Below are 55,934 nucleotides of genomic sequence, written 5' to 3'. Positions count from 1 at the left end.
CTCGGAGCCCGCCGCGGACTCGGCGACCCGGCCCGGGTTGGTGGTGCCGAGGACGACCTGCATGTCTGCCGGGTGCCGGGTGATCCAGGCGACGGCGATGCCGGTCGGGGTCACCTCGTACTTCGCGGCCAGTTCGTCGAGCACCTTGTTGAGTTCCGCGTAGTTCTCCACGTCTCCGATGAAGACGCCGTCGAAGAAGCCCTTCTGGAACGGCGACCAGGCCTGCAGGGTCATCTTGTGCAGGCGCGAGTAGTCCAGCAGCCCGTTGTCCCGGCTCACCGACTGATCGAGTCCGGCCATGTTCGCGGCCACGCCGGACGCGATCAACGGGGCGTGGGTGATGCTCAGCTGGACCTGGTTGGCGACGAGCGGCTGGCGTACGGCGCTCTTGAGCAGCTCGACCTGGCCGGGCGTGTGGTTGGAGACACCGAAGTTCACCACCTTGCCGGCGGCGTGCAGTTCGTCGAAGGCGGCCGCGACCTCGTCCGGCTCGACGAGTGTGTCGGGGCGGTGCAGGAGCAGCAGGTCGAGGTAGTCGGTGCGCAGCGCGGCCAGCGACTCGTCGACGGTGCGCACGATGTGCTCTTTGGAGAAGTCGAAGAAGCCGTGCCGGATGCCCACCTTGCTCTGGATCACGATGGACTCGCGCTCGGCGGCGGTCAGGGTCACCGCCTGCCCGAACCGCTCCTCGCAGGCATGCCGGGTCGGCCCGTAGATGTCCGCGTGGTCGAACGTGTTCACACCCGCGTCGCGAGCGCTGTCGTACAGGTCGCGCACTGCCTTGTCGTCGAGGTCGGCGATGCGCATGAGGCCCAGGACGATGTTGGAGGACCGCGTCCTGGAGCCGGGGAAAGAGATCGTCTTCATGGAGCCATGGTGGACGAGCTGCCACGCCCACCGCCAGTGCCCACGACTTTCGGACCGCTGATTGCGTACAGAACACGGGCCCTCGTCACGGCCGCCCGCCGAACTCCCAGTGGTGCACCTCCACGTCGGCGTACGCGTCCGGGTCCAGGACGGCACGCGCCGCGGCCGGGGTCTGCGCCCGGAGCAGCGCCGCCGTCCCCAGCCAGTGGGCGCCGTCGTCGGACAGCAGCGGCCCGTAGGCGATCAGGTCGCCGCCTTCGGCCGGCGGCTCGAGATCCGCGCCCTGCCCGGTGCCGAGACCGATCACCAGGTACCGGTTGCCTCCGGACCGACCTCCCGGGAAATCCCACATGGTGCGCCCCAGCACGTTCCGCCACCGCCGCAGGAGCACGTCCCGGTACGCCCCGGCCTGGTAGTTCGGCTCGTCGAAGGCGAACGCGCGGGCAGCGGCGACATCGGGCAGATCGAGGATGTGCACGCTCCCGGTGAGGGTGTCGTCATCGGCGAACGTCGGCCCCCGGGCGATCATCTTCTCCGCGTACCCGTCCATATAGGCCCAATGCGCTTCGACCAGCGCCTCACGCAGAGGCAGGGATCCGGCCCGGTCACGGTGGTAGCAGAGGAACTCCATGCCCGCAGTGTCGCTTCGGACGTGCCCCTGAGGCCAATGATTTCGCTGTGCCGACGGATCGGCTCGACGCGGCGGAACATACGCGTCGGGGCCCGTCCCGGGACGGGCCCCGACGACCGCTGACCGTCAGACCCGGTCGGCGGCGATGAGTACGTACTGGAAGGAGCCGTCCTTGTAGGAGTTGATGAAGGCGTCCTCGATTCCCGTGACGAGGGACGACGTGGCCCTCAGTTCCCAGTAGGGGAGGGTGTCGGGGGTGAGGTCGATGACGGCCTGCGGGACGAGGCGGTTGTCGGCCATGGCGCGCAGATACTCGCGGCGCGAGTGGATGTTGCACTCGAAGTGCGCGTTGATCTGCGAGACCCACTTCGACGGCTGGCCGTAGCGGGGGTTCCAGCAGCCGGTGATCGTCACGTAGCGTCCGCCGACGCGCAGCAGGCGGGAGTGTTCGGCGAACAGGTCCTGCAGGTCGACGTACATGCTCGATTCGTTGTTCCAGGAGGCGGCGGCCTGCCCGGTCTCGAAGGGGGTGGAGAGCATGTTGCAGACGCGGGCGCGTACGTGGTCGTCGATGCCGAGTTCGGCAGCGCGCCCGTTGGCGAAGTCGGCCTGTTTGGCCGAGAGCGTGACGCCTTCGACGTGGCATCCGAAGCGCTGGTGCGCCATCACCATGGAGCCGCCGCGGCCGCAGCCGGCGTCGACCAGGGTGTCGTCGCGGGTGATGTTCCCGAGGTGGCTGAGCAGGAGTTCGGCCTGGGCCGATTCGAGCCGGTGCAGCTCGGCGATGAGTTTCTGCTCGCTGTCCGGGGCGTTGCCGTCGCCGAGAGCGGTGTGGTCGACGTCGCCGATGCCGTAGTGGTGGTGGTAGAGACCATCGACATCACCGAGCCGCAGGTTCACGGGCCGCGCCTCGCCGTCCCAGTAGCGGGCGATGTCGCCCTGGTAGGGCGTGGCCGGGGCGGGAAAGCGCACGGTCGAGCCGGTGGCGGGGCGGGTGAGTTCGGTGCTGGTCACAAACAGGTCCAATCTCTTACCAGAAGTCCGGCAGGCTGTAGCGGTAGGTGTTGTTCTGGTGCCAGTGGTGGTTTCCGTCGACCCACGCGGCGACGCCGCGCAGGAAGCGTTGAACGCTGGGCAGCGGCAGGTCGGCGGCCAGTGCGCCGGCTTCGCTCTCGAAGCGGTGCATGAGGTCGTTGTGGACCTCGACCGACTTCAGATACGCCTCCCGGTCGGACAGTCCCTCCCGTCGTGCGATGACGACGGGCAGGTTCAGGTGCGTGCCGGGAGCGTCGAGCTCCTTGGTGTACGAGTACAGGTCGTTGACGATCGTCGTGGCGTTCCCGGCGAGCGCGATGACCTTCTGCATGGCCGGTCGGGCGTGCAGATCCGCGGGCAGTTCGTAGCCGCCCACGGTGTCGGTGATGGTCGGGCAGGGGCGGAAGTTGTTGAACTGGCGCATCGCCAGGTACTCCCACACCTCTGGTACGTGGTCCAGCTGGGCCCAGGCGGCCTCGGCCAGGTAGCCGAGATGCAGGCGGGCCATGTCGTGCCGGAAGCGGTCGGTCTGGGAGGGGCCCGCCGCCTGCACGAAGTACTCCATGGCGGAGCGGTAGGCGCGGCGGGGCGCGTCCGCGTGCAGGGACTCCTCCCACTGCTGCTGGTACTCCTGCGTGGTGTGCACGGGGTCGAGTGCGGTGTGGGCCAGCAGCAGGCGCTCGCCCAGACCGACGGGTGAGCCGCCGTGGTCCTCGCAGTAGTAGTCGTCCACCGCGTTCTCGGCCACCATCAGCCGGGTGGCGATCATCAGGTGGTCGACGGTGGGCGCATCGGGGTGACAGCCGACCATGTAGCTCCCCACGGAGAAGCCGTCGAACTCCTCCTCCCAGTCGTCGGGGTAGAGCGACACCTCGTCGAGCGCCCAGCGCTTGATCCGGCGGCTGATCTCGGCGACCCGCACCGGGTCGGGCTCGGCCACCGGGTGGTGGTAGAGGCCCGGGATCGGGGTACCGTGCGCGGCGCCGGGCACGGTCTGCTCGGGCGGGGCCGACCCGGGCGGGGGCGGCTCCTCCTGTCGCAGGATCAGGCGAAGACTCGCCGTGCCCAGGCCGCTCGGACCGCCCAGGATGCGCTCCATGCCGGGGATCGGCGCCGGCGGTTCGGCCGTCGGAGCGCTGGTGAGCGGCGGGTCGGGCGTAGGCGTACCGGCGAGCGGCAGGTCGAGCGTAGGCGTACCGGCGAGCGGCGGGCCGACCGTCGCAGTACTCGCGTGCGGCGGGCCGGGCTGGGGCACGGCAGGCGGTTCCGGCACGGTGGGTGGGATCGGGGGGCCGCCCATGACCGCCTGGACGTCGCGGGCGCGGGACGCGGCTTCGGACAGGATGTGTGCTCCGAAGGTGGCTGCGGCTTGCGGCAGGGTCGACTGCGCAGCGGGCGGCTCGGGCACGGGCATCGAAGGCTCCTTGGCTTCTGGTCTTCGGGTCTCTTGGCTCGTGGGCTCCTAGGGGAGGCGGACAGCCGCGCGCGGTACTGTCCTGCGCTGTTACCTGGGCCAGCGGGAGATCTCCACGTTCTCCAGCACACCGACCGCGTCCGGCACGAGGATCGCGGCGGAGTAGTAGGTGGTGACGAGGTACGAGGTGATCGCCTGCTCGTTGAGGCCCATGAACCGGACCGAAAGACCCGGTTCGTACTCGTCCGGCAGACCGGTCTGCCGCAGCCCGATGACGCCCTGGTTCTCCTCACCGGTACGCATGCACAGGATCGAGCTGGTCCGCTCCGGCGTGATGGGGATCTTGTTGCAGGGCAGGATGGGAACTCCGCGCCAGGCCGGGACCTGCTGGCCCCCGAGGTCGACGTGCTCCGGGTAGATCCCCCGCGCGTTGAACTCACGCCCCATCGCCGCGATCGCCTTGGGGTGCGCGAGGAAGAACTTGGAGCCGCGGCGGCGGCAGAGCAGTTCGTCCAGGTCGTCCGGGGTGGGCGGGCCGGCGTGCGGCTGGAGGCGCTGCTTGAAGTCGGCGTTGTGCAGCAGGCCGAACTCCCGGTTGTTGACGAGTTCGTGCTCCTGCCGCTCGCGCAACGCCTCGATGGTGAGCCTCAGTTGCTCCTTCGTCTGGTCCATCGGCCCGTTGTAGAGATCGGCGACCCTGGTGTGGATGCGCAGGATGGTCTGCGCGACCGAGAGTTCGTACTCGCGCGGTGAGGCCTCGTAGTCGACGAAGGAGCCGGGCAGTTCGTGCTCGCCGGTGTGTCCGGCGGACATGGCGATCTCGGCTTCGCCGCGGTGGTTCGTCCGGCGGCGGGAGAGCGCGGTGAACTCCTCGATGTGCTCCCGCAGGCTCTGCGCCGTGGCCATCACGGACGCGAAGTCGGCGCGTGACAGGGTGAGCAGGGTGCCCGAGGTCTCGGCGACGGCCGTGTGCTCCCACCGGGCGTCCGCGTCCAGCAGGGCGTGCTCGCCGAACCGGCCGCCGTCGGCCACGACGTCCAACTCGCTCTCGTCGCCGTACTTGCCAACGGTGGCCCGGCTGACGCGGCCGTGGGCGATCAGGTGCAGCCGGTCCGCGGGGGCGCCGCGCTCGACCAGCCTCTCACCGGCCGCGAAGTCGCGCTGGACGCACCGGTCGGCGACGGCCGTAAGGACGTCGACGTCGTCGAAGCCCCGCAACAGGGCGAGTTCACCGAGCTCACGGGGGATCACGCGGACCCGGGCACCGTCCTGGACGAACTCGATGGTCCCGTCACCGACGGTGTAGGAAAGGCGGCGGTTGACGCGGTAGGCCCCGCCCTTGGTCTCCACCCACGGGAGCATCCGCAGCAGCCAGCGGGAGGTGATCTCCTGCATCTGCGGAGCGGACTTGGTCGTATGGGCGAGATTACGGGCGGCCGCCGTGCCGAGGCTGGACTGGCGGGGTGTCTGCGCTTCCGATTGCGGAATCGAGTCAACAGTCATCGGGCGAGCTCTCCTTGCTCAGGACATACGCGCACCAAGGCGTCACGGGGCAATAGGGGCGAAAGGTGAAAGAGTGGCAATCCGTTCAGATCCGGGGGAACACTAACCGCCGCTTCCTGCCGACAACCAAGGAAGACCGGGGGAATTAGCTCGATACGATGATCGCGGCCACGCGATGTTTCCCCGGGCACAGACGAAATCCAGCCCTGTATCGCCCACATCGACGGCTCGCCGCGCCTACGACGTACGCCCCCGCCCCGCCCCCTGACCTCGGACGCATCAGGGCTGCGAAGCCGCTCGTCCCTCCCCCGATGCCGCCGTCCATGCGACGGTTTCAGCAACGCAGTTCGGCGATGCCCCCACCGCGGCGCTCCCAGCCTGTCGTGGCCGCACCGGGCTTCACCTTTCGGGCCGACACAGAACTCGGTTGCGAGCTGAGAGGGCTCCGGTAGCCTCACAGGGCGCAATCGCCGCCCACGGCCGTCTCCGGGAACCGAGCGACGAGATCCGGAATGTCGCCGACCTCACGCCCACGCCGGCTCCAAGGTCGGTTCACACATCACCGGAGTCACCTGGGGAGCCCGCAGCATGACCAGCACCACGGAGGCCATCCACGGGTCGGCTGCGGTGGACGACGCGACTCGAGGCGTCACGCGCCCGTTCTCCGTGTACGCCGTGCTCGCGAACTCGCTGTTTCAGCGGGGCGTCTTCGTCATCTTCCTGCAGCAGCGGGGCTTCTCCGCCGGACAGGTGGCCCTCCTTCAGACACTGCTCTACCTGGTCAGCGGGCTCGCGGAGTTGCCGACGGGCGTCATCGCCGACCGGATCGGCAGGCGTGCCAGCATCGTGATCGGCCAGGTGCTGATCGCCGGATGCCTGCTCGGCCAGGTGACGTCGTCCGACTACTGGGTGTTCCTGACGCTGTTCATCGGCCAGGGCGTGGGCATGGCCTGCGTGTCCGGTTCGGACACCGCCCTGCTGTACGACCTGCTCGTACGGCGTGGCGCGACGGCCGGCTACGTCAGGATCAGGTCCCGGTTCACCATGCTCGGTACGGTCACCTCGGGAGTCGCCATCGTCCTCGGCGGCCAACTCCAGCGGTTCGCCTGGGGAATCGTCTACGGCGGTTCGGCGCTCTGCCTCGTCCTCGCCGTGGTGGTGCTGATGGCACGGGTGCCCGAGATCCGCGGCGCGGACGCGGTCGACGAACAGGTCGGATCCGAGAAGGAGCACCGCGACACCACGGCGTGGCGAGCGATGCTCCGGGTCGCCACGCCGGCGCTCGTGACGCTTGTCGTGGTGTCCGGATTGATGCACGCGACTCTGACGCCGTACATCATCCTCACGCAGAAGACTCTCTCCGATCAGGGAGCGGGCACCGCGCTGGTCGGTGCGGTCATCTCGGCGGGGTTCTTCGTCGGCGGTCTCACGCCCTTGCTGTCGGACCGCGCGAACCGGCGCATCGGCTATCGGGCCGTCGTGCCGGTGGGCCTCCTGGCGCTCGCCGCGGCGCTCGGCCTGACCGGCCTCGGCCTGGTCTGGGTCACCGTCGCCGCGTTCCTGGTTCTGGTCGGGATTCCCGAGATCACCGCCGTGCTCGTGGACAACGTCTTCAACGAGGCCGTGCCGTCGCGCCACCGGGCGAGCCTGCTGTCGATGATCGCGTTCGTGGAGTCGGCGCTCATCGGCACCGGCTATCTCGTCCTCGGCGCGCTCATGGACGGGCTGGGCTCAAGTGCGGGCATGGCCGCCTACGCGGCGGTCCCCCTCCTGGCCTGTCTCCTGTGGCTTCCCGTGCTGCTCCGAGGGGCGCGGGTGAGCACCGAGGCCGCGCAGGTCCGCGACGGACGCTGAACCCGGCACCCGGCGCCGATCACGGGAGTCGCGCGGCCCCCGTCCTCGCACTGTCCGCCCCAGCCTGAGGGACATGGCCTGCGAGAACCCGCTCGGACTGTTTCTCCGGGCGCGACGCGAACTCACCCAGCCCCAGGACGTCGGACTGCCTGCCGGGGCAGGCGGCGGGTGGCGGGCTTGCGGCGGGAGGAGGTCCCGATGCCGGCAGGGGCGAGCACCGACTACTGCATACGCCTGGAACAGGGCCGGGAACGAGTGAGTCCCGCGTTGCTGCGGATGACGGAGGCCCGGCCGCAGACTCCCGCGGTCGTACTCGGATGCTGCCTGACCGTACTGGGGCACAACGGGTTCGCCCGGGGCGCGACGAAGCAGCGGCGTCCCGCGAACGGGCCCCGTCACCGCCTGCGCGTGGGCAGTTCGACGGTGATGCGCAGGCCGCCCGCCTCGCGGGGGACGAGGGTGAGGGTGCCGTCGTGGGCGCGAGTGATTGTCCTGACGATCGCCAGGCCCAGGCCGACGCCCGCCTGGTCGGTGTGCGTGCGGTCGGTGCCGCGCTGGAAGGGCTCGGTGAGGGTCGAGACCCGTTCGGGGGTGAGGTGTTCGCCGGTGTTGGTGACGGTGAGCAGCGCGGTGTCCGGGCCGGTGTCCGTGTCGATCCACACCGTGCCGCCACCGGGCAGGTTGTGGACGATCGCGTTGTGCACGAGGTTCATGGCCAGGGGCAGCAGCAGCGCCGGTGATCCCGCCGCCGTGGCGGGGTGCGCACGGATGTGGAGGGTGACCCCGTTCTTCTCCGCCAGGGGCAGCAGCGTCTCGGTGGCCTCTTCGGCGAGGAGGGACAGGTCGACGTCTTCCGGGGTGAAGGAGCGCTGGTCTGCGCGGCTGAGCAGGAGCAGTGATTCGGTCAGGTCGATCGCCCGGGTGTTGACGGTGCTGAGGCGGTCGACGAGTTGCCGGGTGATGCGGTCGGGGTCGGTGCGCGCCACGTCGAGCAGGGCCTTCGAAGTCGCGAGGGGGGTGCGCAGTTCGTGCGAGGCGTTGGCCGCGAACCTGCGTTGCTCGGCGACGTGGGCTTCGAGGCGCGCGAGCATCGTGTCGAAGGCGTCGGCGAGTTCACGGAACTCGTCCTGCCGGCCGGGCAGGTGGACACGGTGGTCGAGGGATCCGGCGGCGGCCCTGCGGGTGGCGTCGGTGATGCGGTTGAGGGGCGCGAGCATGCGGCCCGCGAGGATCCAACCGCCGAGCAGGCCGAACAGCAGCAGGAACACCAGCACCCCGGCCGCCGTCGGGGCGAAGCCGCGCACGAACACGGTGCCCGGGGTCACCCTCACCTTCCCGGACTCGTTCGTCTGCAGCCAGCCCTGCTGGAGCAGGAACACGGCGACGGCGAACAGCAGCAGGGCACCGGCCAGCATCAGGAACCCGGCATAGCTCAGGGTCAGCTTGAGGCGGACACTCATCCCGGGCTCTCTACGCACGGACGTCCCTTTCGTGGAGGTCGTGGCCGGGGTGCACACGCATGATCCTCACGGTACGAGCCGCCCCATATCGTCGGCATATCGAAAACCCCATACGGCCCGGGAACACGGCGCTGCCTTGACTGGCGCCATGAGTCACAGTCCGTCATCCGCACGCACACCCTCCCGCAGGATCCGCCGGATTCTGCTCCTGGCCCTGACAGCGGGCGTCACGGCGCTCGTGGTGGCCCTGATCCGCTGGCCGACGGGATCCTCGTCCGCCGGGACGACGCCCTCGGGCCGGCCGTCCGCATCCGCCGAGCGCTCCCCGCACGGGAAGGAGCCCGCGTCACCACCCGGCGCGCGTCAGGGGGCGGTCGGCGCGGCCGACGGGGTCGTCCCCGACGGTGTGACGGTCTTCGACGACGCGGTCCCCGCCGTGGCCAACCTGGATCCGAATCTGCGGACCGCCCTGCAGAAGGCCGCAAAGGCGGCCGGCCGGGACGGCGTCACGTTCTACGTCAACAGCGGCTGGCGCTCCAAGGCCTATCAGGACCAGCTGTTGCGCCGCGCCGTCGCCGAGTACGGTTCCGCGGACGAGGCGGCCCGCCGGGTCGCCACCGCGACGACCTCGCCCCATGTGAAGGGCGAAGCGGTCGATCTCGGTCGCGCGGACGCGACCGCGTGGCTGTCCCGGCACGGTGCCGCGTACGGCCTGTGCCAGATCTACCGCAACGAGGCCTGGCACTACGAGCTGCGTGCGGACGCCGACCAGAGCGGTTGCCCCGCGATGTACGCGGACCCGACCGAGGATCCCCGGATGCGGCAGTGACACCCCGCTCCTCCAACCCGCCGCCCCCGTACGGAAGATGAGCCCGGCCTCCCCCCAACCGGCAACTGTGTGCCACCTCCTGGCCAATGCCATAATCGCCGGGACTTCGACAGTTCCGTCCCGCAGTCCGAGCCAGTCCGATCCGAACCACGGTGGAGCCCCACATGACGGCGCAGCCCGTTCCCAGCCGCATCGACACCAGCAGACCGCATCCGGCACGGGTGTACGACTGGCTCCTGGGCGGGAAGGACAACTACCCCGTCGACCAGGCGGTGGCGCAGAAACTGCCGGCCCAGGCGCGGGACAACGCGCTGCGCAACCGGGCGTTCATGCACCGCGCGGCCGCCTGGCTGGCGGGCGCCGGCGTCGACCAGTACCTCGACATCGGCACCGGCATCCCGACCCGGCCCAACCTGCACCAGATCGTGCAGGGCATCGTGCCCACGGCGCGGATCGCCTACGCCGACAACGACCCGATCGTGCTGCGGCACGCCCAGGCGCTGCTGGTCAGCAGCCCCGAGGGAGCGACCGACTACATCGAGGCGGACGTCCGGCAGCCGCAGGCGATCCTCGATCACGCCCGCACGTTCCTGGACTTCAGCCGGCCCATCGCCCTGTCGATGATCGCGCTGATGCACTTCATCACCGACGAGGAGGACCCGTACGCCCTCACGCGCACCCTCGTCGACGCCCTGCCCTCGGGCAGCTACCTCGTGCTCTCCCACGGGACCACCGACGAGCATCCGCACCTGGCGCAGTCGGTGCGGACCACGTACCGGGAGGGCGAGATTCCGCTGCGGATGCGCAGCCGCGACGAGGTCGAACCGTTCTTCGCGGGGCTCGACCTGGTGGACCCCGGCCTGGTCACCGCCACGCACTGGTACAAGGACACCCCGGCGCCCACCCCCGAGCTCAGCGGGTTCTACGTCGGCGTCGCCCGCACCCCCTGAGGACCGGCGCCGCCGGCCGCCCGACCTGAGATGATCTCCGGAATCGACCACGGGCCCGGGCCTGCCCCGCAGGCCCGGCCACACCTCACGGGGAGCTCATGATCACGCTGTTGCTGTTCGTCCTGGTCGCGCTCGTCGCTTTCGGTTTCGTGTGCACGGTGTGGGCCGCCAGCGGCGGACCGCGCTGGGTCCGCGTCGTGTCGGCCGTCACCGTCGGGCTGGCCGAGGTGGTGGGCGCGGCGGCGAAGGGGAGCCGACGCGGCACGAGCAACAGTGCCGGCGGCGACAGCGACTGAGGTCCAGGGTGCGGGTCCCTCAAAGGATCACCAATCGAACCCATAAACGATCCTTATGGGCTCATAGACCGGACCCGCCTGCCAACTAAGGCTTGCCTTACTTTAAGATTCCCTTCGAGCACCACCCGCCCCACTCGAAGGGAACCTCACCATGCCTCGCCCTCTGCGGGTCGCCATAGTCGGAGCCGGCCCCGCCGGCATCTACGCCGCTGACGCGCTGCTCAAGTCCGCGACGGCCGACGAACCCGGGGTCTCCATCGACCTCTTCGAGCGCATGCCGGCCCCCTTCGGCCTGATCCGCTACGGCGTGGCTCCCGACCACCCCCGGATCAAGGGCATCGTCACCGCCCTGCACCAGGTTCTCGACAAGCCCCAGATCCGGCTCTTCGGCAATGTCGACTACCCGCGCGACATCGACCTCGACACGCTGCGTTCCTTCTACGACGCCGTGATCTTCTCCACCGGGGCCACCGCCGACCGGGCGCTGGACATCCAGGGGATCGACCTCGAGGGTTCCTACGGCGCGGCGGACTTCGTGTCCTGGTACGACGGGCACCCCGACGTGCCCAGGACCTGGCCGCTGGAGGCGGAGAAGGTCGCCGTGCTCGGCGTCGGCAACGTCGCGCTCGACGTGGCCCGCATCCTGGCCAAGACCGCCGACGAGCTGCTGCCGACCGAGATCCCCGGCAACGTGTACGACGGGCTCAAGGCGAACAGGGCCCGCGAGATCCACGTCTTCGGGCGGCGCGGTCCCGCCCAGGCCAAGTTCAGCCCGATGGAGCTGCGCGAGCTGGACCACTCGCCGAACATCGAGGTCATCGTCAACCCCGAGGACATCGACTACGACGAGGGCTCCATCGCCACCCGGCGCGGCAACAAGCAGGCCGACATGGTCGCCAAGACCCTGGAGAACTGGGCGATCCGCGACATCGGCGAGCGGCCGCACAAGCTGTTCCTGCACTTCTTCGAGTCGCCCAGCGAGATCCTCGGCGAGGACGGCAAGGTCGTCGGTCTGCGCACCGAGCGCACCGAGCTGGACGGCACGGGGAACGTCAAGGGCACCGGCACGCACACCGACTGGGACGTCACCGCGGTGTACCGCGCGGTCGGCTACCTCTCCGACGAACTGCCCAAGCTGCCCTGGGATCTGGCCTCCGGCACGGTTCCCGACAAGGCCGGACGGGTCATCGAGGACAGCGGGGAGCACCTGCCGTCCACGTACGTCACCGGCTGGATCCGGCGCGGTCCGATCGGCCTGATCGGCCACACCAAGGGCGACGCCAACGAGACGGTCGGCAGCCTGCTCGACGACTTCGCCGCGGGCCGGCTGCACACGCCGGACTCCCCCGCGCCGGAGGCCGTCGAGACGTACCTAGGTGAGCGGGGCGTCCGCTACACCACGTGGGAGGGCTGGTACCAGTTGGACGCCGCCGAGAAGGCGCTGGGCGAGCCGCAGGGCCGCGAGCGCGTGAAGATCGTCGAGCGGGACGAGATGCTCGACGCCAGCGGCGCCTGACGGCCGTCGGCCGCATTCCGGGTCGGCTCCGCCGACCCGCTTCCTGTGGGGAGCGGAACGCGTGCACCGCGTTCCGCTCCCCACAGGCGTTTCACCGCCCCCTGCGGTCCACCAGCACCCATCGGAGGAAGGCGGCATATATGCAGGGTCTGTGCCTGCGCTCCGTTTCGGCCTAAGGTGCTGTTCAGACTCTCGACTGCGGCCGCGTTGCGCATATGCCGCACGGGAGTTGAGGCCCCCTGTCCCCGGGCCGCGGCCAGGACGGCCGGAGCCGCGTCACACGCCGACACGCAGCCCGGCCCTTCGTCCTCGCGGACGCCCCGGGGTGAACTCCCGCACATCCCGGCGCCGTTGAGGGCGGAGTACGCGCGACGCCGGGGAGGGGAGCCCCGGCGCCGCGCGCGGGCGGTCGCCCCCGGCGCGGGCCTCACGGCCCCCGGCGGCGACCGCTCCCCCGACGTCGCGCGCCCGGGGGAAACGCGTCACGGCGGCTCAATCGCCGTGCCCCACCGCGGCGTTCGCGCCAAACGAACCGCACTTTCCACGCATCCTCAGCTCCGCAACGTCGTGTTAACCCCGCGATCACCTTTGCACAGCTAATCTTCCCCTTGACCAGTAGTTGACCTTCTATTGGCTCTTTCTTGGTGCACAAGAACAGGAGAGGGGGCGCATGTTCCGAGGTGAGAGGTCTCGCGCGACATACCTCCCGTGCGCCGTCGCGCCACCGCGGTCGCGCCGCGCCGTCACACATCCGTTCGCTCCCGCACACGCGTCCGAGCGGATCGCGCCCCGAACCCGATGCACCCGTCCTGCCAACCCGACGCGCACCCCACGGCGCGCCAGGAGGAATCAGTACTCATGCAGCCCCTCATCGACAACGCCCGTACGTTCGGACAACGCCCTGAGGAGTTCGCCCGGCTCGCCGAAGGCCAGTCGCCGCAGGTCCTCTTCATCACCTGCTCCGACTCACGGGTGGTGCCGGCCCTGATCACGGGCGCCCGCCCCGGCGAGCTCTTCGAGCTGCGCACCGCGGGCAACATCGTGCCCGCGTACGCCACCGACCGACCCTGCGGCGAGGCCGCCACCATCGAGTACGCCGTGGAAGTCCTCGGCGTCCGGGACATCGTCGTCTGCGGGCACTCGCACTGCGGCGCCATCGGCGCCCTGGTACGCGGCGACGACCTGGCGGCCGTACCCGCCGTGCGCGACTGGCTCGCCCACGCCGCGGACTCCCCCGCCGCCGACGATCCGTCCGACCCAACCGTCGCCGAGGCCGTGCAGCAACACGTCCTCGCCCAGTTGCTGCGCCTGCGCTCGTACCCGGCCGTCCAACGGCGGCTCACGGACGGGCGGGTCCGGCTGCGCGGCTGGTACTACGAAGTGCACACCGGGGGCGTCCGCGAACACCGCGCCGCCACCGACACGTTCGAGGCCCTGTGAGTGCCCTGATGACCAAATACCCTCATGTCAAGCAGGACTTCACCGCTTCACTCGTCGTCTTCCTGGTCGCGCTGCCCCTGTGCGTGGGCGTCGCCGTGGCCTCCGGGGTCCCCGCCGAGCTGGGCCTGGTGACCGGCATCGTCGGCGGCATCGTCACCGGCCTGATGCGGGGCAGCAGCCTCCAGGTCTCCGGTCCGGCGGCCGGGCTGACCGTCCTCGTGTACGAGGCGGTGCAGGAGTTCGGTCTGCCGGTGCTCGGCGTCGTGGTGCTCGCCACCGGGCTGCTCCAGATCGGCATGGGCGCCCTCAAGGTGGGACGCTACTTCCGGGCCATCTCCGTGTCGGTGGTGGAAGGAATGCTCGCCGGCATCGGGCTCGTGCTCATCGCGGGGCAGCTGTACGCACTGCTCGCGATGAAGGCGCCGGACTCCGGGATCGGCAAGATAGCCGGGCTGCCCGGGGCGTTCGCCGACGCGCTCGGCAGCACGCGCTCACTGGCCGCGCTCGGCCTCGGCGCGGGGACCGTCGCGGTCCTGGTGCTGTGGAAGCACCTGCCGCAGCGGGCCCGCGTGGTTCCCGGACCGCTGGCCGCGGTGGGGCTCGCGACGTCGGCCGCGGTCGTCCTGGACCTGCCGGTGGCCACCGTCGAGGTCAGCGGCCTCTTCGAGTCCGTGCAGCCGCCGTCAGCGGCCGCATTCGGCGAGCTCGCCGGCTTCGGCCTGATCGGCACGATCGTGGCGTTCACCCTGATCGCCTCGGCCGAGTCGCTGTTCAGTGCGGCGGCCGTGGACCGGATGCACGACGGCCCGCGGACCGCGTACGACAAGGAGTTGATGGCGCAGGGCGCGGGCAACGCGGTGTGCGGTGTGCTCGGCGCGCTGCCGATGACCGCGGTGATCGTGCGCAGCGCGGCCAACGTACAGGCGGGTGCGCGGACGAAGGCCTCGCGCGTCCTGCACGGTGTGTGGCTGCTGCTGTTCGCGGCGCTGCTGCCCGGCGTGCTCGCCCACATCCCGATCCCCGCGCTCGCGGGCGTGCTCGTGCACGCCGGGGCGAAGCTCATTCCCGTACGGGCCGTGGCGGGTCTGTGGCGTGAGCACCGTGGCGAAGTCCTGATCCTGTCGGTCACCGCGGTGTCGATCGTGGCGGTCAGCATGTTCGAAGGGGTGCTGGTCGGTGTGGCGCTGTCCGTCGCGAAGACGGCGTGGGACGCCTCGCAGGTGAAGCTGGAGGTCGTGGACAAGGGGTCGGGCCCGGTGCAGGCGCACCTGTCGGGCAACGCCACGTTCCTGCGGCTCCCGAAGATCCTGGACAGTCTGGAGGCCCTGCCGCACGACCGTCCGGTCGAGGTGAACCTGTCGGGTCTGCACCATCTCGACCACGCCTGCCGCACGGCGCTGGAGAACTGGGCGCAGCGGCACAGTTCCCCCGAGACGGAACCGGTGAGGGTCACCTCGTCCTGATCCGGGTCCGGGCCCGACTGCCGTGCGCCTCCACGGCAGTCGGGCCTTTTCCCTTGCGCGCCGGCCGTACGGTCACTCGTCCAGGACCGCCGCGACGGCCTCGATCTCGACGAGCTGGTCCGCGTACCCGAGCACGGTGACGCCCATGAGGGTGCTGGGCACGTCGTGGTCGCCGAAGGCGTCCCTGACGACGCGCCAGACGGCGCCCAGGTCCTGCTGCCGGGTCGTGGCCACCAGGACGCGCGTGCTGATGACGTCCTCGATCGTGGCGCCGGCCTCGGCGAGGGCGGTGCGCAGGTTGGCGACGCATTGGGCCGCCTGTCCCAGGTGGTCGCCGACGGCCACGGTCGCGCCCTTCTCGTCCAGCGGGCAGGCCCCGGCGAGAAAGACGAGCCGGGCGTCGGCGGGTGCCGTGGCGGCGTAGGCGTACTCGGCGACGTCGGAGAGTGCGGCGGAGCGGATCAGCGTGACGGAGCGGGGCACGGCCGGGGTTCCCTTCGGGCGGGTGCTGCCACGGGCGTGGAGCCCGGTCATGCTGCCACAGCACCCGCCTGTGCCTCGCCCGATTTACCTGCTGGACAGGGCGCCGCACTGGGAGGCGGCGGGCTCGCCCGCCAGCCGGTCGGTCAGCCAGTTCACGGCGGCGCCCTGGTCGGTCAGGAGCGGGCCGAAGTGGTTGATGAGCGCGCGGCCGACGTCGGGCAGGAGCACCGGCTTGTACGTGACGTCGGCGCCCTTGGCGCACCAGTCGACGGCGAGTTGGCGGGCCTGGCCGTGCGGAACGAGGTTGTCGCTGACGCCGGTGGCCACGCGGACGGGGCTGGTGGGCTTCATGGTGCCGATGCGCTGCCGGTCGAGGAACTCCTGGAGGCGCGGCTCGGCCCGGATGATCTGTTCGAGCGTCTTGCCGTCCTTCGTCCAGGACGAGCTGCGCCGCGAACTGTAGGAGAAGATCGCGTCGCCGACGCACAGGGTGGACAGGTCCTTGAGTGCGGCGCGGCCCTTGTCGTTGAGGTGGGCCTCGGCGATCGGCCGCAGCTCCGGGTCGGACTGCAGGAATCCGTTGAGGGACCAGCCGAGCGCGCCGACGAGGTCGGTGCCGTCGATCGCCTTGGTGGTCGCGGCGAGGTCGGCGGGGGGCGCCCCCGCGTAGGTGCCGGAGAGCCTGACGTCGGGGGCGTAGGCGGGCTGGAGTTCGGCGGCCGCGGCGGTGGCGCCGCCGCCCTGGCTGTAGCCGAACAGGCCGACGCGCGAGTCGGCCGTCACCGAGGTGCCCTTGAGGGAGCGGGCGGCGCGGACCGCGTCGAGCACGGCGTGGGCCTCGTCGAGCCGGTTGACGTAGGTGTGCAGCCGGTCGGTGGCGCCCAGGCCGATGTAGTCGGTGACGACGACGGCGACGCCCTTGGCGAGGAGGCGGTAGATCGCCAGGTCCTCGTAGCCGACGGACAAGGTCTGCCCGTTGAAGTTGACCGGGTGCTCCAGGCCGAGCGAGGCCGCGCACTGGTCGCCCTGGCCCTGTGTGCCGGGGGCGAGCGCGACGAGCGGGCGGGGGCCGCTGCCGCGCCACGTGGCGGTGGGCTCGATGTACGCGCCGGTCGCGGCGGCGGGGCCGCCGGTGGAGTCGGTGGTCTTGTACATCAGGCGGGTGGCCTTGCCCGGAAGCGGGCCGTGCAGGGTCGGCAGGCTGAGCGCGAGCGGCAGGGGTTCGCTGCGGATGACGCTGCCGTCGGCGTCCGGGAGTTGGGCCGGCGGGTTGTAGAACGTGGGGATCGTGACACCGCGCGAGACCTCATTCTCGGGGGTGTCGGCCGCGGCCGCGACGGGCCCGGCCTGGGCTCCGATGCAGGCGGCGACGGTGACGGCGGCGGCCAGCAGACGGGTGGGGGCGGGCATGGCGGACCTCCTGAGCGCAGGCGGAAGCTACGGCGCGCGGACGGACGTCCCACCGTCCCCACGCGTCGCGGGGACGCTACCGACCAGGCCGTTACCGCGGGTAGCGCCCGGGAGGTTACGATCCAGTAACTTGCCGGTGATGCGCGGGACTTCGGGCCGGGCCACGGCGCGGGGCCGCTCCCGCCGGCTGAAGGGTACAAAGAAACCCGTGCGACACCGGGGTCAGGTTCCGGTGCCGCACGGGTGGTCGGCGAAGTCAATCCTGCCCGCCTCCGGGCGGACGTACGCCCCGTTCTCGGCGTCAGCTCGCGAGACGCTCGGGGTGCAGGTCGCTCCTGAGGGCTCGGACGAAGGCGTCCTCGGCCTCCGCGCTGAAGAACCCCCGGATCCCACGCAGGAGTTGGAGGGCGGTGCGCACTCCTTGGGGCAGCGGCCGGGGCATGGCGGCCGCGAGCGCGGTGTGCTTGTCCGGAGCCGTGCGCGCCGCCTCCAGATGAGCCTGGGCCCGCGCCAGATCCCCGCTCCCCGCGTGCCGCACCGCGCAGGTCACGTCGTGGGACGCGCTGCGCGAGACGTCGAGCAGCGACTGGATGCCCCGCAGGTCGCGGTCGTCGGTACGGGCCGGTACCGCGCTCCATTCGCGCACGGCGGCGCTGAGATGGCCGTCGGCGCGGTCGAGGATCTTCACTATGGCGGACAGCCGGCCCGCCTCCAGGTGTGCCTGGTGTGCCATGCCGAATCCTTTCCTCAGCCCTGCCGTCGATCCCTGTCTCCAGCGGTATCACCCGGGCTGTGCGGCGCGAAGCCCCGTGGAGGGGGCGCACCGCACGCGCAGAGGGAGAGCATGCGGCGCATGACGGGAGGTTGAGGCACGGAGCGGCGCACGGGGCGGCGCCAGAACCACGCCGCCCCGGCCGCGGGGGCCGCGGCAGTGACGGGAGGGCCGGCGCGGCCGTTGAGCCTGCCGCACGCCCGCTCCCCATGGCCCTTTGGAGGCCACGTGACCCCTACGGCGAGTCCGTCCGCGCCCACCGGACGGCTGCGCGGTTCGCTCGGCACCGCCTCGATCGTGCTGATGGTGCTCGCGGCCGCCGCGCCGCTGACCGTCGTCGGCGGGGCGGTGCCGCTCGGCATCGCGCTGGGCGACGGGCCCGCGTATCCGGCGGCGTTCGCCGTCTGCTGCGGGGTGCTGCTGCTGTTCTCCGCCGGGTTCTGCGCGATGGCCCGGCACGTGCGGCGGGCGGGCGCGTTCTCGGCGTACGTCGACGAGGGCCTCGGGGCGCGGGCCGGGCTCGGCGCGGCGTTCCTGGCCGTCGCCACGTACACGGCGGTGCAGGTGTCGGTGTACGGCTACCTCGGCGTCGCCCTCGACACACTGGTGCGTTCCTACGGCGGGCCGTCCGCGCCGTGGTGGCTGTGGACCTGCGGGGTGATCGGCGTCGTGGTTCGACGACGGCAGCCACCGTTCTGCTCGGGATCCCGGCGCTCGCCTTCGGCCTGGGCTTCGCCCGCGAACGCCGCCACGCCACGGAGACGGCCGCCCCCGCATGACCCGGTGGCGAGCCCGCCTCCCCGCTGTGTCTACGCTTCCCGCATGCCTGACCGGGAACTCGACGACACCGTGCGCGCCCGCCTGACGCGGCTCGCGCCGCCGCCCGTCGCTCCCGTGGACGCCCGCGGGGACTGGCGGGCCGTCGAGGACACGCTCGGTACCCGGCTGCCCGCCGACTACCGGTGGCTCGTCGAGACCTACGGATGGGGCGAGTTCGCCGACGTCCTGTATCTGCGCACGCCGTTCGGCACGAGCCCGTACAACCATGTCGACCGGTTCCGCCCGGACACCGCTCCGGGGCCGCTGCTCGTCTGGGGCGGCAGCATCGACGCGGACCGGCTGTGCTGGCTCGTGTCCGGCGCACCGGCCGACTGGCCGGTCGTGGTGCGGGGCCGCGCCGGAGAGCACGAGACGTACGCCGGGGGAACCGCCGTGTTCCTTGAGGGCTGGCTCGCCGGACGGATCGACTCACCACTGCTCGGCGCCATGGAGCCGGATCTGGCGCCCTGGTTCAACGCGTTCCGCCCGCGCGCCCACCGCTGTCTGCGGCTGTCGCAGGGGTCGGCCGACCACGAGGAACGACTGCGGCGGCTGCGCGAGGCGCTCGCCCCGACCGTGGACCGGGGTGCGTGGCGCGCCGACGACGGCGGGGCGGGACAGGATCACTTCGCGACCGTGGGCACGGACTGGCTGCTCACGTACGACATGACGCGCCCGCACCAGATCCGGGTCGGTTTCCCGCCCGAGGACGGCGACCGGGTGCGGGAGCGGCTTTTCGCCGCGGTGCGGCACATGGGGTGCCGGGTCGTCGCCGTCACGGACGCGGCCGGTGTCTCCCTGCCGGCCTGGGGCGGTGCCGCCGGCTGACGTAGCTCGTGTTCAGGGGCGGAGCCACACACGCAGCTCACCGATCGGCTCGCATCCGTGCCGCAGCGCCGCCGCGAGGTCGTCGCCGTGTTCGTACCCGACCACCGGCAGGCCGGGGGCGAGGTGGTGGGCGGCGTCCAGCGCGACCCGCCAGGCGGTGTCCGCGGGAGCGTCGTGCGCGAAGACGTTCGAGACGCCGACGGCTCCGGCGTCACGGTTCAGGACGGCTCCCGCGGTGATCCGCCCGGCGCCGTCGTGCGTCGCGATCACGAACACCTGCTTCTCGTCGAGGAGTCGGGGACCGAAGAGGTCCGCCGCGCCGTCGCCGTCGTCCCAGGCTTCGGCCCAGGCGCGCAGGCTGTCCGCGTCCTCGACCACGGTCCAGGAGGGCGTGCCGGCGGGCGCGGGGGCGTCGGCCGGGCGGTGGATCCAGGTGGCTTCGAAGAGGATCTGGAACCCGGCGCCGGTCAGATCGAGATCACCGAAGCTGTCCTTCACGGTGGCGCCCGGCGCCGCGGTGTCGATCCGTGCCACGAGCGCGTCGGCGTCCGCTCCGGGGACCAGGGTCACCGCGTCCGGGTAGTACAGGGGTGTGCGCGCCGGGGCCGTCCACGCCTCGTCCCCCACCTCACCGGACACGCCGTGCGTGCCGCTCATGGCGGCGCACCACAGGGCGTTGTTGCGGGCGGCGGTCCGGATCAGGGTGCGATGCTGCGGCGTCATGAGTGGATCATGGCTGAGGGAACCGGCCCGGCGCCACCGAGTTCCGCGGCCGGGGCAGCCGTCAACGGTTGCCGGTCATCGGGCCGTTGGGACAGGAAGCCCGGATGCTGAAGGGCGACAGGATCGGGCTGAGTGCCCGGCACGACGACGACATACCGGTGCCGCGGACCGAGGTCCACGACGACCTGGTCGACTCCTCGCGGGTCGAGGCCGGAGTGTGGCGGCCGATCGCGCCCGGGGCGAAGGACCCGCGGCACGTGGCGGACGAGACGCGGCCGAGGGTCATGTGCCGTTCTCCGTCGTCGAACTGGAGGGCTGCGCCCTGGTCGGCACGGTCACCCTGGGAGGCATCGACCACCACCACCGCGCCGCGCACATCGGCCTGGGCCTGCTCCCGTCGCCCGCGGCAAGGGGTACGGCACGGACGTCGTCGCGGCCCTGTGCTACTGCGGGTTCGTCGCACTCGGTCCGCAGCAACTGCAGGCCAAGACGCCGTCGGACAACCACGCGATGCTCCGCTCCACCGAGCGCAACAGCTTCGTCCGCGAGGGCGTGCCGCGCTCCTCGGCGTGGGTGCGCGGCGCGTTCCTGGACGAGGTGACCCTCGGCCTTCTCGCCGAGGACCGGAAGCCGGGCCCGCGCGTCCGAGTCCTGCCGCCCCGCGCCCTGCTCACAGACGGGCGCGCAGGGCGAGCGCCAGTCGGTCCATCTCCTGCGCGCCCACCCGCTCGTGCTCCGGGCGGCGCAGCAACTCGAAGATCCCCGGGCCGCGTTGGGTCTCGGGCAGCTGCGCCGCGCGCGGAACGACGTGGAAGTGCACGTGCGCGAAACCCTCGGCCTCCGCGAACTGGACGACGTACGTCTTCGCGCAGCCGGTGACCGCGCGCAGCGCCCGCGAGAGCCGGACCTGCCAGAGGCCGAGGGAGGCGGCCTCGGCGTCCGTGAGGTCGTGCACCGCGGTCACATGGCGACGTGGCAGCAGGACGAGCCAGCCGGGCAGCGCGCTGGTGAACGAGTGGACCACGCGCTAGTGGTCGTCGTGGGCGACGCGTTCGCGCGGGGGCAGTTCGTCGAAGCGGGTCTCGTGGGCGCACGGGTAACAGTCGGCCGGCCGGGGCTGTGGCGATGTCATGCGTCCACGATGCCCTGTCGTGGCGTGCGGTCAGCGCTGTGCGGGCAGGGCGAGGACCTCTCGGACCGTGCGCACGACACCGTTGTCGGTGTGCGAGGGGGCCCGGTGGCGGGCCCGGCGCACGACCTCGGGGTGCGCTTCCTGCATGGCGTACGACCAGTCGGCGGCGTCCAGCATCTCCAGGTCGTTGAGGTAGTCGCCGAAGACCATGGTCTGGGCGGGCGTGATGCCGAGTTCGCGCTGCAGGCGGCGGACGGCGACGCCCTTGTTGGCGGTGAGGTTCATGACGTCGACCCAGTGCGCGCCCGAGACGACGACCTGGTGAGTCTCGGTGAGGGGAGCGAGGGCCGGGGCGACGGCCCGTTCCGCCTGGCCGAAGTCGAAGACGGCGACCTTGATGACGTCGTCTTCGACGGCAGTGACGTCGTCGACGATCCGGTGGTTGCGGTAGTACTTGCGGACCTCGGTCATGAACGCATCGTCGGAACGCTCCACGTACGCGGACTGCTTGCCGCAGACGACGACGCCGACGTCCGCGCGCTCCTCGGCGTTCTCATCGACGGTCCCGTCGGCGAGCTGACGGATCGACTCGACGATCCAGGACACCACGGCGGGGTCCAGCACGTCCGAGCTGATCTCGGCGCCGCCACGGACGACATAGGTGCCGTTCTCCGCGACGTACACCATGCCGCCGTCGTCCACGGCGGCGAACTGGGCGGCGAGGGTGGCGTACTGGCGGCCGCTGGCGGGGCAGAAGACGATGCCGCGCCGGTTCAGTTCCGCGAGGAGCGGCCACACGGCGTCGGGTATGCGGCCGTCGGCGTCGAGGAGCGTGCCGTCCATGTCGGTGACGACGAGTCGGATGTCCGGCGGGGTGGAGGCGGTGGTGGCAGTGGTGGCGGTCGCGGTGCGGTGCGTGGTCACGGTGTTTCCTGGGTCGGCGGGGTCGATGGCGTGGGCGGTCGGAAGGGTCGTCGGCCGGAATCGGTCAGGGCCGGGTGGGCCGAGCGCACGATGAGTGCGCGCAGGCGGTCGACGGCGTGGGCGCGGGCTCCGGCGGGTTCGGGGTCGGACAGTCCCGCGGCGGTGACGGGAACCGGGCGTGGGCCGCGGCCGAAGCGGGCGTCGAGCGCGGGGACCAGGGCGGGGCCCCAGGCGCCCCCGACGACGACGGTGCGCGGGTCGGCGAAGGCGACGGCGGCCGCGAGGACGGCGCCGACGGCGTCGGCGAGGACGGTGCGGGTGCGCGCGCCCCGCTCGTCGGGGGCGGCGAGCCGGACGTGCAGGGCGTCGACGTCGACGGCGGTGGAGCCCGGTCTGCGCAGGCCGAGCGCGGCGAACACCTCGGTGAGCGCCATGGCCGTGCCGTCCGGTCCTGGCACGCTGAGGTGGGCGATCTCGCCGGCGAAGCCGTGGTGGCCGCGGCGCACCTCCCCGTCGGAGACGACGGCGCCGCCCAGTCCCTCGCCGAGGTGGAGGTAGACGAAGTCGTCGATGCCGCGGGCGTGCCCGTCGGCGTGTTCGGCGCGGGCCGCCCAGTTCACGTCGTTGTCCACGAGGACGGGTCCGTCGACGTACGGGGCGAGGACGGCCGGCGGGTCGAGGTCGCCGACCAGGAAGGGCGCGTCGGGCAGGTGCACGAGGCGGCCCGTGGTGCGGTCGACGGGGTCGGCGGCGCTGACCACGCCGGTGCGCAGACCGCCCTCGGCGCATGTGGCGACCGCCCGCACGGTCGCGTCCAGGGCGGCGCCGATCGCCCGGGGCGTGGCGTCGGGCCCGAACCGCGTCTCCTCCCGCACCCGGACGCGGCCGAGGGCGTCGACCGCCTCGGCCGTCACGCCGTACGGAGTGATCCCGACGACCAGCGCGGCGCCGAGCCGCGGCGCGAGCCCGTAGTACGAGCCGACGCGGCCGCGTCCCGTGGTGCGCTCGCCGGTGTCGACGACCAGCCCGGTCCGGTTCAGCCGCTGCACGCTGTCGGAGATCGTGGGCTTGGAGATGCCGGTGCGGGCGGCGATCTCGGCGCGGGTGAGGCGCGGCTCGGCCATCAGGGCGCGCAGCACGTTCTCGTCGGTGAGCGCGCGCAGCATCTCCAGGGAGGGGCGCGGCATCGGCTTCGACAAGGTCACCCCGCCAGTCTAACCATTTCAGTAAGGAGTCCTTCCTAGAGTCGCGGGGAGACCGTCCGCCGGTTCCCACCTGCCTGTCTCCCCGTAACCCCTTGATCGCCCGGCCGTGGGCGCCGTACGTTCCTCCGATGATTCGACTCACGGTGGACGGCGCCGTTCTGCGCTGTGCCGATCACGGTCCCGAGGACGGTCTGCCCGTCGTCCTGGTGCACGGCCATCCCTTCAACCGCAGTCTGTGGGCCCCCCAGGCGGAGGCCCTCGCCGCCGCCGGGTACCGGGTGCTGACGCCCGATCTGCGCGGGTACGGCGAGAGCGGGATCACCGAGGGACAGGTGCTGCTGTCCCGGTTCGCCGACGACGTGCTCGCGCTCCTCGACCACGTGGGCGTGGAGCGGGCCGTGGTCGGCGGGGTCTCGATGGGCGGGCAGATCGCCATGGAGTTCCATCTGCGCCACCCCGGGCGGACCGCGGCGCTCGTGCTCTCGGACACGTCGGCGCCCGCCGAGACCGAGGACGGCAAGGCGTTCCGCAACCGTCTCGCGGACCGGCTGCTCGCCGAGGGGATGAGCGGGTACGCGCACGAGGTCATCGACAAGATGCTCGCCGCGTACAACGTGACCGCGCTGCCGGACGTCGCCGCCGCGGTGCTCGCCATGATGCGCGGCACCGACCCGCGGGGTGCGGCGGCGGCGCTGCGCGGCCGGGCCGAGCGCCCCGACTACCGGGAGTCGCTGGCCGCGGCCCGGGTGCCCGCGCTCGTCGTGGTCGGCGCGGACGACGTGTACACGCCCGTCGCCGAGGCCGAGTCGATCGCGAAGCTGATCCCGGACGCCGATCTCGCGGTGATCGACGGGGCCGGGCATCTGCCGGGCGCCGAGCAGCCGGACCGGTTCAACGCCGTGCTCCTGGCCTTCCTGCGCTCCCGCGTCGCACAGTGACCCGCTCCGCCCCCGACCGGCTGCTCGATGTCCTCGGCGCGTTCGACCAGCACCATCAGGCGCTCACGCTCACCGAGCTGGCCCGCCGCGCCGACCTGCCGCTGGCCACCGCGCACCGGCTGGTCGGCGCGCTCGCCGGGTGGGGCGCCCTGGAACGGGACGACGCCGGCCGCTACCACGTGGGGCTGCGACTGTGGGAGCTGGCCGCGCTGGCGCCGCGCGGCCTGGGGCTGCGCCAGGCGGCACTGCCGTTCCTGGAGGACCTGTACGAGGCCACGCACGAGAACGTGCACTTCGCCGTCCGCGACGGCCACGACGTCGTCTACATCGAGCGGCTGTCGGGGCGCAGCGCGGTGGGCGTCCACTCGCGGGTCGGCGCGCGCTGGCCGCTGCACGCCACCGGCGTGGGTCTCGTGCTCCTCGCCCACGGCGAGCCGGGGCTCCAGGAGGCGTACGCGGCCGAGAGCCTCGCCGCCTTCACGCCGCACACGGTGACGGACCCGGCGCGGCTGCGCCGGATGCTCGCCGAGATACGGCGCTCGGGGATCGCGGTGAGCGAGCGTCAGATCACCGACGACGCGGTGTCGGTGGCGGCTCCGGTGCGCGGGCCGCGCGGCGACGTGATCGCGGCGGTCTCTGTCGTCGTACCGGTGGCGGGCGCGCGGACACCTGCGCTGATCCCGGCGGTGCAACTGGCCGGACGGGGCATTTCGCGTGCGCTCGGCTGGCAACCCGTCTCGACTCCCGCACCGTCCCCGCCTCCGGCTTCCGCCTGACGGAAGCGCTGTTGTGGAGATGTGGCCCACGTCACCACCCTGGTCAGCGACGCGCGGCGACGGAGCCGCGCGCGATGCCAGGAGGGACACCTGCCATGACCTCTGCCCCGACCTCTCAGCAGAACCGATCGGCCTTCGCCCGCGACCAGTGGTACGTCGCCGCCTGGTCGTCGGAGGTGGGTCGCGAGCTGCTCGGCCGCACCGTCCTCGGCGAACACCTCGCCCTCTACCGCACCGAGGCGGGCGATCCCGTGGTCCTCGCCGACCGGTGCGTGCACCGCCGCTATCCGCTGTCGGCGAGCAGCCTGGACGGCGACCGGGTCGTGTGCGGCTACCACGGGTTCACGTACGACACGACGGGCACGTGCGTGTTCGTGCCGGGGCAGAAGCGCATCCCCCGTACCGCGCGGGTGAGTTCGTACCCGGTGGCCGAGGTCGACAACATGGTGTGGGTGTGGGTCGGCGACCCCGAACTCGCCGACCCGGACACGATTCCGCGCGCCCCGCACCTGGCCGCCGACGGCTGGGTGACCGTGCAGGGCATGGAGCCGATCGACGCGGACTACGGACTGCTCGTCGACAACCTCCTCGACCTGTCGCACGAGACGTATCTGCACGGCGGCTACATCGGAACGCCGGAGGTCGCCGAGACGCCGATCACGACGGAGGTCGACGAGGAGGCGGGCATCGTGCGCGTGTCGCGTCACATGATGGACGCCGCGTGCCCGCCGTTCTACGCCCGGTCGACCGGGATCGAGGGACGCATCCAGCGGCTGCAGGACATCGAGTACCACGCACCGTGCCTGTATCTGCTGCACTCCCGGATCACCCCGACCGGCCAGGACGCGCCCGCGTTCCTCACGGAGATCACGTACGCGATCACGCCGTCCGCGCCGGGCAAGGTCTACGACTTCTGGGCGGTGTCCCGCAATTTCGCGGTCGACGACGAAGAAGTCACCACGTTCCTGCGGGACTTCAACCACACGGTCGTCATGCAGGACGTCGACGCCCTGAACCTGCTGCAGCGCTCGCTGGACTCCGAGCCGGCCGGGTACCAGGAGCTGAGCATCAACATCGACACCGGCGGCCTGGCCGCGCGCCGCATCCTCGCCAAGCTGGCCGCCGGATGAGCGGCGGCGCCGTCTACCGCATCGACTGGCTGCCGGGCACGGATCTGCTCAGCGGGCGCTGCCACTGCGGCGCCCGGCACGAGGACCAGGATCCGGTCGCCATGTGGGAGTGGATGCTCGCCCATCCCGATCACCCGTCCAGTCGCCCCTCCAGCCCTCTCCCCAGCACTGACAAGGACCGTCATCCGTGAGCGAGTTGATCGATCTCGTCGTCGCCGAACGCCGCCAGGAGGCCGTCGGCGTCGTCTCCCTGCTGCTGCGCCGCCCGGACGGCGGCCCGCTGCCCGGCTGGGAGCCGGGCGCCCACGTCGATCTCCTGCTCGGCGACGGCCTGGAACGGCAGTACTCGCTGTGCGGCGGCGACGCGTCGGCGTGGCGCATAGCCGTGCTCCGCGAGGAGGCCGGGCGCGGCGGATCCGCCCATGTGCACGGCGAGTTGACGGAGGGAAGCGCGGTCCGCGCCCGCGGTCCGCGCAACCACTTCCCGCTCGAACCCGCCTCGGCGTACCGGTTCGTGGCGGGCGGCATCGGCATCACACCGATCCTGCCGATGCTGCACGAGGCCGACGCCCCCTGGTCGCTGTACTACGGCGGGCGGGCGCTGCGATCGATGGCGTTCACAGCGGAACTGGCGGCCCGCCACCCCGCCGACCGGCTGCACCTCCAGGAGGGGCTGCTCGACCTCCCGGCCGCCCTGGCGGACCTGCGCCCCGGTGAACTCGTCTACGCCTGCGGCCCCGAGCCCCTGCTCACCGCGGTGGAAGCTCTCGTGCCGCCCGGTGCGCTGCGCACCGAGCGCTTCACTGCGGTGGCGACGGACACGGCCGCGGACGAGGCTTTCGAGATCGAACTCGCCCTGTCGGGCCGCACGTTGACGGTCCCCGCGGACCGGTCGGTCCTCGCGACGCTCCAGGACGCCGGGATCGACGTGCTGTACTCCTGCACGGAGGGCACGTGCGGCACCTGCGAGACGGATGTGCTCGCAGGTGAGGTCGACCACCGCGACAGCGTGCTCACCACGCAGGAGCAGGCCCGCAACGAAACGATGATGGTGTGCGTGTCGCGGGCCGTGAAGGGAGGGCGGCTCACACTGGACCTGTGACTCCGACGGGCCGCCCGCGGTTCAGGAGCCGATGCCGGAGAGGGAGTTGGCGATCTGGCCCACCATATTGACCACTCCCTGGCCGAACTCGGTGGGGGCGATCAGGATGCCCAGGATCAGCACGATGATCATGGTGAGGAGCGTGTCGCTGCGCTTTCTGGCCTGGACCGGGCGGCGCAACAGCAGGATCGCGATGACCGCCAGTAGCACCGCGACGTCGACTGTGATGTCCACCCGACGGCCCTCCCCTGCACAGAGCGGTCCCGCACCTCCTTACCTGTGTAACGCGGACTCCGCCGGTCCGCAGGGACCTTGTCGTCAGTTGGCGCGAAGGTGCCGCGCGGCTATGCCCGCCGCTGCACTCGCGCCGACTCCAGTTCCGCCCTGTACCGCGCGTATCCGATCTCGTACGTCTTTGCGGCCTCGGCACGCGGCGTGACGGTGCGGACGGGCCGCGGGCGGGTGGCGGACGGCAGGCCGAGGGCCGCGCGGGCGACCGCGGTGGCGCCCAGCGCGCCGACCTCCTCCTCGACGGGGATGGTGACCGGGTGGCCGATGATGTCGGCGAAGAGCTGGGCCCACGGTCCCGAGCGGCTGCCGCCTCCGCACGCGGCGAGGGTGCCGGTGAGTCCGGCGGCCTCCAGGCAGTGGCGCGCGGCGTAGCCGATGGCCTCGCAGACCGCGCGGACGGCGTCGGCCGGGGTGTGGGCGAGGGTGAGGCCGTCGAGACGGCCGCGGACGGCGGGGTCGACGAACGGGGCGCGCTCGCCCGCCTCGGAGAGGAACGGGAGCGCCGTGACGCCGGCCGCGCCGGGCGGGCTGGCGTCGAGGAGTGCGTCGAGGTCGGCGGTGGTCCGGCCGGTGAGGGCGAGGACCCATTCGAGGGCGGCGGTGCCGACCATCGCGGGCATGGCGCGCAGCCAGCGTCCGGGCTGCGGCATGCACAGCCACATGCCCGCGGGTTCGGCGCCCGGGTCGATGCGGGCCTCGTCGGTGAGGACCTGGCAGGCGAGGGTGGTGCCGATGATGACGATGCCGTCGCCGGGTTCGCGCACTCCGCTGCCGAGGGCGCAGGCGGGCAGGTCGTACGGGCCCGCGGTGAGCGGCAGCCCCTTGGGCAGGCCGAGGAGTTCGGCGCCGTGCGCGTCGAGCGCGAGGACGGTGCCGGGGGTGGCGGGGGCGGGCAGGAGGCGGGCCTGGCCGGTGAGGCCGCAGGCGGCGAGGGCCGCGGCGGAGTAGGTGCGCGTGGCGGGGTCGAGGAAGGGCAGCGTGGCGTCGGACGCGTCGAGACATATCTGTCCGGTGAGGCGCTGGGCGACGGCGTCGACGCAGTAGCCGGCCGTCGCGGCGCGGGCGAGCACCTCGGGCTCGTGCTCCTGAAGCCAGGAGAGCAACGGGGCGTGGCAGCCGGGGAACATGCCGGAGCCGGTGTGCGCGTAGACCTCCTGGACGGTGCCGCCCGCGAGCCAGTCGGTGACGCGGTCGGCGGCGCGGCCGTCCATCCAGGAGATCGCGGGCCGTACCGCACGGCCGTCGGCGTCGCGCAGCCACAGGCCGTCGCCCTGCCCGGTGAGCGCCAGCGCGGCGGGCGGCTCGGTGAGCGCGGCGGCGGTCTCGCGCACGACCTCCGCGACGGTGCGCACGACGTCGTCCAGGTCCTGCTCGACGCGGCCGCCGGGCAGCCGGTCCAGGCGGGAGCGGCGTGCGGCGCGGGCGAGCGGGGTGCCGTCGGCGTCGAACGCGACGGCCTTGGTGACCGACGTGCCGATGTCGACGCCGATGACGACGGAGCCGGTGCCTCGGGTGCCCTGTGCCGCGTCGGTCATGGCCTGCTCTCCTTCAGCCGGTTGTCCGGCGTCACCTCGGGGTTGGCGGGGTGTGCGAGGGGCTCGCCGCGCAGGAACCGGCCGACCTCGGCGGCGGTGATCGCGGCGGCCCGGTGGGCGGTCTGGCGGGTGGCTCCGGCCAGGTGGGGCGCGGTGACGACGTTGGGGGCGTCGTGCAGCGGCCAGTCGGCGGGCGGGGGCTCGACGTCGTACACGTCGAGGGCGAGCGCGCCGAGTCGGCCGCTGCGCAGCAGGCCGGGCAGCGGCGCGTAGTCGAGGAGGCCGCCGCGCGCCGAGTTCACCAGGACGGCGCCCTCGGGGAGCAGCGCGAGTTTGTCCGCGTCGATGAGGTGGTGGGTCTCGGTGGTGAGGCGGGCGTGCAGGCTCACCACGTTGCTGGCGCGCAACAGGTCGTCGAGGCCTACGAGTTCGACGCCGTCGGCGCGGACGGCGGCCGGGTCGGCGTAGGGATCGTGGGCGAGGACGCGGGAGCCGAAGGCGGTGAGGACGCGGGCGACGATCCGGCCGATGGCGCCGTAGCCGACGAGGCCGACCGTGGCGCCGTCGAGTTCGATGCCGCCCTCCTCGTACGCGTAGAAGTCGCCGCGCCACACGCCGTTCTTGAGATCGGCATCGGCGGTGGTGATGCGGCGCATCGCGGCGAGCATCAGGCCGATCGCGAACTCGGCGGCGGCCGGCGCGTTGCGGCCGGGAGCGAAGCTGACGGCGACGCCGTGCCGGGTCGCGGCGGCCAGGTCGACGTTGACGGGGCCGCCGCGGGAGACGGCGATCATGCGCAGTCCGGGGCTGGCCGCGATCACCTTCTCCGTGAACGGCGCCATCTGGGTCACGCAGATCCCGGCCCCCTCCAGCGCCTCGATGAGCTGGTCCTCGGTGCCGCTCGCCTCGATCACCGTGCCGACGGGGCCGAACGGTTCGTGCGGCCAGGGCAGTGTGAGGTCGCGGAACTCGGGCGTCAACTCCCCCGGCAGGTCAGCCAGTTCGGCGGCGAGCGCGGCACGCAGCAGATCGGGACGGACGAAGTGATCGCCGGCGGCGAGAATGCGCATACGGCTGCGGCCCTTCTTCGAGCTGGGAGTGCGAGCTGAGACCGGCGCACCGGTAGCTGATAGATTTAACATCGCGGATTTGAATTATCAATGTCCCCAGTTCAGAGAGCCGGATCCGCACCGGATCCAGAAAGGCCGCACCTGATGCCGTCCAGGCTGTTGCTCGTCCGTCACGGCCAGACCACCTGGCACGCCGAGAACCGGTACGCGGGGATCTCCGACGTGCCGCTCACCGCTGAGGGTCTCGCACAGGCCGACGACCTGGGGGTCTGGGCGAAGGAGCGGGGCGTGGACGCCGTGGTGTGCTCCCCGCTGAGCCGCGCCCGGCGCACCGCCGCCCCCGCGGCGACGGCGCTCGGCGTGGAGCCGGATGTCGTCGAGGGGCTGCGCGAGGTGGACTTCGGCTGGGGCGAGGGCCGCACGATCGCGGAGATGGCCGCCGAGGACGCGGACGCGGTGCGGCGGTTCCGCGAGGACGCGGAGGCGGGCGCCTTCCCCGGTTCCGAGCCGCCGTCGGCCGCGGCCCGCCGGGCGACGGCGGCGCTGCTCGGGACGGCGGCCCGTCACCCGGAGCGGACCGTCCTGGTCGTCGCGCACAACACGCTGATCAGGATCGCGCTGTGCGCCCTGCTCGGGGTCCCGGTGGGCCGCTACCGCACGGTGTTCCCGCGCCTGGAGAACGCGGCGGTGACGGAGATCGAGGTGCGCGGCGACGAGGTGTCGCTGCTGTCGTTGAACGTGCCCACGCGCCGGGCGCGCACGGCCGGTGCGGGAGACTCTGCGACATGACCACCACCGGGGCGGAGACCCGCCGACAGACCATCGCCGAGCATGTGCTGAAGGAGGGCACGGCCACGGGGGCCGAGCTCGCCGAACTCACCGGCGTCAGCCTGATGACGGTCCACCGCGACCTCGACGAACTCGCCCGGCGCGGGGTGCTGCGCCGTTTCCGCGGGGGCGCCTCCGCCTTGCCGTCGACCGTGTTCGAGTCGAACCTCGACTACCGGCTCGGGGTGAACATCACGGAGAAGGAGGCCGTCGCGCACGCCGCGGCCGAACTCGTCGAGCCGGGCATGTCCGTGCTGCTCGACGACTCGACGACCGCGCTCGCGCTCGCCCGGCTCCTGGTCGACGTGACCCCGCTGACGGTGGTGACGAACGCGCGCCGGGTGGTCGACGTGTTCGCGGGCCGGGAGGGCATCCGGCTGCTCGCGCTCGGCGGCGAGTACTCGCACACGCACGACTCGTTCCTCGGGGTGGCCTGCGTGGAGGCGGTGGAGGCGCTCTCCGTGGACCTGGTGATCGTGTCGACGTCCGCGATGGACGCCCGCATGACCTACCACCAGGAGCAGGACGTGGTCCTGGTCAAGCGGGCGATGCTCGCCTCGGGCACCCGCCGGATCCTGCTCATGGACCACACCAAGCTGGCGCGGACGGCGCTGCACCGGGTCGCTCCGGTGGCCGACTTCGACCATGTGGTGGTCGACGCGGCGGTGGACGAGGAGCTGGTGCGGGCGCTGCGGCGGCAGACCGAGGTGCGGGTGGCACCGGCGCGGGCCGTGGCCCAGGACTGAGCCCTCGACGACCCGGGGTTGTTTTTATCAAGCTGCATGTTAATTTCACAGCGAACTGTCGCCCGTGGTCCGCGTCGGCCACGACCGAGCCGAGAGGACCCGCTCCCCCATGAGCCACCCCGCCCAGGATCCGGTCCCGGTCGTCGTCGGTGTCGATGTGGCCACGGCCGCGGTGCGCGTCGTCTGCGTGGACGCGGCGGGGCGGGTCCTGGCGGAGGCCGGTTCGCCGCTGCCCGCCCCGGTGCGCGGCCCCGGCGGGACCAGCGAGCAGGACGCTTCGTCCTGGTGGCCCGCGACGGCCGGGGCGCTGCGCCGGGCGACCTCGGCGCTGCCCGGCCTGGGGCGCGAGGTGCGGGCGGTGGCGGTGTCCGCGACGTCCGGGACGCTCGTGCCCGCGGACGCTGCCGGGGCGCCGCTCGGCCCGGCCCTGATGTACGACGACCGGCGCGCCGCCGATCTCAACTCCCTCGCGCAGCAGGCCGGTTCGGCGCGCTGGGCCCGGCTGGGCCTGACGGTGGGTCCGACGGCCGCGCTGGGCCGGATCGCCTGGTGCGTCCGCGCGTACGGCGCGTCGTCCGTCCGGCAGGTGCTGCACACTCCCGATCTGCTGGGCCTGCGGCTGACCGGTGCACCGGTCCCGGCCGACTGGAGTCACGCGCTCAAGTCGGGGTACGACGCCCGGGCGGGCGAGTGGGCCGGCGAGGTCTTCGACGCGCTCGGGGTACCGGCCGGACTGCTGGCGCGGGTCGCGGCCCCCGGCACGGAGTCGGGCACGGTGTGCGCGTCGGCGGCGGCCGAGACCGGTCTTCCGGTGGGCTGTTCGGTCCGGCTCGGCATGACCGACGGCTGCGCGGGCCAGCTCGCGACGGGCGCCGTCTCCCCCGGGCAGTTCGTGGGCGTGCTCGGCACCACGTACGTGCTCAAGGGCGTCGCGCGCGAGCTGCCTCTCGATCCGACGGGAGCCCTGTACAGCCACCGCCACCCCGACGGCTGGTGGCTGCCGGGCGGGGCGTCGAACACGGGCGGCGAGGCGCTCGCCGCGACCGATCCGGCCCGGCTGCCCACGCTGGACGCGGCGGCGGCCGGGCGCGGGCCCGCGTCCTGCGTCTCGTACCCGCTGCGCCGCGACGGCGAGCGCTTCCCGTTCGTGTCCGGCGACGCGCGCGGTTTCCTGCTCGGCTCCCCCACCGACGACGTCGACCGGCACCGGGCGGACCTGGAGGGTGTCGCCTTCCTCGAACGGCTCGCCCTGGAACGGGTGTCGGCGCTCGGCGTGGAGGTGTCGGGGCCGCTGTACGCGGCGGGCGGCGGCAGTCGCAGCGCGCTGTGGAACCGGATCCGCGCCTCGGTCCTCGACCGGCCGCTGCGGATCGTGGCCCGCGCCGAGACGGCGTTCGGCGCCGCGCTCCTCGCGGCGTCCGGCACGCTCCATCCGGACCTGACGTCGGCCGCGGCCGCGATGACCGGGGCGGCCGAGGAGGTCGCGCCGGTCAAGGCCGAGCAGGCGGCGCTGGAGGCGTCGTACGACCGTTTCCGCACGGAACTCGCGGCGCGCGGCTGGCTCTGACGGAGATCCGGGCGGCTACTCCGCGGGCACCTTGTGGACGACGGTGTCGTCCGGATCGAGCGGCCGCCCGTCCTGGGCACGCACTTCCAGGGCGCGCAGCGGCCGCCCCTCACCACGGTCGACCAGCTCGGAGTGCGGTTCTCCGGGCGCGAAGAAGTTCTGCTCGCCCCACTGCCGCAGGGCCACGATGACGGGGAAGAGCGCCTTGCCCTTCGGGGTCAGTACGTACTCGCGGTAGGCGCTGCCGTCCGAGGCGGGGACGGAGTCGAGGACCCCGCCGGCGACGAGGGTGCGCAGGCGGGCGGCCAGGATGTTCTTGGCGACGCCGAGGCTGCGCTGGAACTCTCCGAAGCGGCGGCTGCCGTCGAAGGCGTCACGCACGATCAGCAGCGACCACCAGTCGCCGATCGCGTCCACCGACCGGGCCACCGGACAGTCGCTGTCGTCGAACCGCGTCCTCGTCACCACGCCCTCGCCCCTCTCCACATCACGAATCTGGTTGCAACATGCTACCGGTCGGGCTTACCGTCTCCCACTGGTAGCAAGTTGAAACCAGACAGGGGAGGTGGGTGCCGATGTCGGGCACGTCGTGCGAGGTGGCACCGGCCGGAACGGCCGCAACGGGGTTCGCGCTGACCCGGGGGCTCGTCGCCCTGTTCGCCGTCGCCTGCGGGGCCGCCGTCGCCAACGTGTACTTCGCGCAGCCGCTCCTGGTGACCATCGGGCACGACCTCGCGATGAGCCCGGCGCTCGTCGGCGGCGTGGTCACGCTCACGCAGGCCGGGTACGGGCTCGGGCTCTTCTTCCTCGTACCGCTGGGCGACATGGTCGACCGCACGCGACTCGTCGTGGCCCAACTGACCCTTTTGGTGGGTGCGTTGGCCGTGGTGGGCACCGCGCCCACGGCCACCGTGCTGCTCGCGGGCGCGGCGGTGACGGGGCTGCTCGCGGTCGTCACGCAGACCCTGGTGGCGTTCGCGGCGTCCCTCGCCGCCCCGGCGGAGCGCGGGCGGATCGTCGGCCTGGTGACCGGCGGCGTGGTGGTGGGGATCCTGCTCGCGCGTACCGCGGCCGGGCTGCTGGCCGATCTCGCGGGCTGGCGGTCGGTCTACCTCGCGTCGGCGGCGCTCACCGCCGTGCTCGCCGTGATCCTGTTCCGTGTCCTGCCGCGCCACCGCGCCACGGTCGCGCCGGCCCTCCGGTACGGCCCGCTGCTGCGTTCCACGGTCGCCCTGTTCGCGCGGGAGCCGCTGCTGAGGTTGCGCTCGGCGTTCTGTCTGCTGGTGTTCGCCGCGTTCAGCACGCTGTGGAGCAGCGTCGCGCTGCCGCTGAGCGAGGCTCCGTACTCCTGGTCCCACACCGCGATCGGCGCACTCGGGCTGATCGGGGTGGCCGGCGCGCTGGCCGCCTCCGCGGCCGGGCGGCTGAGCGACCACGGCCACTCCGGGCGGACGACGGGCGCGGCGCTGGCCCTGCTCGCGCTGGCGTGGCTGCCGCTGGCCTTCGCGCGGACGTCGCTGTGGGCGCTGGTCGTCGGGGTGGTGCTGCTCGATCTCGCCGTGCAGGCGGTGCACGTCACCAACCAGACGCTGATCCACGCCCTGCACCCGGACGCGGGCAGCCGGCTGATCGGCGGGTACATGGTCTTCTACTCGGTCGGCAGCGCCGCCGGGGCCATCGCCGCGACCTCCCTCTACGCGGTGGCGGGGTGGGGCGCCGTGTGCGTGCTCGGGGCCGCGTTCAGCCTGGGCGGTCTCGTGCTCTGGGTGTGCGTGGGGCGTGGCACCCCGGCCGGTCCGGGGGCCGGGGTACCACGTCCAGGGCCTGTCCAGGGGGTCAGGGGGCGAGCCACTCCTCGATGCGGCCCGGGTGGTCCGTCGTCACCGCGTCGACGCCCAACCCGCGGAAGAGCCGCATGAGTTCGCGGTCGGCGGCGGGCCAGGCGTCCACCAGCAGCCCCGCGTCGTGGCAGCGCGCCACGAACCGCGGTGTGAGCGCGTCGGTGCGCTCGGGGCACACCCATGCGGCGCCCAGGTCCTTCGCGGCGCGCAGGAGTTCGTCGCCGGGAGTGTGCGAGATCAGCCCGCGGGCCACGGCCGGCAGGCGGCGCGCGGCGTCCTCCAGGATCTCCGGGTGGAAGGAGGTGAGGACCGCCCGCTCGGGCAGGGACTCCAGGACCTGTACGGCTTCCGGGGCCTTGATCTCCACCTGGACGTGTCCGGGGAAGGCGGCCAGGGCCTCGTCCAGGGTGGGGATGCGCTCGCCCGATCCGGCGTCCAGGGACCGGAGTTGAGCCAGCGTCAGGGACGCCACCTCGCCCTCGCCGTCCGTCGTGCGGTCGACGGTCGCGTCGTGGATGACGACGAGGTGGCCGTCGGCGGAGACCCGGATGTCGAGCTCGATGCCGTCGGCGCCGAGTTCGGCGGCGCGGCGGAACGAGCGCAGGGTGTTCTCCGGCTCCTCGGTGCGGGCGCCCCGATGCCCGAACACGAGGGGACGGCTGCCGGGGGTCAGGGGGGTCACAGATGCTCCTCGATGCTCTCGCGGTGGCGGTCCACGTTCTTGCGCAGGCGTTCCGCGACGGCGGCGAAGGCCTTCTCGGCGGGCGTGTTCGCGGACCAGATGTTCTGCAGACCGGTGTAGATCTGGACGTTGGCGTTCGGCACCATCATGCGAACCTGGTCGCCCTTGCGGGTCAACGGGAGTTGCTTCACCGCGGTGTTGACGTTCGGATCCTTCTTCATCAGATCCGCAAGGACCGGAGTCTTCGTCGCGGCCGGGACGACGGGCATGTAGCCGGTGTCGACGGACCACTGCGCGGAGTTCTCCGGGCGGGCCAGGAAGCGGACGAACTCGGCGGCGGCCTGCTTGCGCGTGTGCGGGGTGCGCTTGAACATGCCGAGACCGCCGCCGCCGGTCGTCACGCCGAACTCCTTCTGCCTGGGCAGGAATCCGGTGCCGAGCTCCCAGCCGCCGGCCTTCGCCGCCTCGGTGAGCATCTTCAGGCCGCCGGTGGAGTTCACCTGGGTGGCGATCAGCTGGTTGGCGAGGTCGTTCGTCGGGGAGTCCGCCATGTACGCGATCTTGTCGCGGTAGATGAGGCGGCGCTGCCACTCGGCGGCCGCGATCGCGCCCTCTTGGTCGATGGTGACGTCGAGGCCCTTCGAATAGGCGCCGCCCCACTGCCACGCCGAGCACTGGAACTGCCAGTCGCCGTCGATCTTCTGGTAGGCCTCCAGGGCGACCGGCTTGCCCTTCACCTTGATCTTGGTGATGTCCTTGGACCAGTCGTACAGCTCGTCCCAGGTCTCGGGCGCGCGGTCGGGAACTCCCGCTTTCTGAAAGAGCGTTCGGTTGTAGTAGAAGAGCGGGGTGGAGCGGGCGAGCGGCAGCCACCAGGTGCGGTCCTTGAGGCGGCCCTCGGCGAGGAGCTTCGGCTGGTAGGTGCGGTCCATCCAGGCCGGGTCGAGGTAGCCGTCCCAGCTCTCCAGCGCGTCACCGAAGTAGAACTTGTACCACTTGACGTCGGAGAGCACGCACAGGTCGGGGACCTGCCCGGCGAGCAGTCCGACCACGGCCTTCTGCGCGCACTCGTCGTAAGAGCCCTGGAACTGGACCTCCACGTAGATGTCGTTCTGCCCGGCGTTGAACGTGTCGGCGAGCGACTGCAGCGCCTTGCCGGGCACGTCGGCGAAGGTCGACCAGAGCACGACGCGGGTGCGCCGCCCGTACTTGGCGGGGACGGCCCCGGCGGGCTGGGCGACGGTGCCGGTCGTCGAACCGCAGGCCGACAGGAGCGCGGAGGCGGCGGCGCCCGCGCCGAGGCCGAGCAGGGCGCGTCGGCCCATGTGCACGGGGCTCACTTGCCTGCTCCCTGGGTCAGTCCGGCGATGATGTGGCGCTGGGCGAGGAAGAACACGACGAGGACAGGCACGATCACCATCACCGTGCCGGCGAGGATGGCGCCCCAGTTCGCGTACCCCTCCTGGTTCTTGAGGAAGAGCAGCCCGACCGGCAGGGTGCGCATGTCGGCGCTGCTGGTGACGATGAGCGGCCAGATGAAGTCGTTCCACTTCGTCACCATGACGACGATGGCTACGGTGACGACCATCGGCCGCGACATCGGCAGCACCACGCGAGTCAGGCGGCGCAGATGGCCCGCGCCGTCCAGTTCGGCCGCCTCCATGATCTCCTTCGGCAGTGTCAGCATGTGCTGGCGCAGCAGGAAGGTGCCGAAGACCGAGCCGAGTCCGGGCGCGATGAGTCCGGCCCAGGTGTTGACCCAGCCGAGCTGCGCGATGGTGAGGAAGTTCGGCAGCAGCGTGACGTGTCCCGGCACCATCATCGCGCCGAGCAGCACCATGAACAGCCAGCGCTTGCCCGGGAAGGGCAGGAAGACGAAGGCGTACGCGCACAGCAGCGCGGCGCACAGTTCGATGGCGGTGCCGACGACGGACACGACGAGGGAGTTGAGGAAGAACCGTCCGAAGGGGGCGGCGTTCCAGGCGTCGGTGAAGTTCGACCAGCGCAGCTCGGTGGGGATCCAGTGCGGCGGATAGCTGTAGATCTGCGTGTTGTTCTTCAGGGCCGAGGAGACCAGCCAGTACAGGGGGCCCGCTGTGATGACGGCGACCAGGACGAGCAGGACGTACAGGCCCGCCCGGCGGGCGCGGCCCTGCGCGGTGTCGAGGGTGCTCACTGGTAGTGCACCTTCCGTTCGAGGTAGCGGGCCTGGAGGCCGGTGATCAGCAGCAGCACCACGAACATGATCATGGCTCCGGCGGCGGAGCGGCCCGCGTCGAAGGCACGGAAGCCCTGGTCGTAGATGAACCAGCTGAGGATCGACGTGGAGGTGCCGGGGCCACCGCCGGTCATCACGGCGATGACGTCGAAGGCCTGGAAGGTGGTGATGACGGAGGTGACCAGGAGGAAGAAGGTGACCGGGGAGAGCAGGGGCACGGTGATGCGGCGCAGCCGCGTCCAGGCGCTCGCCCCGTCGAGGGCGGCCGCCTCGTACACGTCGCGCGGCAGCGACTGGAGTCCGGCGAGGTAGACGACCGCGACGAAGCCGATGTTCTTCCACAGATAGACGACGACCAGGCCGAACAGGGCCCACTTGGAGTCGGTCATCATCGCGGGGGCGGTCAGGCCGAGCGGCGCCAACAGGGGTCGTATCAGACCGTAGTTGGGATCGAACACGAAAAGCCACAACGTGCCGACGGCCGCGCCCGACAGGACGTACGGCGCGAACGTGAGGGTGCGTACGGCGCGGGTGCCGCGCAGCTTCTGGTTGAGCAGCAGCGCGGTGGCCAGGCCCAGGACCATGCCGCCGACGACGATGCCGACGACGAAGAGCACCGTGGTCCACAGGGTGCCCCGGAAGTCCGGGTCGGCGAGCAGGTCGGCGTAGTTGGACAGGCCGACGAACTTCTTGGCCGGGGAGATCATGTCCCAGTCGGTGAGGCTGAGGTAGCCGTTGTAGATCACCGGCCAGTACGCGAAGACCAGCAGGAAGAAGAAGTTGGGGGCGGCGAACGCGACGAAGAGGAGATGGTCGCGGCGCCGTCGTCGGGCGCGTGCCCGACGACCCGCGTCCGGTGGTGCGGACGTCGGCCTCGGCGGGGCGGCGGCGCTGCCGCCCCGCGACGCGTCGGTGACGGTCAAGGGGGTGGGTCCTTCCGGGAGGGCCGGGCCGGGATTCGGCCAGGGCTCGGACACACCCCAAGGGATACCAACAACATTAATGAGAAGTAAACAGTCTGCGGTGTTACAACTTTCCCCTGTCGCGGCGCACTCCGAGGTACTGGCCGTAGCTCGGACAGGAACCGTACATACTAGTAGTTACAGAGAAGGTGCCTTCTGACCCCACCCCGGTTGGCCGCACCCGGGCGCGTCGTCGTAGGGTCCCCTTTTGTCCCGACGCAGGTCCGACCTGCACCGCTTCGACCTGGAGTTTCACCGTGCCCGCACCGTCCACCGCCCCGGCCCCGATCTACGACCAGCTGGTCGACGAGCAGGGTGACGTCCTGACCGTCGTACGCGAGGCGGCGCAGGAGACCGAGCGCACCGCCGAGGACGTCCTCGACTTCGGCCACGGCTCCGCAGCCGAGCAGGGCGAACGGCCCGCCGAGGGCTGAGAGCCGGACCCCGGCTCCCCCATCCCTCACTCCGCGGCTCGGCCGTCCCTGGTCGCGACTGTGTGCACACCTATTGACTCGTTTTCTAACTCGTCGGTAGCTTCAACTGTCAGCGCGCTGAAATCCCCTGTCTCGTACGGAACTTGGCCATGAGCCGAGCCGGTTTCGAAGGAGTGACAGTTGGCGAAGCGTGTGTTCTCCCGACGGGTCGCGGCGGTGGCGGTTTCGTCCGGCGCCGCCCTGGTGGGTCTGGCCGCTCCGGCGCAGGCGACCCCGCAGCCCCTCCCCTACGTCGCGCTCGGCGACAGCTACAGCGCGGCCTCCGGCGTGCTGCCGCTCGACCCGTCCGCGGCCCTGCTGTGCGCCCGCTCCACGAAGAACTACCCACATGTGATCGCGGAGCGGACGGGCGCCACGCTCAAGGACGTGACCTGCGGCGGCGCGCAGACCAAGGACTTCGCCGGGTCCCAGTACCCGGGGGTCGCCCCGCAGCTCGACGCGCTCGGCGCGGACACCCGCCTGGTGACCTTGACCATAGGCGGCAACGACAACAACACGTTCATCAGCACGGTCCTGTCGTGCGCCGCCGCCGGGGTGCTGACCGCGGGGCAGGGCAGCCCGTGCAAGGACCACTACGGCAGCTCGTTCGCCGACGACATCGACACGAAGACGTACCCGGCGGTGAAGGCCGCGCTGCAGGCGGTACGGAACAAGGCGCCGAACGCGCGGGTCGCCGTCCTCGGCTATCCGTGGATCATGCCGGCGAAGGCGCAGACGGGCTGTTTCGTGAAGATGCCGATCGCCTCCGGTGACGTTCCTTACGTGCGGGACATCCAGACCCACCTCAATAGCGCGGTGCAGCGGGCCGCGAACGAGACGGGCGCCACGTACGTGGACTTCTCCCAGGCGTCCGAGGGGCACGACGCCTGCCAGGCGAGTGGGACGCGCTGGGTGGAGCCCGCCCTGTTCGGCACCAACTTCGTGCCGGTGCACCCCAACGCCCTGGGCGAGTCCGCGATGGCCGAGCGGACCATGGGCGCGCTCGGCCTGGGGTGACGGCGGGCCCCCGGCTCCGGGGCGCTAGACGAACGTGATGTCGGGGTGGCGCGGCGACGGCCGGTCGAGCAGACCGTCGTCGTCGCGGCCGCGCAGCCAGCGGTCGAAGAAGGCGGTCAGGTAGGCGCGCTGGGCGGCGACGGCCCGGTGCGCACGGACGGTGCCGACCCATCCGGTGAGGGTGTCGCGCGGCAGGTCGAGGCGTGCGGCGATCTGCGGGAGCAGGGTCGTCGCGTCGGTGTACGTCGCGTGTTCGGCGCCGTGGAGGGTGAGGTCACGGTGCCAACCGGTGCTGTGCCGCCACAGGGAGCGCCAGGAGGGGACGTTCGTACGGTCGTTGTCCGCGCTGCCCATCAGCAGGAACGGCCGGTCGACACCTTCGGCCGCGACGGTCGACAGCTCTCCCGGGTCGTGGTCGTCCTGGACGTAGGCGATGACACCGTCGAGGTTCGCCGCCGCGGCGAGCCGGCGGTCGTCGTGGAGCGTCTGGAGCGCGGCGAAGCCGCCCGCCGACTGGCCGAACATACCGGCCCGGGTGCAGGAGTGGCCCAGGTCGGCGAGGGCGGCCGGCAGTGCGTCGAGAACGAAGCGGGTGTCGGCGAAGCGGACGGCGGCCGTCTTCTTCAGCAGGGCGGTCACGGCGGCCTTGCCCTCCTGCTGTGCCCGGGCGAACTCCTGCGGCAGACGGCTGTGGACCACCCGCCCGTCGGGGAACTCGACGGCGGACACGTCGTAGGGGTGGTCCACGGCGATCACCACATAGCCGTGCGAGGCGAGTTCGTCGGTGAGGGTGGTGCCCAGACAGCGCGGGTCGAGGACGCCCGGCGAGTAGAGGACCACGGGCCCCGCCGCCCGCCCGTCCAGCGGCGCCGCGGTGTGGGCGAAGGTGCGGATCCCCGCCCAGTCGACGCGGCCGGACGGCAGCCCCTGGAAGTTGTTGAGCGCGTCGAAGCCCGCCGCTTCGGCCGGTGTCATGTACGGCGCCCTGCCGTGTCCGCCGATCGAACGCGCGGGATACCGGACGTCGAGCATCACCTCCCGTGCGGGAGCGTCCGTCCACGGGTCGCGACGGCCGTGGTCCACCAGGTGGAGTTTCGTGATGCCCACGGGGTGGGGTCCGGTCGGTGCGGGCAGGTGGGGCCGTACAAGTCGGGTGCCGGTCAGGGCGGCGGCCGTGCCCGGCGTCGCGCCGAGTGCCAACAGGGCGGCGCCCGTGGCCAGTACGGCGCGGCGGGACGGAGCAGTCGTGTGAACGTCCATGCGCCGAGTGTGGCCGGACGGATCACCCGCCACCATCCGGCAGACCCGCCCTGCCCGTTGGGGGAAATCCCCCAGCCGCCCACGCCCCTGAACGGCGCACTCCGACAGGGAAGCACCGCCGTGACCTGCCTACGGTGAGGGGTCAGCAGCAACGCTTCGACAGGGCGGAGGGCCCGTGGGCGACGAGGGACAGGGCACCGGCAGGAAGCGCGCGCTGTGGATCGGCGGCTGCGTCGCCGCCGTGGCGCTGGGGGCCGGCGGCTGGGCGCTCGTCGCCCCCGGCGACCCCGAGCCGAGGACCGGACCGCTGTCGGCGGCGGAGGTCCGCTCGGCCACCGACGGTTTCCTGAAGGCGTGGTCCGACGGCGACACGGACGAGGCCGCGGACCGCACCGACGACGCGACGGCCGCCGCCGCGGCGCTGCGCGACTACCGGGACCGCGCCCACCTCACCCCCGTACACCTCACGGCCGGCGCACCGAAGGGCGCGCGCGTCCCGCTCTCCGTCCGGGCGGAGTTCACCTTCAAGGGCGCGCACGCCCCCGTGTCGTACGACTCCGCGCTGACCGTGGTGCGGCGCGCCGGCGACGGCCGGGCGGTCGTGGACTGGAGGCCGGCCGTGCTGCATCCGCGCCTGGGCGACGGCGGCCGGCTCGACGTACGGGAGACGAGCTCGGCGCCCGTCCGGGCGCTCGACCGGGACGGACGGGCGCTCGACCTGCGCGCCTTCCCCTCGCTCGCGCGTGTCGCGGCAGGGCTGCGGCAGACGTACGGCGCGGCGGCGGGCGGCAGGCCCGCCGTCGAGCTGCGGGCTCCCGGGGGTGACGTGCTGGCCGCCGTCCCCGAGGGGGCTCCGGGCAAGGTGCGCACGACGATCGACGCACGCGTCCAGAAAGCGGCCGAGCGGGAGGTGGCCCTGCGCTCCGGGGCCTCGCTCGTGGTGGTGCGGCCGTCCACCGGGGAGATCCTGGCCGTCGCCGACTCCCGTCCGCAGGGGCCCGACACCGCGCTGGAGGGGCGGCTCGCGCCCGGCTCCACGATGAAGATGATCACGGCGTCGCTGCTCCTGGAGAAGAAGCTGGCCGCCCCGGACAAGCCCCATCCTTGCCCGAAGAACGCCTCGTACGGCGGCTGGAAGTTCCACAACGTCGACGACTTCGACATCGTCGGCGGCACCTTCCGCAGCAGCTTCGCCGCGTCCTGCAACACGGCCTTCATCACGCAGGCGGGCAGGATCGCCGACGACGCGCTGTCCCGGCAGGCCCGTGACGTGTTCGGGATCGGGGAGCGCTGGTCGGTCGGCGTCGACGCGTTCCCCGGCGCCGTCCCGGTCGAGCACGCCGCGTCGAAGGCGGCCTCCCTCATCGGGCAGGGCGAGGTGCGGATGAACCCGATGACGATGGCGTCCGTGGTGTCCACGGCCCGCACGGGACAGTTCCACCAGCCGTATCTCGTCGCGCCGTCCGTCGACCACCGCACGCTCGCCACGGCGCGGCGCACCCTCGACGCGACGGCGCACGCACAGCTGCGCGATCTGCTGCACACGACGGCGACGTCCGGTTCGGCGTCCGGCGCCATGGCCGGGCTGCACGGCGACATCGGGGCGAAGACCGGCTCCGCCGAGGTCATCGGGCAGGAGAAGCCCAACGGCTGGTTCGCCGCCTGGCACGGTGATCTGGCCGCGTCCGCCGTGATGCGCGGCGCCGGCCGGGGCGGCGAGTCCTCGGGGCCGCTGGTGGCGGCGGTCCTGAAGGCCGCCGATTCCTCATGAGAGATCAAACACGGCGCCGTTGAGGAACTGACCACCGGTCAGCGGGAATCGTAGATTCCGGCGCCGCCCTACCGGGCCATGCTCACGTCAAGGCCGCGCTGACGTCCTCGTATGCTCGGGGGCGACCAACGCCGGATCGATCTTGGAGTGACGCAGGTGGCGCGACGGCCGACCCTGACCGCGACGTGGGACCGCTTCGTGGCGTCCGACCCGGGGCTGCTGCGGCTGATGGCAGGTGTGCGCACCGTGGCGGCGATCGGCCTCGCGCTGGCCGTGCTCGCCCTGCTCGGCACGGACGTGACGCACATGGTCGCGGGCGCGATGGCCGCGATGGTGGCGACGTTCGCGATCCGCGAGAAGACGGTGCGCGGGCAGGCGGTGACGCTGGCGCTCGGACTGCCGACGGCGCTCGCGGCGATGACGCTGGGGGCGCTGCTGCACAGTCTCGTCGTGGTCGGGGACGCGTTCTTCGTCGCTCTGATCTTCGGCGCGGTCTACTGCCGCAGGTTCGGCGACCGCGGCACGGCGCTCGGCCTGATCGGCTTTCAGGTCTACTTCGTGTCCCTCTTCGTGAATGCGTCGGTGGATCAACTGCCGTTGCTGTTCGGCACCCTGGCGATCGCGTTCGCGTGCAGTGCGGTGGCCAGGTTCGCGCTGGTGCCGCAGACGCCGCAGCGGGTGCTCGGCGGGCTGCGGGACGCCTTCCGGGCGCGGCTCGCGCAGCTCGTGGACGCGCAGACGCTGCTGCTCGACGCGGCACCCGAGGACCTCGACGACGTGCTCGACGATCTGCGCCGGCACACCGCGCGGCTGCACGAGTCCGCCCTGATGATCCAGGGGCACCTGGAGGACGGCGCCCGCGACGACGCCGCGGCCGCGCTGATCCAGCGCCGTGTCGCCGACGCCGAAGTGGCCGCCGAGCGCCTCGGCATGCTGCTGCTCACCGCCCGCAGCGCCGAGCGCGCCGACACCCTGACCCTGCATCTGCCGGGCGCGCCGGTGCCCGCGACGGGCAAGCTGCTGCGCACCGAGGACGAGTCGACCGCGACGCTCCGCCGCGACCTGGGCGCGCTGCGCCTGATGGTGGCCCGCCCGGCCGAGGCGAACCGGGGCACGGCCGTCGCCCACGTCCGCAACCGGCTGCTCGGCTACCGGGACGAGGAGGCCATACCCCCGGGCAGCACCCTCGCCGTGCAGGACGTGTTCCGCGGCATCGGTGAGGCGGCCCGCGCGGTGCTCGGTCTGCGGCTCGCGCTCGACGGCCCGCAGGACGAGTCGGACGACTCCCCCGCGACGACGCGGTCGCGTGAGGAGTTCGACGCCGAGGACGTCTCCCTCACCAGCACCGAGAAGGACGAGAGCGAGGCCGAGGATCCGTCCGGCCTGGACCGGCCCACGACCCGCGCGGCCTTCCAGGTCGCCGTCGGCTCGGCGCTCGCCATCGTCGGCGGCGAGTTCCTGTCCTCGCAGCGCTGGTACTGGGCGGTGCTGACCTGCTGGGTCGTCTTCCTCAACACGGCGTCGACCGGCGAGATCGTCGTCAAGGGCTACCGCCGGCTGCTCGGCACGGTGCTCGGCGTGCTGGCCGGTGTGGCGCTCGCGGGCGCGGTCGGGCAGCACACGTGGGTGGCGTTCGTCCTCGTCCTGGTCTGCGTGTTCGCGATGTTCTTCACCGCTCCGCTGTCGTACGCCCTGATGTCGTTCTTCGTGACGGCGATGCTCGGCCTGCTCTACACGCTCCTGAACACCTACAGCCTCGACGTCCTGGTGCTGCGCATCGAGGAGACGGCGCTGGGCGCTGCCTGCGGCATCATCGCCGCGATGCTCGTGCTGCCGGTCCGCACCGACCGGCGCACCGACGAACTCCTGGCGACGGTCCTGGAGCGGCTCGGCGAGGTCGTGGCCGGGGCCGTGGAGCAGCTCAGCGGCGGCCCCGCCGTCGACCTCCTCGACAAGGCCCGCGACCTGGACACCGCCCTGGAGGACCTACGGGCCTCCGTCCAGCCGCTGACGCACCCGATCACGCCGCTGCGCGAGCGCCGCCAGACCGCCCGCTACCTGGTCGCCCTGCTGGAGACATCGGCGTACCACGCCCGGTCCCTGGCTGCGACGGCCGAGCTCGTGCCCTACAGCAAGCGGATCGGCGCCGATCCGCGCCTTGCGCGCGCCGCCCAGCGCATCGACCACAACATCGCCGTCCTCGTCGCCCACGTGAACGAGACGGACACCACCGGCCGCGTCGAGTCCGGCGCGTCCATCACGGCGATGCTGGAGACGGACGGCCTGGGCATGCCGGCCGCGAACACCGTCACGTTCCGCGTGCTGCGCCATCTGCAACGCCTGGACGAGAACATCACCGGTCTGGCCAGGCCGCTGGACGTGCCGGTGGGCCCGCGCGTGTGACGGGCCGATTGTGCGTCGAGGGTGGCCGGGTGGCAGGGTTCTCCTTGCACACTTGTGCGTGTCACCGTCCCGACCTGGAGTTCTTCGCATGACCGGCCCAGTCACCCGCGGCTTCGTGGGGCGCCCCCGTGAGCACGATCCGGGGCTGCCGCCCGGCCAGTACGACGCCCGCGACGAGTGGCCCGTCCTGTCGGCGGAGGTGACGCCGCGGCTGTCCGCCGCCGACTGGACCTTCCGCGTGGACGGCCTGGTCACCGAGGCGCGCACCTGGACCTGGGACGACGCACGGGCGCTGCCCACGTCCGCGTACGAGGGCGACATCCACTGCGTGACGGGCTGGTCGAAGTTCGGGGTGCGCTTCGGCGGCGTCCCGCTCGACACGTTCCTCGGCGCGGTACGCCCCGACGCCTCGGCCACGCACGTGGTGGCGTACGCGCACACCGGCTACACGGCGAACCTGCCGCTCGCCGACGTGACCGGCGGCAAGGCATGGGTGGCCTTCACCTACGGCGACGAGCCGCTGCCGCCCGAGCACGGCGGCCCGGCCCGCCTCGTCGTGCCGCACCTGTACTTCTGGAAAAGCGTGAAGTGGCTCGCGGGCCTGAGGCTCCTCGATCACGACGAGCCCGGCTTCTGGGAGCAGAACGGGTACCACGCACGGGGCAACCCCTGGGAAGAACAGCGGTACGCCGGTGACTGAGACGACCTTCACGCCCCCGACCCGGTTCGCCGTGCCCGGCCGGATCGAGGTCGGTCAGCAGCAGGCGGCCACCTGGCAGCGCGCGGTGATCACCGAGATCCGGCGGGAGACACCGCTGGTGTCGACGTTCCGTTTCGCGGTCCCCGGCTGGCAGGGGCATCTGCCGGGCCAGCACCTGATCCTGCGGCTGACCGCCGAGGACGGCTACACGGCGCAGCGCCACTACTCGCTCGCCTCGCCCCCGGACGACTCGGGGCACATCGAGCTGACCCTCGACCACGTCGAGGGCGGCGAGGTCTCCGGCCATCTGCACACGGTCGCCCGGATCGGCGACGCGGTGGAGGTGCGGGGCCCGCTCAGCGGCTTCTTCGCGTGGCCCGGCGACCGTCCCGCGCTGCTGATCGGCGCGGGCTCGGGCGTCGTCCCGCTGATGTCGATGCTGCGCCACCACCGCGCCCGTCGCCTCACCGTGCCGCTACGGCTCTTCGTGTCCGCGCGCACGCGCACGGACCTGATCTACGCCGCCGAGTACGGGGCCGAGACGACACCGGTGCTCACCCGCGAGGGCGAGCGCCGGCGCCTGGCCGCCGACCATCTGGCGGTGTGCTTCACGGACGGGGCGCCGGAGTGGGAGGCGTACGTGTGCGGCTCGAACGCGTTCGCCGAGCACGCCTCCCGGCTCCTGGTCGACCTCGGTCAGCCGGTGGAGCGCATCCGCATCGAGCGCTTCGGCTGAGCGGCCCCGGTCTTCCTACCGGACGCCGGCCCACCGCTTGATGGTGGCGGTGGCGGCGTCCTTCTCGTCCGTCGGCAGCGCCGAGATCCGGGCGCCGTGGTTCGACTTCGGCACGACGTACTTGTACGAGTCGTGTCTGCTCGGCGTGAACTGCTCGGCGCTCCACGGGTCGTTCTGCCCGTACACGAACAGCATCCGCTGCGACTCGGTGCGCACCCACTTGTCGACGCCCTTGATGACGGTGCCGTCGTAGGTGGTGCGCATGTCGGCGGGGAGCACGGAGTTCGGCTGGTAGATGTCCGGGTAGTGGCGCACGCCCTTGAGGTTCTTGAACTTCAGGTCGGCCCAGCCGAGTTGGGCGGCGGCCTGCCGGTAGTAGGGGCCCGAGCCGTTGGCGCCGAGCGAGGAGTCCTCGTAGACGGACAGGCCGTGGTCGAGGGACCACTGGTACAGCTCGTCGTCGGAGACGGTCCTCGCGTCGGGCACGGTGGGGCAGTCGTCGACGGATCCCGACTGCCAGAAGTTCCACACCTGGTCCAGGACGGCGAACTCGTAGGCGCGGTCGGTGGTGCCGAGGGTCCGGGTGAAGGTGTAGCCCTCGTCCTTGGCGGTCTGCTCGAACTTGGGGAGCAGAGCGTCGCGGCGCACCAGCATCTCGCGCTGCACGGCGGCGAGTGCGTCGCGGCACTCGGCGGTGCCGACCGTCCGGAAGAAGCGCTCGTACGTGCTGTCGTCGTTGTTGTTCGCGTCGTTCGGGGCGACGTAGGCGACGACGCCGTCGTAGTCGCGCGGGTAGAAGCGGTAGTGGTATGTGGCGGTCATGCCGCCCTTGCTGCCGCCGGTGGCCAGCCACTTCGAGGACTTCTCGTACAGGGGTCTGACGGCCTGCACGATCGCGTGCTCGTCGGCCGCCTCCTGCTGGACGGTCATCTTCGCCCACGGGGTGCCCCCGGCCGGGACGGACGGGCCGAAGAAGCGGTGCTCCACGCTGAGCTGGTTGGCGTCGAGGATCGTGGTGGGCTCGCGGGTCGACGAGGACAGTCCATAGCCACCCGTGTAGACGACGACGGGCTTGGCGGTGGACTTCTGCCAGATCGTGAACCGCTGCTGGAACGTGCCCGATCGCGGGTCGGTGTGGTCGATCGGCTGGGTGATCGTGAGGGCGTAGAGCGGGAAGCCCTCCTTGTCGCTGACGCCGGTGACGGTGATGCCGGGCAGCGCGCGGAGCTGGTCCTCGAAGGACGCCTGCGCGGACGCCGTCGCAGCGCCGGCCGGTGCCGCGGTGGCGGCGAGGGCGCCCGCGGTGAGTGCGGCGGACAGCAGGAGCGTGGGTATGGCGCGCAGGCGCACGGGGCCTCCCGGGTAGGGGAACGGTGAAGTCGATCACTGGCTCGGTGACCGAGACCCTAACCCGGGGCGGACACGGGCGAGTTGAAGTCGCCGTTTTACTACGGCGTTACTGTTCGCCGACCCGGTGGCACATGCGGACATTCGTGCCGGCACGGCAGAAGCCGGGCACCCGCCGTGCGGCGGGTACCCGGCTTCCGGGTGCGGGTGCGGCTCAGAGCTGGCCGGACTCCGCGATGGTGATCTTGGCGGCGGTGGCACCGCTGCGCGAGCCGAGCGCCTCGATCTTCTTCACGAGCTCCATGCCGTCCTCGACCTCACCGAAGACGACGTGCTTGCCGTCGAGCCAGTCGGTGACGATCGTCGTGATGAAGAACTGCGAGCCGTTGGTGTTCGGGCCGGCGTTGGCCATCGAGAGCAGGCCCGGCTTGGTGTGCTTGAGCTGGAAGTTCTCGTCGGCGAACTTCTCGCCGTAGATGCTCTTGCCGCCCGTGCCGTTGCCGGCGGTGAAGTCGCCGCCCTGGAGCATGAAGGCGGGGATGACGCGGTGGAAGGACGAGCCGGCGTAGCCGAAGCCCTTCTCGCCCGTGCACAGGGCGCGGAAGTTCTCCGCGGTCTTCGGGACGACGTCGTCGAAGAGGTTGAACGTGATCCGCCCGGCGGGCTCGTCGTTGATCGTGATGTCGAAGTAGGTCTTGATAGCCATGAGGGCAATCCTTTCATCACGACCCCCGAAATGCCGATTCGGGCCGTCGGCGTGGCCGTATCCGTACGGTCCGTAGCCGTCCCGGCGCGTTTCGTGGCCGACTCAGACCGCGAGCCGGTCCTGCGCCTGCACCCCCTCGCGCAGCGGCCGCACCCCGTGGGCCTTGGCGAGGCCGTGCGGCGGCATGTCGAAGTAGATCGTCTCGAAGGAGCCGGCGGGCACCACGTACGTCTCGTGCCACAGACCCACATGGCCGCCGCTCCTGCGGGCGTACCGGTTGAGCCGCGCCCACCAGGGCTGGTGGCGCCGGCCGGGCGCGGCGGCGTAGGTGAGCAGCTTCTCCTTCGACTCCCAGTACTGGGTGACGAAGTAGGTGCGCGGGTTCGCGGTGCCCAGGACATGGTTGAGCAGACCCAGGCTGCGGTCCTTACCGAGCTCCCTGAGCATCATGGGCATCGCGATGAACACCGGGAGCCAGCGATGCACGGCCCAGAAGTGATTGATCCGCATGCCGATCAGGAAGACGACGACGTCTCCCTGTGTGTCGGCCGTGGTTCGACCCATCTGTGGTTTCACGGGCACAACTCCCCCTCGGTCTCCCGGTGTTCACGTGATTGGATAGTGGCACTTCCCAAGAGAGGGCACAAGAGATGCGACTGGCGGAGCTGAGCGAGCGCAGTGGGGTGTCCGTCGGCACGATCAAGTACTACCTGCGGGAAGGGCTCCTGCGACCGGGCCGGCGGATCAGCAAGACGCAGGCCGAGTACGACGAGTCGCACCTGCGCCGGCTGAACCTGGTGCGCGCCCTGATCCAGATCGGGCACGTGCCGGTGGCCACCGTCCGCGAGGTGCTCGGGCACATCGACGACGACTCGCTGGGCACGACGATGCGGTTCGGCGCCGCGATGTGGGCGCTGCCGAACCCGCCGGAGGCGCCCGCGCAGGATCCGGTCACCGTCCAGGTGACCGAGGGCGTCGACCGTCTGCTGGAGATGGTGGGCTGGGGGCACGCACGGGAGATCGGCACCCTCTCCCCCACCTTCCGCCGTCTGGTGACCGCCCTGACCACGTTCAACCGGCTCGGGTACGAGTACGAGCCCGAGGCGCTGGTGGCGTACGCGCAGCAGATGGACGAGCTGGCCGAGCTCGATCTGGACCGTATCGACGAGATGGAGGGGGACGCCGCGAAGGCCGAGCTGGTGGTGGCCGCGGCCGTGTTCCTCGAACCCGTGCTGCTGGCGCTGCGCCGCCTCGCACAGGAGGAGCACGCCACCCGTCGATACGGCTTGTGAGGGCAACGGGGAGGCCGCCTACGATGACGCAACGGCCCCGGGCACTCGGCGGTGGCCGGTCGACCGGGAGGGACCCCCAATGATCATCTTCGGCACGCGCGGTTACGTGTATCAGCTCGCGATGCTCACGCTCGTCTGCGGCAACTGCGGCAATCCGTCGGCGCATTCGCTGCGCAAGTACGTCACGAAGTTCACCCTGTTCTTCGTGCCGCTGTTCCCGATATCGACGAAGTACCGCACACAGTGCACGTTCTGCGGCATGGAGCATCAGCTGCCCAAGGAGCAGGCGGAGGGCATGCTCGCCACCGCCGCCGCGCCGCAGGGGAACCCGGCGCAGCAGCCGCACCACCACCAGGGCTGAGCCAGGAGGACGACACGGCCCCGCCGCCCAGCGGGGGGGGGAGAGCTGGGGCGGCGGGGCTTGGGTGCTCTCGCGCCCGGGGGGAGGGGCGTCCAGAGCGTGTCCTCCTCCGGATGCCCGGGTTCGGCCCGGGCATGCACACCGGATTGCGGGAATTTCACGGCCGGGTCTTCAGCGGGGCCGCCCTGTCGGCAAAAGCCTCAAAGGGAAGTTCAATGACACAGTTGAAGCCATGAGATTCCTTCTCGAGGTCGACATGGGTGACACGGCGTTCGACGGCGACGCGGCGCGCGAGCTGGGCCGCGTCCTTCGGTACTGGGGCGGCAATCTTCACCACTACGCCCTGACCCCGGGCGACACGGCGGCGATCCACGACTCCCAGTACCGGGAGGTGGGCAGCTGGCGCATCGTCGAGGACGGTCAGTAGTCGGTCCGCATGGCCGCACGCACCTCGTCGAGGGTCTGTTCCGCGATCGCGCAGGCCCGCTCGTTCCCGGCCCGCAGCACGTCCCTGACCAGCTGCCGGTCCGCGGCACAGGTCGCGCGGCGGGCCCGGATCGGCGCCAGGTAGGTGTTGACCGCCTCGGTGGCACGTCGCTTGAGACATGCCCCTCCCCCGTCCCCGAGCTCCTCGGCCACCTGGCGCGGTTCGATCCCCTCGCACAGGGCGGTGAGCAGCACCAGCGAGGAGACCTCGGGGCGGGTGGCGGGCTCGTAGGTGATGCGGCGGTCGGCGTCCGTCTTGGCGCCGCGCAGCAGGCGGGCCGTCTCATCGGCGTCGGCGGACAGGGCGATGGCGTTGCCGCGGCTCTTGCTCATCTTGGTGCCGTCGGTGCCGAGCAGCAGAGGCGCGTCGGACAGCAGCGCCTCGGGGCGCGGGAAGAGCGCCGCGCCGTTGCCGTAGCGGTCGTTGAAGCGGCGGGCGACGGTCCGGGTGATCTCCAGGTGGGGCAGCTGGTCCTGGCCGACGGGGACCAGGTTGGCCTTCACGGAGAGGATGTCGGCGGCCTGATGGACCGGGTAGGTCAGCATCAGGCCGCTGACGGCCGACTGGCGGGAGTGCGCGATCTCGTCCTTGACGGTGGGGTTGCGGTTCAGCTCGGCGACGGAGACCAGGCTGAGGAACGGCAGCAGCAGCTGGTTGAGCGCGGGCACGACGCTGTGCGTGAAGATCGTGGACCGGTCGGGGTCGATGCCGATGGCCAGATAGTCGAGGACGAGTTCCTCCACGTACTCCTTGAGGTTCTCCGCGACGTCGCGGTCGGTGAGCACCTGGTAGTCAGGGACGAGGACGAACGTCTCGACGCCGAGGTTCTGCAGTCTGACGCGGTTGTGGAGGGTGCCGAAGTAGTGGCCGAGGTGGAGCCGTCCGGTGGGCCGGTCGCCGGTGAGGACGCGGAATCCCGCCGGGTCCTGCTGGATCTGCCGCTCCAGTTCGGCGCTGCGGGCCAGGGCCGCGGACGTGCCGAGGAGGTCGGTGGCGGGGGTCTCGACGGTGATGGTGCTCATGATGTCTCCCTGCGGATCGACGGGTCGTGGTCGCCTTCGGGACGGCCCGCCCTGCGGGAGGTTCACCGCGGGAGAAATGAAGAAGGGCCGTCCGGGGACGGCCCTTGTTCGTGCATGACTGTGGCCGCCTCTAAGTGAGGCGCCACCAGTTCAGACACGTGAAGCGAAGCATGGGTACGAGGTTAGCACCGGACGGGGCGATCACGGCGTGCGTGGGGTGAACGTCACGGGCAGCGACTTCGGGCCGCGGGTGAACACGCCCTGTTCGACGGGGTCGAAGCCGTCGGCGAGGCGCAGCTCGGGCATCGCGTCGAGCAGCTGGTTCACTCCGGTCTCGACCTCGGCCTTGGCGAGGAGCGCGCCGACGCAGAAGTGCCGGCCGAGCGCGAACGCCAGGTGGTCGGCTGCGGCCGAGAACGCGGTGGTGGTCGTGAGGTCGTCGCGGAACAGGTCGAAGCGGTCGGGGTCCTTGTAGCGCTCGGGGTCCCGGTTGGCGGCGCCGATGAGGCAGGTGACGGTGGCGCCCGCGGGCACGGTGCCGCCGCTGAGCTCCACGTCGACGGCGGACTGACGCATGATCATGTGGACCGGGGGCGTGTACCGCAGCGTCTCGGCGAAGGCCCGTTCGACGAGCGAGCGGTCCTCGCGCACCGCCGCCAACTGCTCGGGGTTCACCAGCAGGTTGGCGAAGATGCCGGCGATGGCCTTGTCGGTGGTCTCGCCGCCGGCCGCGAGCAGCAGGCTGCAGAACGCCTTGATGTCCTCGTCGCTCATCCGCACCCCGTCGACCTCGGCGGCGCACAGCGTGGAGAGCAGGTCGTCGCCGAGGTTCTCGCGGCGCTCGCGGATGATCGGGAGCATGTACGCGGCGAACTCGGTGCGGGTCCGCTCCCCCGCCGCCGCGATCTCCGGGTCGCCGCTCAAGTTGCCGAGGAAGGCGATGACGGCGGTGTACCAGCCGTGGAAGCGGGCATGGTCGGCCTTGTCGAGGCCGAGCATGTCGGCGATGACGTTGACCGGGAAGCGGGTGGCGAAGGCGTCGACGAGGTCGACGGCGCCGCTGGACCTGAACTCGGCTATCAGCTCACGGGAGTTGCGCTCGACCACGGGCAGGAACTTGTCCTGGAGGTCGCTGCCGCGGAAGGCCGGGGCGACGAGGGCCCGGCGCACGGCGTGCTCGCGCCCGCTGAGCTGCAGGATGGTCCTGCCGTGCACGGGTTCGAGCTGCCAGTCGTAGTTCTTGGTGGTGAACTGCCCCTCCTTGTCCTTGAAGACGCGTTCCACATCGGTGTACCGGGAGACGATCCAGCTCTGGGTCGCCTCGTGCCACAGGAGCGGCGCGGATTCGCGCAGGGCGCGGTACACGGGATAGGGGTCGGCGGCGAACTCCGGCGACAGGATGTCGGGGATCTGCGCGGTGGACATGGCGCTCCCTGCGTGGGGTCAACGGGCGGTCCACCTCAGGCTATTGATCATCGGCACCCGGTGACACCCCTCGCCCCGCGGGAAGTTGAGACATCCACGTATGCCGTGGCCGACGACCGGCCACGGCATACGGCGTCGGGGTGTCAGCCGTTGGGGAGGATCACCGCACGGCCGTTGATCCTGCCCTCGTGCAGTCGCTCGTACGCGACGGGCGCCTCGTCGAGCGTGAAGGTCTCGGTGTGCACGGAGACCGCGCCGGCCCGCGCCAGGTCGAGCACCTCGATGAGCTCGCCGCGGCTGCCCCAGTACGGTGCGGTGACGCTGACCTCGAAGTTCGTCTTCCCGAAGCCGACGGGGAGCGCGCCGCCGCCGATGCCGACGATCGTGACATCGCCCTCGACCGCGGCGACGGCGCCCGCGGTCTCGACGGTGGGCTGGACGCCGACGAAGTCGAAGACGGCTTCGGCGCCGCGGCCACCGGTCAGCTCGCGGACCTTCGCCGCGGCCGCGGCGTCCGACAGGATCGCCTCGTGCGCGCCGACGGTACGGGCGAGGGCGAGCTTGTCCTCGGTGACGTCGAGGGCGACGACGCGGGCAGCGGTCATGGCGCGCAGCAGCTGGATGGCGACGTGACCGAGGCCGCCGGTGCCGATGACGACGGCGGTGGAGCCGGGGACGAGCTTGGGCAGGGAGCGCTTGATCGCGTGGTACGGGGTGAGTCCGGCGTCGGTGAGCGGCACGGTGGCGACGGGGTCGAGGCCGTCGATCGGCACCAGGTGGCGCGGGTCGTCGACGATCATGTACTCGGCCATGGAGCCGGGGGCGCCGAGTCCGGGCGGGTTGATGCCGAGCTCCGCGGCGCGCAGGCAGTAGTTCTCCTTGCCCTGCGCGCAGTTGGCACAGGTGCCGCAGCCCCACGGGCCGTAGACGGCAACCGGGTCACCCTCCTTGAGTCCGGTGACGCCCGCGCCGAGCGCGGCGACCGTGCCGACGCCCTCGTGGCCCAGGGTCAGCGGAAGCTCGTACGGGAAGCCCTCGGCGGGCCAGCTCATCACGGCGATGTCGGAGTGGCACACACCGGCGGCGGTGACCTTCAACAGGACCTGCCCGGGGCCGGGCTCCGGGTCCGGGACGGTGACGACCTCGGGTGCCGCTCCGATGGTCCGGTACTGGAGTGCCTTCATGACTCGACTCCTTCGTCGCTCTTTCCTGCCCCCGCCTCTCCACCGTAACGCGCTCACGTCCCATTGAGACACATGTCCCGATGGGACATGCATCACGACATAAAAAAGGACCCCGACCGTACGGGGGAGAACGGTCGGGGCCTTGGTTCAAAGTTTAACAGCGAACAACCGTGCTTCCGACCACTCGAAGGCGTGAGGGGCGGTGACCTCGGACACACAGCTCATTCTCAGACATTTCATCCGGGGTCCGGCCCGCATGTCCCGGCCATCGGCACTCGGGCGCCGGCCCGTGGGCCGTGGTGGCGCGGTGCCCCGGCGGACCGTTCCGGCCAGATACCTCGCCCGTGCGAACTGGCCGGTCTTCCGGTGGCCGCGACAGGTGCCCGGGGCATCCAATGACCGAAGGGGCGCGGAACGTCCCGCTCCGCCCGTAGCACCGAGCACTTGTGAGGCGATCCGATCCATGACCTCATCCCCCACACGAGCCGTACGCCAGGATCCCGGCGCGCA

At 71.7% G+C, this 55,934-nt stretch carries 55 protein-coding genes and 1 pseudogene (2 of these 56 only partly in view); 28 read left to right on the top strand and 28 right to left on the bottom strand.

Features of this window, described 5'->3' with window-relative positions; translation table 11 throughout:
• From J3486_RS05330 to J3486_RS05310, 5 genes are all read right to left on the bottom strand, one after another.
• Positions 1-867: the 5' portion of an aldo/keto reductase family oxidoreductase gene (locus tag J3486_RS05330; RefSeq protein WP_207818744.1), read on the bottom strand. Its footprint begins 63 nt before the window's first position; 867 of the gene's 930 nt are visible here — the first part of the coding sequence; its start codon is at positions 865-867; its stop codon lies off the left edge, out of view.
• A gap of 85 nt (positions 868-952) precedes the next feature.
• The gene (locus J3486_RS05325) at positions 953-1,498 is read right to left on the bottom strand and encodes a YciI family protein (protein WP_207818743.1); all 546 of its coding nucleotides are present in this window, start codon (positions 1,496-1,498) and stop codon (positions 953-955) included.
• 126 nt (positions 1,499-1,624) lie between these two features.
• Positions 1,625-2,512, bottom strand: coding sequence for a geranyl diphosphate 2-C-methyltransferase (locus J3486_RS05320; protein WP_207818742.1), 888 nt, complete (start codon positions 2,510-2,512; stop codon positions 1,625-1,627).
• A 16-nt stretch (positions 2,513-2,528) separates the two neighbouring features.
• Positions 2,529-3,818 carry a family 2 encapsulin nanocompartment cargo protein terpene cyclase gene (locus tag J3486_RS05315; protein WP_374194690.1) on the bottom strand — a complete coding sequence of 430 codons (1,290 nt, stop codon included), beginning with the start codon at positions 3,816-3,818 and terminating at the stop codon, positions 2,529-2,531.
• A gap of 219 nt (positions 3,819-4,037) precedes the next feature.
• Entirely contained in the window at positions 4,038-5,450 is a 1,413-nt protein-coding gene (locus J3486_RS05310) for a family 2B encapsulin nanocompartment shell protein (RefSeq protein ID WP_207818740.1), read from the bottom strand.
• A 588-nt stretch (positions 5,451-6,038) separates the two neighbouring features.
• On the opposite strand from J3486_RS05310, the gene J3486_RS05305 reads away from it, so the two are divergent.
• Positions 6,039-7,304 (top strand): MFS transporter, encoded by a 1,266-nt coding sequence (locus J3486_RS05305; RefSeq protein ID WP_207818739.1) that lies wholly within the window; start codon positions 6,039-6,041, stop codon positions 7,302-7,304.
• 395 nt (positions 7,305-7,699) lie between these two features.
• On the opposite strand, the gene J3486_RS05300 is transcribed toward J3486_RS05305, so the two are convergent.
• The gene (locus J3486_RS05300; protein WP_229377411.1) at positions 7,700-8,764 is read right to left on the bottom strand and encodes a HAMP domain-containing sensor histidine kinase; all 1,065 of its coding nucleotides are present in this window, start codon (positions 8,762-8,764) and stop codon (positions 7,700-7,702) included.
• A gap of 148 nt (positions 8,765-8,912) precedes the next feature.
• Between J3486_RS05300 and J3486_RS05295 the strand changes: the two genes are divergently transcribed.
• From J3486_RS05295 to J3486_RS05270, 6 genes are all read left to right on the top strand, one after another.
• Positions 8,913-9,593, top strand: a complete 681-nt coding sequence (locus J3486_RS05295; RefSeq protein WP_207818737.1) for a M15 family metallopeptidase — start codon at positions 8,913-8,915, stop codon at positions 9,591-9,593.
• Between the two features lie 164 nt (positions 9,594-9,757).
• A complete protein-coding gene (locus J3486_RS05290; protein ID WP_207818736.1) occupies positions 9,758-10,543 on the top strand; it encodes an SAM-dependent methyltransferase in 786 nt (261 codons plus the stop codon).
• A 98-nt stretch (positions 10,544-10,641) separates the two neighbouring features.
• A complete protein-coding gene (locus tag J3486_RS05285) occupies positions 10,642-10,839 on the top strand; it encodes a hypothetical protein (protein WP_207818735.1) in 198 nt (65 codons plus the stop codon).
• Positions 10,840-10,990: 151 nt separating this feature from the next.
• Positions 10,991-12,355 carry an FAD-dependent oxidoreductase gene (locus J3486_RS05280; RefSeq protein ID WP_207818734.1) on the top strand — a complete coding sequence of 455 codons (1,365 nt, stop codon included), beginning with the start codon at positions 10,991-10,993 and terminating at the stop codon, positions 12,353-12,355.
• An 858-nt stretch (positions 12,356-13,213) separates the two neighbouring features.
• Complete coding sequence (locus J3486_RS05275) at positions 13,214-13,795, top strand: carbonic anhydrase (protein WP_207818733.1); 582 nt, start codon at positions 13,214-13,216, stop codon at positions 13,793-13,795.
• 8 nt (positions 13,796-13,803) lie between these two features.
• Positions 13,804-15,258, top strand: coding sequence for a SulP family inorganic anion transporter (locus tag J3486_RS05270; RefSeq protein ID WP_207818732.1), 1,455 nt, complete (start codon positions 13,804-13,806; stop codon positions 15,256-15,258).
• Positions 15,259-15,330: 72 nt separating this feature from the next.
• Here the strand turns inward: J3486_RS05270 and J3486_RS05265 are convergent, their stop codons facing one another.
• The 3 genes from J3486_RS05265 to J3486_RS05255 form a co-directional block, all read right to left on the bottom strand.
• A complete protein-coding gene (locus J3486_RS05265) occupies positions 15,331-15,792 on the bottom strand; it encodes a RidA family protein (protein WP_207818731.1) in 462 nt (153 codons plus the stop codon).
• Positions 15,793-15,825: 33 nt separating this feature from the next.
• On the bottom strand, positions 15,826-17,151 hold the full coding sequence (locus tag J3486_RS05260; RefSeq protein ID WP_207818730.1) for a lipase family protein: 1,326 nt from the start codon (positions 17,149-17,151) through the stop codon (positions 15,826-15,828).
• A 301-nt stretch (positions 17,152-17,452) separates the two neighbouring features.
• Positions 17,453-17,884, bottom strand: a complete 432-nt coding sequence (locus J3486_RS05255; protein WP_207818729.1) for a hypothetical protein — start codon at positions 17,882-17,884, stop codon at positions 17,453-17,455.
• A 267-nt stretch (positions 17,885-18,151) separates the two neighbouring features.
• Between J3486_RS05255 and J3486_RS43895 the strand changes: the two genes are divergently transcribed.
• The gene (locus J3486_RS43895) at positions 18,152-19,570 is read left to right on the top strand and encodes an SMI1/KNR4 family protein (RefSeq protein ID WP_229377410.1); all 1,419 of its coding nucleotides are present in this window, start codon (positions 18,152-18,154) and stop codon (positions 19,568-19,570) included.
• A gap of 12 nt (positions 19,571-19,582) precedes the next feature.
• Here the strand turns inward: J3486_RS43895 and J3486_RS05245 are convergent, their stop codons facing one another.
• The gene (locus J3486_RS05245) at positions 19,583-20,293 is read right to left on the bottom strand and encodes a hypothetical protein (protein ID WP_207818728.1); all 711 of its coding nucleotides are present in this window, start codon (positions 20,291-20,293) and stop codon (positions 19,583-19,585) included.
• 104 nt (positions 20,294-20,397) lie between these two features.
• Here J3486_RS05245 and J3486_RS43890 point away from each other — a divergent pair.
• A pseudogene (locus J3486_RS43890) lies at positions 20,398-20,932 on the top strand (GNAT family N-acetyltransferase); the annotation flags it as partial.
• A gap of 31 nt (positions 20,933-20,963) precedes the next feature.
• Here the strand turns inward: J3486_RS43890 and J3486_RS05240 are convergent.
• The 3 genes from J3486_RS05240 to J3486_RS05230 all read right to left on the bottom strand — a co-directional run bounded on the left by J3486_RS05240 (position 20,964) and on the right by J3486_RS05230 (position 23,554).
• Positions 20,964-21,317, bottom strand: coding sequence for an HIT family protein (locus J3486_RS05240; protein ID WP_307804690.1), 354 nt, complete (start codon positions 21,315-21,317; stop codon positions 20,964-20,966).
• A gap of 138 nt (positions 21,318-21,455) precedes the next feature.
• Positions 21,456-22,349 (bottom strand): Cof-type HAD-IIB family hydrolase, encoded by an 894-nt coding sequence (locus J3486_RS05235; protein ID WP_307804689.1) that lies wholly within the window; start codon positions 22,347-22,349, stop codon positions 21,456-21,458.
• A complete protein-coding gene (locus J3486_RS05230; RefSeq protein ID WP_307804688.1) occupies positions 22,346-23,554 on the bottom strand; it encodes an ROK family transcriptional regulator in 1,209 nt (402 codons plus the stop codon). The genes J3486_RS05235 and J3486_RS05230 overlap by 4 nt, the downstream gene beginning before the upstream one ends.
• A 128-nt stretch (positions 23,555-23,682) precedes the next feature.
• Between J3486_RS05230 and J3486_RS05225 the strand changes: the two genes are divergently transcribed.
• From J3486_RS05225 to J3486_RS05205, 5 genes are all read left to right on the top strand, one after another.
• Entirely contained in the window at positions 23,683-24,492 is an 810-nt protein-coding gene (locus tag J3486_RS05225) for an alpha/beta fold hydrolase (protein WP_207818727.1), read from the top strand.
• Entirely contained in the window at positions 24,489-25,268 is a 780-nt protein-coding gene (locus J3486_RS05220) for an IclR family transcriptional regulator (RefSeq protein WP_207818726.1), read from the top strand. The genes J3486_RS05225 and J3486_RS05220 overlap by 4 nt, the downstream gene beginning before the upstream one ends.
• Before the next feature lie 95 nt (positions 25,269-25,363).
• On the top strand, positions 25,364-26,398 hold the full coding sequence (locus J3486_RS05215) for an aromatic ring-hydroxylating dioxygenase subunit alpha (protein ID WP_207818725.1): 1,035 nt from the start codon (positions 25,364-25,366) through the stop codon (positions 26,396-26,398).
• A complete protein-coding gene (locus tag J3486_RS05210) occupies positions 26,395-26,589 on the top strand; it encodes a hypothetical protein (protein WP_207818724.1) in 195 nt (64 codons plus the stop codon). The genes J3486_RS05215 and J3486_RS05210 overlap by 4 nt, the downstream gene beginning before the upstream one ends.
• Positions 26,586-27,500 (top strand): PDR/VanB family oxidoreductase, encoded by a 915-nt coding sequence (locus tag J3486_RS05205; protein WP_207818723.1) that lies wholly within the window; start codon positions 26,586-26,588, stop codon positions 27,498-27,500. The genes J3486_RS05210 and J3486_RS05205 overlap by 4 nt, the downstream gene beginning before the upstream one ends.
• 21 nt (positions 27,501-27,521) lie before the next feature.
• Here J3486_RS05205 and J3486_RS05200 read toward each other — a convergent pair whose 3' ends face one another.
• The 3 genes from J3486_RS05200 to J3486_RS05190 form a co-directional block, all read right to left on the bottom strand.
• Positions 27,522-27,734, bottom strand: a complete 213-nt coding sequence (locus tag J3486_RS05200) for a hypothetical protein (RefSeq protein ID WP_207818722.1) — start codon at positions 27,732-27,734, stop codon at positions 27,522-27,524.
• Positions 27,735-27,844: 110 nt separating this feature from the next.
• Positions 27,845-29,326, bottom strand: a complete 1,482-nt coding sequence (locus tag J3486_RS05195; RefSeq protein WP_207818721.1) for an FGGY-family carbohydrate kinase — start codon at positions 29,324-29,326, stop codon at positions 27,845-27,847.
• On the bottom strand, positions 29,323-30,396 hold the full coding sequence (locus J3486_RS05190; RefSeq protein WP_207818720.1) for a 2-hydroxyacid dehydrogenase: 1,074 nt from the start codon (positions 30,394-30,396) through the stop codon (positions 29,323-29,325). Before J3486_RS05190 ends, J3486_RS05195 begins: the two co-directional genes overlap by 4 nt.
• Before the next feature lie 144 nt (positions 30,397-30,540).
• On the opposite strand from J3486_RS05190, the gene J3486_RS05185 reads away from it, so the two are divergent.
• The 3 genes from J3486_RS05185 to J3486_RS05175 all read left to right on the top strand — a co-directional run bounded on the left by J3486_RS05185 (position 30,541) and on the right by J3486_RS05175 (position 33,537).
• On the top strand, positions 30,541-31,185 hold the full coding sequence (locus tag J3486_RS05185; protein WP_207818719.1) for a histidine phosphatase family protein: 645 nt from the start codon (positions 30,541-30,543) through the stop codon (positions 31,183-31,185).
• Positions 31,182-31,970, top strand: a complete 789-nt coding sequence (locus J3486_RS05180) for a DeoR/GlpR family DNA-binding transcription regulator (RefSeq protein ID WP_207818718.1) — start codon at positions 31,182-31,184, stop codon at positions 31,968-31,970. Before J3486_RS05185 ends, J3486_RS05180 begins: the two co-directional genes overlap by 4 nt.
• A gap of 109 nt (positions 31,971-32,079) precedes the next feature.
• Positions 32,080-33,537: an FGGY-family carbohydrate kinase gene (locus tag J3486_RS05175; RefSeq protein ID WP_207818717.1), complete on the top strand. Its 1,458-nt coding sequence runs from the start codon at positions 32,080-32,082 to the stop codon at positions 33,535-33,537.
• 15 nt (positions 33,538-33,552) lie between these two features.
• On the opposite strand, the gene J3486_RS05170 is transcribed toward J3486_RS05175, so the two are convergent.
• The gene (locus J3486_RS05170; protein WP_207818716.1) at positions 33,553-34,005 is read right to left on the bottom strand and encodes a helix-turn-helix domain-containing protein; all 453 of its coding nucleotides are present in this window, start codon (positions 34,003-34,005) and stop codon (positions 33,553-33,555) included.
• Between the two features lie 107 nt (positions 34,006-34,112).
• Between J3486_RS05170 and J3486_RS05165 the strand changes: the two genes are divergently transcribed.
• Complete coding sequence (locus J3486_RS05165; protein ID WP_207818715.1) at positions 34,113-35,456, top strand: MFS transporter; 1,344 nt, start codon at positions 34,113-34,115, stop codon at positions 35,454-35,456.
• Here the strand turns inward: J3486_RS05165 and J3486_RS05160 are convergent.
• Genes J3486_RS05160 through J3486_RS05145 form a run of 4 tightly spaced genes read right to left on the bottom strand, consistent with a single transcriptional unit; the run spans position 35,374 to position 39,201 of the window.
• A complete protein-coding gene (locus tag J3486_RS05160; RefSeq protein ID WP_207818714.1) occupies positions 35,374-36,060 on the bottom strand; it encodes a glycerophosphodiester phosphodiesterase family protein in 687 nt (228 codons plus the stop codon). The two genes, J3486_RS05165 and J3486_RS05160, sit on opposite strands and share 83 nt — an antisense overlap.
• Positions 36,057-37,400, bottom strand: a complete 1,344-nt coding sequence (locus J3486_RS05155; protein WP_207818713.1) for an ABC transporter substrate-binding protein — start codon at positions 37,398-37,400, stop codon at positions 36,057-36,059. The genes J3486_RS05160 and J3486_RS05155 overlap by 4 nt, the downstream gene beginning before the upstream one ends.
• The gene (locus J3486_RS05150; RefSeq protein WP_207818712.1) at positions 37,397-38,236 is read right to left on the bottom strand and encodes a carbohydrate ABC transporter permease; all 840 of its coding nucleotides are present in this window, start codon (positions 38,234-38,236) and stop codon (positions 37,397-37,399) included. Before J3486_RS05150 ends, J3486_RS05155 begins: the two co-directional genes overlap by 4 nt.
• Positions 38,233-39,201 (bottom strand): carbohydrate ABC transporter permease, encoded by a 969-nt coding sequence (locus tag J3486_RS05145; protein WP_207818711.1) that lies wholly within the window; start codon positions 39,199-39,201, stop codon positions 38,233-38,235. Before J3486_RS05145 ends, J3486_RS05150 begins: the two co-directional genes overlap by 4 nt.
• Positions 39,202-39,497: 296 nt before the next feature.
• Between J3486_RS05145 and J3486_RS05140 the strand changes: the two genes are divergently transcribed.
• Positions 39,498-39,674 (top strand): hypothetical protein, encoded by a 177-nt coding sequence (locus J3486_RS05140; RefSeq protein ID WP_207818710.1) that lies wholly within the window; start codon positions 39,498-39,500, stop codon positions 39,672-39,674.
• Positions 39,675-39,914: 240 nt separating this feature from the next.
• Positions 39,915-40,730 carry an SGNH/GDSL hydrolase family protein gene (locus tag J3486_RS05135; RefSeq protein WP_229377626.1) on the top strand — a complete coding sequence of 272 codons (816 nt, stop codon included), beginning with the start codon at positions 39,915-39,917 and terminating at the stop codon, positions 40,728-40,730.
• A 24-nt stretch (positions 40,731-40,754) separates the two neighbouring features.
• On the opposite strand, the gene J3486_RS05130 is transcribed toward J3486_RS05135, so the two are convergent.
• Positions 40,755-41,990, bottom strand: a complete 1,236-nt coding sequence (locus tag J3486_RS05130) for a hydrolase (protein WP_207818708.1) — start codon at positions 41,988-41,990, stop codon at positions 40,755-40,757.
• A 175-nt stretch (positions 41,991-42,165) separates the two neighbouring features.
• Between J3486_RS05130 and J3486_RS05125 the strand changes: the two genes are divergently transcribed.
• From J3486_RS05125 to J3486_RS05110, 4 genes are all read left to right on the top strand, one after another.
• Complete coding sequence (locus J3486_RS05125) at positions 42,166-43,761, top strand: penicillin-binding transpeptidase domain-containing protein (protein WP_207818707.1); 1,596 nt, start codon at positions 42,166-42,168, stop codon at positions 43,759-43,761.
• A gap of 111 nt (positions 43,762-43,872) precedes the next feature.
• The gene (locus J3486_RS05120; RefSeq protein ID WP_374194679.1) at positions 43,873-46,164 is read left to right on the top strand and encodes an FUSC family protein; all 2,292 of its coding nucleotides are present in this window, start codon (positions 43,873-43,875) and stop codon (positions 46,162-46,164) included.
• A gap of 88 nt (positions 46,165-46,252) precedes the next feature.
• Complete coding sequence (locus J3486_RS05115; protein ID WP_207818705.1) at positions 46,253-46,864, top strand: sulfite oxidase-like oxidoreductase; 612 nt, start codon at positions 46,253-46,255, stop codon at positions 46,862-46,864.
• On the top strand, positions 46,857-47,600 hold the full coding sequence (locus tag J3486_RS05110; protein WP_207818704.1) for a ferredoxin reductase: 744 nt from the start codon (positions 46,857-46,859) through the stop codon (positions 47,598-47,600). Before J3486_RS05115 ends, J3486_RS05110 begins: the two co-directional genes overlap by 8 nt.
• Positions 47,601-47,615: 15 nt before the next feature.
• On the opposite strand, the gene J3486_RS05105 is transcribed toward J3486_RS05110, so the two are convergent.
• From J3486_RS05105 to J3486_RS05095, 3 genes are all read right to left on the bottom strand, one after another.
• A complete protein-coding gene (locus J3486_RS05105) occupies positions 47,616-48,950 on the bottom strand; it encodes a S28 family serine protease (RefSeq protein ID WP_207818703.1) in 1,335 nt (444 codons plus the stop codon).
• Positions 48,951-49,161: 211 nt separating this feature from the next.
• A complete protein-coding gene (locus J3486_RS05100) occupies positions 49,162-49,653 on the bottom strand; it encodes a peptidylprolyl isomerase (RefSeq protein WP_207818702.1) in 492 nt (163 codons plus the stop codon).
• Between the two features lie 102 nt (positions 49,654-49,755).
• Complete coding sequence (locus J3486_RS05095) at positions 49,756-50,217, bottom strand: DUF4188 domain-containing protein (RefSeq protein WP_207818701.1); 462 nt, start codon at positions 50,215-50,217, stop codon at positions 49,756-49,758.
• A gap of 86 nt (positions 50,218-50,303) precedes the next feature.
• On the opposite strand from J3486_RS05095, the gene J3486_RS05090 reads away from it, so the two are divergent.
• The 3 genes from J3486_RS05090 (at position 50,304) to J3486_RS05080 (ending at position 51,733) form a co-directional block, all read left to right on the top strand.
• Positions 50,304-50,945, top strand: coding sequence for a MerR family transcriptional regulator (locus J3486_RS05090; RefSeq protein ID WP_207818700.1), 642 nt, complete (start codon positions 50,304-50,306; stop codon positions 50,943-50,945).
• Between the two features lie 79 nt (positions 50,946-51,024).
• Entirely contained in the window at positions 51,025-51,306 is a 282-nt protein-coding gene (locus J3486_RS05085) for a zinc-ribbon domain-containing protein (RefSeq protein WP_207818699.1), read from the top strand.
• 232 nt (positions 51,307-51,538) lie between these two features.
• Positions 51,539-51,733 carry a hypothetical protein gene (locus tag J3486_RS05080; RefSeq protein ID WP_207818698.1) on the top strand — a complete coding sequence of 65 codons (195 nt, stop codon included), beginning with the start codon at positions 51,539-51,541 and terminating at the stop codon, positions 51,731-51,733.
• Here the strand turns inward: J3486_RS05080 and trpS are convergent.
• The 3 genes from trpS to J3486_RS05065 form a co-directional block, all read right to left on the bottom strand.
• Positions 51,727-52,815, bottom strand: coding sequence for a tryptophan--tRNA ligase (gene trpS / locus J3486_RS05075; protein WP_207818697.1), 1,089 nt, complete (start codon positions 52,813-52,815; stop codon positions 51,727-51,729). The genes J3486_RS05080 and trpS overlap by 7 nt on opposite strands.
• Positions 52,816-53,016: 201 nt before the next feature.
• The gene (locus J3486_RS05070) at positions 53,017-54,240 is read right to left on the bottom strand and encodes a cytochrome P450 (RefSeq protein WP_207818696.1); all 1,224 of its coding nucleotides are present in this window, start codon (positions 54,238-54,240) and stop codon (positions 53,017-53,019) included.
• A gap of 143 nt (positions 54,241-54,383) precedes the next feature.
• The gene (locus J3486_RS05065) at positions 54,384-55,424 is read right to left on the bottom strand and encodes an NAD(P)-dependent alcohol dehydrogenase (protein WP_207818695.1); all 1,041 of its coding nucleotides are present in this window, start codon (positions 55,422-55,424) and stop codon (positions 54,384-54,386) included.
• Between the two features lie 463 nt (positions 55,425-55,887).
• Between J3486_RS05065 and J3486_RS05060 the strand changes: the two genes are divergently transcribed.
• Positions 55,888-55,934: the 5' portion of a cytochrome P450 gene (locus J3486_RS05060; protein ID WP_207818694.1), read on the top strand. 1,180 nt of this gene lie beyond the right edge of the window; 47 of the gene's 1,227 nt are visible here — the first part of the coding sequence; it begins with the start codon at positions 55,888-55,890; its stop codon lies beyond the right edge, outside the window.

Source organism: Streptomyces sp. VRA16 Mangrove soil (assembly GCF_017377775.1).
Taxonomy (GTDB): domain Bacteria; phylum Actinomycetota; class Actinomycetes; order Streptomycetales; family Streptomycetaceae; genus Streptomyces.
This window is presented reverse-complemented; position numbering and strand designations above follow the sequence as displayed.

Bases quoted from the DNA above. Each gene is read 5' to 3' on its own strand.
- J3486_RS05325 (WP_207818743.1), bottom strand. From the start codon at position 1,498: ATGGAGTTCCTCTGCTACCACCGTGACCGGGCCGGATCCCTGCCTCTG.
- J3486_RS05310 (WP_207818740.1), bottom strand. From the start codon at position 5,450: ATGACTGTTGACTCGATTCCGCAATCGGAAGCGCAGACACCCCGCCAG.
- J3486_RS05305 (WP_207818739.1), top strand. From the start codon at position 6,039: ATGACCAGCACCACGGAGGCCATCCACGGGTCGGCTGCGGTGGACGAC.
- J3486_RS05300 (WP_229377411.1), bottom strand. From the start codon at position 8,764: ATGAGTGTCCGCCTCAAGCTGACCCTGAGCTATGCCGGGTTCCTGATG.
- J3486_RS05295 (WP_207818737.1), top strand. From the start codon at position 8,913: ATGAGTCACAGTCCGTCATCCGCACGCACACCCTCCCGCAGGATCCGC.
- J3486_RS05290 (WP_207818736.1), top strand. From the start codon at position 9,758: ATGACGGCGCAGCCCGTTCCCAGCCGCATCGACACCAGCAGACCGCAT.
- J3486_RS05285 (WP_207818735.1), top strand. From the start codon at position 10,642: ATGATCACGCTGTTGCTGTTCGTCCTGGTCGCGCTCGTCGCTTTCGGT.
- J3486_RS05280 (WP_207818734.1), top strand. From the start codon at position 10,991: ATGCCTCGCCCTCTGCGGGTCGCCATAGTCGGAGCCGGCCCCGCCGGC.
- J3486_RS05275 (WP_207818733.1), top strand. From the start codon at position 13,214: ATGCAGCCCCTCATCGACAACGCCCGTACGTTCGGACAACGCCCTGAG.
- J3486_RS05270 (WP_207818732.1), top strand. From the start codon at position 13,804: ATGACCAAATACCCTCATGTCAAGCAGGACTTCACCGCTTCACTCGTC.
- J3486_RS05265 (WP_207818731.1), bottom strand. From the start codon at position 15,792: ATGACCGGGCTCCACGCCCGTGGCAGCACCCGCCCGAAGGGAACCCCG.
- J3486_RS05260 (WP_207818730.1), bottom strand. From the start codon at position 17,151: ATGCCCGCCCCCACCCGTCTGCTGGCCGCCGCCGTCACCGTCGCCGCC.
- J3486_RS05255 (WP_207818729.1), bottom strand. From the start codon at position 17,884: ATGGCACACCAGGCACACCTGGAGGCGGGCCGGCTGTCCGCCATAGTG.
- J3486_RS05245 (WP_207818728.1), bottom strand. From the start codon at position 20,293: ATGACGCCGCAGCATCGCACCCTGATCCGGACCGCCGCCCGCAACAAC.
- J3486_RS05225 (WP_207818727.1), top strand. From the start codon at position 23,683: ATGATTCGACTCACGGTGGACGGCGCCGTTCTGCGCTGTGCCGATCAC.
- J3486_RS05215 (WP_207818725.1), top strand. From the start codon at position 25,364: ATGACCTCTGCCCCGACCTCTCAGCAGAACCGATCGGCCTTCGCCCGC.
- J3486_RS05210 (WP_207818724.1), top strand. From the start codon at position 26,395: ATGAGCGGCGGCGCCGTCTACCGCATCGACTGGCTGCCGGGCACGGAT.
- J3486_RS05195 (WP_207818721.1), bottom strand. From the start codon at position 29,326: ATGACCGACGCGGCACAGGGCACCCGAGGCACCGGCTCCGTCGTCATC.
- J3486_RS05190 (WP_207818720.1), bottom strand. From the start codon at position 30,396: ATGCGCATTCTCGCCGCCGGCGATCACTTCGTCCGTCCCGATCTGCTG.
- J3486_RS05185 (WP_207818719.1), top strand. From the start codon at position 30,541: ATGCCGTCCAGGCTGTTGCTCGTCCGTCACGGCCAGACCACCTGGCAC.
- J3486_RS05180 (WP_207818718.1), top strand. From the start codon at position 31,182: ATGACCACCACCGGGGCGGAGACCCGCCGACAGACCATCGCCGAGCAT.
- J3486_RS05175 (WP_207818717.1), top strand. From the start codon at position 32,080: ATGAGCCACCCCGCCCAGGATCCGGTCCCGGTCGTCGTCGGTGTCGAT.
- J3486_RS05165 (WP_207818715.1), top strand. From the start codon at position 34,113: ATGTCGGGCACGTCGTGCGAGGTGGCACCGGCCGGAACGGCCGCAACG.
- J3486_RS05130 (WP_207818708.1), bottom strand. From the start codon at position 41,990: ATGGACGTTCACACGACTGCTCCGTCCCGCCGCGCCGTACTGGCCACG.
- J3486_RS05120 (WP_374194679.1), top strand. From the start codon at position 43,873: ATGCTCGGGGGCGACCAACGCCGGATCGATCTTGGAGTGACGCAGGTG.
- J3486_RS05115 (WP_207818705.1), top strand. From the start codon at position 46,253: ATGACCGGCCCAGTCACCCGCGGCTTCGTGGGGCGCCCCCGTGAGCAC.
- J3486_RS05100 (WP_207818702.1), bottom strand. From the start codon at position 49,653: ATGGCTATCAAGACCTACTTCGACATCACGATCAACGACGAGCCCGCC.
- J3486_RS05095 (WP_207818701.1), bottom strand. From the start codon at position 50,217: ATGGGTCGAACCACGGCCGACACACAGGGAGACGTCGTCGTCTTCCTG.
- J3486_RS05090 (WP_207818700.1), top strand. From the start codon at position 50,304: ATGCGACTGGCGGAGCTGAGCGAGCGCAGTGGGGTGTCCGTCGGCACG.
- J3486_RS05085 (WP_207818699.1), top strand. From the start codon at position 51,025: ATGATCATCTTCGGCACGCGCGGTTACGTGTATCAGCTCGCGATGCTC.
- J3486_RS05080 (WP_207818698.1), top strand. From the start codon at position 51,539: ATGAGATTCCTTCTCGAGGTCGACATGGGTGACACGGCGTTCGACGGC.
- trpS (WP_207818697.1), bottom strand. From the start codon at position 52,815: ATGAGCACCATCACCGTCGAGACCCCCGCCACCGACCTCCTCGGCACG.
- J3486_RS05070 (WP_207818696.1), bottom strand. From the start codon at position 54,240: ATGTCCACCGCGCAGATCCCCGACATCCTGTCGCCGGAGTTCGCCGCC.
- J3486_RS05065 (WP_207818695.1), bottom strand. From the start codon at position 55,424: ATGAAGGCACTCCAGTACCGGACCATCGGAGCGGCACCCGAGGTCGTC.